The sequence below is a fragment of the Xinfangfangia pollutisoli genome, from assembly GCF_020179405.1.
Classification (GTDB): domain Bacteria; phylum Pseudomonadota; class Alphaproteobacteria; order Rhodobacterales; family Rhodobacteraceae; genus Pseudogemmobacter; species Pseudogemmobacter pollutisoli.
Map to the genome: position 1 here is coordinate 53534 of NZ_JAICBZ010000005.1, position 41081 is coordinate 94614.

At 67.6% G+C, this 41081-nt stretch carries 44 protein-coding genes (1 of these 44 cut by a window edge); 19 read left to right on the forward strand and 25 right to left on the reverse strand.

Going from position 1 to position 41081, the window contains the following annotated elements; translation table 11 throughout:
• From K1Y73_RS03790 to K1Y73_RS03805, 4 genes are all read right to left on the reverse strand, one after another.
• On the reverse strand, nt 1-800 hold the 5' portion of the coding sequence (locus K1Y73_RS03790) for a DMT family transporter (protein ID WP_225026586.1). 139 nt of this gene lie to the left of the window's left edge; the window shows 800 of its 939 coding nt (coding positions 1-800); its start codon is at nt 798-800; its stop codon lies off the left edge, out of view.
• An 85-nt stretch (nt 801-885) separates the two neighbouring features.
• Nucleotides 886-1629, reverse strand: coding sequence for a triose-phosphate isomerase (gene tpiA, locus K1Y73_RS03795; RefSeq protein WP_225026587.1), 744 nt, complete (start codon nt 1627-1629; stop codon nt 886-888).
• Between the two features lie 132 nt (nt 1630-1761).
• Entirely contained in the window at nt 1762-2121 is a 360-nt protein-coding gene (locus K1Y73_RS03800) for a HesB/IscA family protein (RefSeq protein WP_225026588.1), read from the reverse strand.
• An 85-nt stretch (nt 2122-2206) separates the two neighbouring features.
• On the reverse strand, nt 2207-2668 hold the full coding sequence (locus K1Y73_RS03805) for an Lrp/AsnC family transcriptional regulator (RefSeq protein WP_225026589.1): 462 nt from the start codon (nt 2666-2668) through the stop codon (nt 2207-2209).
• A 135-nt stretch (nt 2669-2803) separates the two neighbouring features.
• Here K1Y73_RS03805 and cobA point away from each other — a divergent pair, with 135 nt between their 5' ends.
• From cobA to K1Y73_RS03835, 6 genes are all read left to right on the forward strand, one after another.
• Nucleotides 2804-3556, forward strand: coding sequence for a uroporphyrinogen-III C-methyltransferase (gene cobA, locus K1Y73_RS03810; protein ID WP_225026590.1), 753 nt, complete (start codon nt 2804-2806; stop codon nt 3554-3556).
• Nucleotides 3553-3876 carry a DUF2849 domain-containing protein gene (locus K1Y73_RS03815; protein ID WP_225026591.1) on the forward strand — a complete coding sequence of 108 codons (324 nt, stop codon included), beginning with the start codon at nt 3553-3555 and terminating at the stop codon, nt 3874-3876. Before cobA ends, K1Y73_RS03815 begins: the two co-directional genes overlap by 4 nt.
• Entirely contained in the window at nt 3869-5536 is a 1668-nt protein-coding gene (locus K1Y73_RS03820; protein ID WP_225026592.1) for a nitrite/sulfite reductase, read from the forward strand. The genes K1Y73_RS03815 and K1Y73_RS03820 overlap by 8 nt, the downstream gene beginning before the upstream one ends.
• Nucleotides 5526-6275, forward strand: a complete 750-nt coding sequence (locus K1Y73_RS03825; RefSeq protein WP_225026593.1) for a phosphoadenylyl-sulfate reductase — start codon at nt 5526-5528, stop codon at nt 6273-6275. Before K1Y73_RS03820 ends, K1Y73_RS03825 begins: the two co-directional genes overlap by 11 nt.
• A gap of 73 nt (nt 6276-6348) precedes the next feature.
• Nucleotides 6349-6753 (forward strand): DUF934 domain-containing protein, encoded by a 405-nt coding sequence (locus K1Y73_RS03830; protein ID WP_225026594.1) that lies wholly within the window; start codon nt 6349-6351, stop codon nt 6751-6753.
• Nucleotides 6754-6824: 71 nt separating this feature from the next.
• On the forward strand, nt 6825-7649 hold the full coding sequence (locus tag K1Y73_RS03835; protein WP_225026595.1) for a ferredoxin--NADP reductase: 825 nt from the start codon (nt 6825-6827) through the stop codon (nt 7647-7649).
• A gap of 77 nt (nt 7650-7726) precedes the next feature.
• Here the strand turns inward: K1Y73_RS03835 and K1Y73_RS03840 are convergent, their stop codons facing one another.
• Nucleotides 7727-8374: a hypothetical protein gene (locus K1Y73_RS03840; RefSeq protein ID WP_225026596.1), complete on the reverse strand. Its 648-nt coding sequence runs from the start codon at nt 8372-8374 to the stop codon at nt 7727-7729.
• Between the two features lie 263 nt (nt 8375-8637).
• Between K1Y73_RS03840 and infC the strand changes: the two genes are divergently transcribed.
• Nucleotides 8638-9126, forward strand: coding sequence for a translation initiation factor IF-3 (gene infC / locus K1Y73_RS03845; protein WP_451923579.1), 489 nt, complete (start codon nt 8638-8640; stop codon nt 9124-9126).
• A gap of 64 nt (nt 9127-9190) precedes the next feature.
• Here the strand turns inward: infC and K1Y73_RS03850 are convergent, their stop codons facing one another.
• The 6 genes from K1Y73_RS03850 to K1Y73_RS03875 form a co-directional block, all read right to left on the reverse strand.
• On the reverse strand, nt 9191-10189 hold the full coding sequence (locus tag K1Y73_RS03850; RefSeq protein ID WP_225026597.1) for a molybdopterin-binding protein: 999 nt from the start codon (nt 10187-10189) through the stop codon (nt 9191-9193).
• A complete protein-coding gene (locus K1Y73_RS03855; RefSeq protein WP_225026598.1) occupies nt 10189-11178 on the reverse strand; it encodes an XdhC family protein in 990 nt (329 codons plus the stop codon). Before K1Y73_RS03855 ends, K1Y73_RS03850 begins: the two co-directional genes overlap by 1 nt.
• Before the next feature lie 130 nt (nt 11179-11308).
• On the reverse strand, nt 11309-13435 hold the full coding sequence (locus K1Y73_RS03860) for an OmpA family protein (RefSeq protein WP_225026599.1): 2127 nt from the start codon (nt 13433-13435) through the stop codon (nt 11309-11311).
• Nucleotides 13436-13592: 157 nt separating this feature from the next.
• Nucleotides 13593-14855 (reverse strand): vWA domain-containing protein, encoded by a 1263-nt coding sequence (locus tag K1Y73_RS03865; protein WP_225026601.1) that lies wholly within the window; start codon nt 14853-14855, stop codon nt 13593-13595.
• 91 nt (nt 14856-14946) lie between these two features.
• Nucleotides 14947-15858 (reverse strand): AAA family ATPase, encoded by a 912-nt coding sequence (locus K1Y73_RS03870; RefSeq protein ID WP_225026603.1) that lies wholly within the window; start codon nt 15856-15858, stop codon nt 14947-14949.
• A 116-nt stretch (nt 15859-15974) separates the two neighbouring features.
• Nucleotides 15975-16853 carry a LysR substrate-binding domain-containing protein gene (locus tag K1Y73_RS03875; protein ID WP_225026604.1) on the reverse strand — a complete coding sequence of 293 codons (879 nt, stop codon included), beginning with the start codon at nt 16851-16853 and terminating at the stop codon, nt 15975-15977.
• A 92-nt stretch (nt 16854-16945) separates the two neighbouring features.
• Between K1Y73_RS03875 and K1Y73_RS03880 the strand changes: the two genes are divergently transcribed.
• The gene (locus K1Y73_RS03880) at nt 16946-18166 is read left to right on the forward strand and encodes an acyl-CoA dehydrogenase (protein ID WP_225026605.1); all 1221 of its coding nucleotides are present in this window, start codon (nt 16946-16948) and stop codon (nt 18164-18166) included.
• Between the two features lie 36 nt (nt 18167-18202).
• On the opposite strand, the gene K1Y73_RS03885 is transcribed toward K1Y73_RS03880, so the two are convergent.
• Nucleotides 18203-19084, reverse strand: a complete 882-nt coding sequence (locus K1Y73_RS03885) for a hypothetical protein (protein WP_225026606.1) — start codon at nt 19082-19084, stop codon at nt 18203-18205.
• 186 nt (nt 19085-19270) lie between these two features.
• Here K1Y73_RS03885 and K1Y73_RS03890 point away from each other — a divergent pair, with 186 nt between their 5' ends.
• The 4 genes from K1Y73_RS03890 to K1Y73_RS03905 all read left to right on the forward strand — a co-directional run bounded on the left by K1Y73_RS03890 (nt 19271) and on the right by K1Y73_RS03905 (nt 24593).
• Nucleotides 19271-21511: a glycosyltransferase family 2 protein gene (locus K1Y73_RS03890; RefSeq protein ID WP_225026607.1), complete on the forward strand. Its 2241-nt coding sequence runs from the start codon at nt 19271-19273 to the stop codon at nt 21509-21511.
• A 40-nt stretch (nt 21512-21551) separates the two neighbouring features.
• Nucleotides 21552-22496 (forward strand): glycosyltransferase family 2 protein, encoded by a 945-nt coding sequence (locus K1Y73_RS03895; RefSeq protein ID WP_225026608.1) that lies wholly within the window; start codon nt 21552-21554, stop codon nt 22494-22496.
• The gene (locus tag K1Y73_RS03900) at nt 22496-23548 is read left to right on the forward strand and encodes a glycosyltransferase family 2 protein (protein WP_225026609.1); all 1053 of its coding nucleotides are present in this window, start codon (nt 22496-22498) and stop codon (nt 23546-23548) included. Before K1Y73_RS03895 ends, K1Y73_RS03900 begins: the two co-directional genes overlap by 1 nt.
• A 133-nt stretch (nt 23549-23681) precedes the next feature.
• Nucleotides 23682-24593, forward strand: coding sequence for a hypothetical protein (locus tag K1Y73_RS03905; RefSeq protein ID WP_225026610.1), 912 nt, complete (start codon nt 23682-23684; stop codon nt 24591-24593).
• A 4-nt stretch (nt 24594-24597) separates the two neighbouring features.
• On the opposite strand, the gene K1Y73_RS03910 is transcribed toward K1Y73_RS03905, so the two are convergent.
• On the reverse strand, nt 24598-25020 hold the full coding sequence (locus K1Y73_RS03910) for a lysozyme inhibitor LprI family protein (protein WP_225026611.1): 423 nt from the start codon (nt 25018-25020) through the stop codon (nt 24598-24600).
• 158 nt (nt 25021-25178) lie between these two features.
• Between K1Y73_RS03910 and pyrC the strand changes: the two genes are divergently transcribed.
• The 3 genes from pyrC (at nt 25179) to K1Y73_RS03925 (ending at nt 28758) form a co-directional block, all read left to right on the forward strand.
• Nucleotides 25179-26219 (forward strand): dihydroorotase, encoded by a 1041-nt coding sequence (gene pyrC, locus K1Y73_RS03915; protein WP_225026613.1) that lies wholly within the window; start codon nt 25179-25181, stop codon nt 26217-26219.
• A gap of 76 nt (nt 26220-26295) precedes the next feature.
• The gene (locus tag K1Y73_RS03920) at nt 26296-26976 is read left to right on the forward strand and encodes an orotate phosphoribosyltransferase (RefSeq protein WP_225026614.1); all 681 of its coding nucleotides are present in this window, start codon (nt 26296-26298) and stop codon (nt 26974-26976) included.
• Between the two features lie 267 nt (nt 26977-27243).
• Nucleotides 27244-28758 carry a replicative DNA helicase gene (locus tag K1Y73_RS03925; RefSeq protein ID WP_225026616.1) on the forward strand — a complete coding sequence of 505 codons (1515 nt, stop codon included), beginning with the start codon at nt 27244-27246 and terminating at the stop codon, nt 28756-28758.
• A 197-nt stretch (nt 28759-28955) separates the two neighbouring features.
• On the opposite strand, the gene K1Y73_RS03930 is transcribed toward K1Y73_RS03925, so the two are convergent.
• On the reverse strand, nt 28956-29414 hold the full coding sequence (locus K1Y73_RS03930) for a hypothetical protein (protein ID WP_225026618.1): 459 nt from the start codon (nt 29412-29414) through the stop codon (nt 28956-28958).
• Between the two features lie 86 nt (nt 29415-29500).
• Here K1Y73_RS03930 and moaA point away from each other — a divergent pair, with 86 nt between their 5' ends.
• Together moaA and K1Y73_RS03940 are read left to right on the forward strand one after the other, a co-directional pair.
• Entirely contained in the window at nt 29501-30508 is a 1008-nt protein-coding gene (gene moaA, locus K1Y73_RS03935) for a GTP 3',8-cyclase MoaA (protein ID WP_225026620.1), read from the forward strand.
• A gap of 70 nt (nt 30509-30578) precedes the next feature.
• On the forward strand, nt 30579-31058 hold the full coding sequence (locus tag K1Y73_RS03940; protein ID WP_225026622.1) for a VOC family protein: 480 nt from the start codon (nt 30579-30581) through the stop codon (nt 31056-31058).
• Nucleotides 31059-31079: 21 nt separating this feature from the next.
• Here the strand turns inward: K1Y73_RS03940 and bfr are convergent, their stop codons facing one another.
• The 5 genes from bfr to K1Y73_RS03965 all read right to left on the reverse strand — a co-directional run bounded on the left by bfr (nt 31080) and on the right by K1Y73_RS03965 (nt 33004).
• A complete protein-coding gene (gene bfr, locus K1Y73_RS03945) occupies nt 31080-31565 on the reverse strand; it encodes a bacterioferritin (protein WP_225026624.1) in 486 nt (161 codons plus the stop codon).
• Entirely contained in the window at nt 31513-31815 is a 303-nt protein-coding gene (locus K1Y73_RS03950) for a (2Fe-2S)-binding protein (protein ID WP_225026626.1), read from the reverse strand. The genes bfr and K1Y73_RS03950 overlap by 53 nt, the downstream gene beginning before the upstream one ends.
• Nucleotides 31816-31824: 9 nt before the next feature.
• Nucleotides 31825-31974: a hemin uptake protein HemP gene (gene hemP / locus K1Y73_RS03955; protein WP_225026645.1), complete on the reverse strand. Its 150-nt coding sequence runs from the start codon at nt 31972-31974 to the stop codon at nt 31825-31827.
• A gap of 17 nt (nt 31975-31991) precedes the next feature.
• A complete protein-coding gene (locus tag K1Y73_RS03960; RefSeq protein WP_225026628.1) occupies nt 31992-32141 on the reverse strand; it encodes a hypothetical protein in 150 nt (49 codons plus the stop codon).
• A gap of 179 nt (nt 32142-32320) precedes the next feature.
• Nucleotides 32321-33004: an NnrU family protein gene (locus K1Y73_RS03965; protein ID WP_225026630.1), complete on the reverse strand. Its 684-nt coding sequence runs from the start codon at nt 33002-33004 to the stop codon at nt 32321-32323.
• 68 nt (nt 33005-33072) lie between these two features.
• Here K1Y73_RS03965 and K1Y73_RS03970 point away from each other — a divergent pair, with 68 nt between their 5' ends.
• Together K1Y73_RS03970 and K1Y73_RS03975 are read left to right on the forward strand one after the other, a co-directional pair.
• Nucleotides 33073-34110: a phosphotransferase gene (locus tag K1Y73_RS03970; protein ID WP_225026631.1), complete on the forward strand. Its 1038-nt coding sequence runs from the start codon at nt 33073-33075 to the stop codon at nt 34108-34110.
• Entirely contained in the window at nt 34107-35420 is a 1314-nt protein-coding gene (locus K1Y73_RS03975) for an aspartate aminotransferase family protein (protein ID WP_225026633.1), read from the forward strand. Before K1Y73_RS03970 ends, K1Y73_RS03975 begins: the two co-directional genes overlap by 4 nt.
• Nucleotides 35421-35545: 125 nt before the next feature.
• Here K1Y73_RS03975 and phoB read toward each other — a convergent pair whose 3' ends face one another.
• From phoB to K1Y73_RS04005, 6 genes are all read right to left on the reverse strand, one after another.
• Entirely contained in the window at nt 35546-36238 is a 693-nt protein-coding gene (gene phoB, locus K1Y73_RS03980; RefSeq protein WP_225026635.1) for a phosphate regulon transcriptional regulator PhoB, read from the reverse strand.
• 22 nt (nt 36239-36260) lie between these two features.
• Nucleotides 36261-36962 carry a phosphate signaling complex protein PhoU gene (phoU, locus tag K1Y73_RS03985; protein ID WP_225026636.1) on the reverse strand — a complete coding sequence of 234 codons (702 nt, stop codon included), beginning with the start codon at nt 36960-36962 and terminating at the stop codon, nt 36261-36263.
• A gap of 17 nt (nt 36963-36979) precedes the next feature.
• Nucleotides 36980-37777 carry a phosphate ABC transporter ATP-binding protein PstB gene (gene pstB / locus K1Y73_RS03990; RefSeq protein WP_225026646.1) on the reverse strand — a complete coding sequence of 266 codons (798 nt, stop codon included), beginning with the start codon at nt 37775-37777 and terminating at the stop codon, nt 36980-36982.
• Nucleotides 37778-37804: 27 nt separating this feature from the next.
• Entirely contained in the window at nt 37805-39160 is a 1356-nt protein-coding gene (gene pstA / locus K1Y73_RS03995) for a phosphate ABC transporter permease PstA (protein ID WP_225026637.1), read from the reverse strand.
• The gene (gene pstC / locus K1Y73_RS04000; protein WP_225026638.1) at nt 39157-40617 is read right to left on the reverse strand and encodes a phosphate ABC transporter permease subunit PstC; all 1461 of its coding nucleotides are present in this window, start codon (nt 40615-40617) and stop codon (nt 39157-39159) included. The genes pstA and pstC overlap by 4 nt, the downstream gene beginning before the upstream one ends.
• A gap of 150 nt (nt 40618-40767) precedes the next feature.
• The coding region (locus tag K1Y73_RS04005; protein ID WP_225026639.1) for a PfkB family carbohydrate kinase at nt 40768-41081 on the reverse strand (314 nt) is incomplete at its 5' end.

The following is a 41081-nucleotide window of genomic DNA, read 5'->3' on the forward strand; positions in this document are numbered from 1 at the left end:
TGCAGGCTTGCGGCGCCGATGCCAAGACTGCCGACCGAAACGATCCACAACAGCTGGCTGATCGCCAGCGAGCCCACCGAGAAGGCAAACAGCCCGCCGATCTCGCGCCAGCCGAAGGCGCCCAGGTCGGGCCAGGGCGTGCCCAGCGCGATCTGCCCGCCCGCCAGCACCAGCGCGCAGACCGCCGCCCCCGCCACCGTGATGGCCGAGCGGCCCAAGGGCGTCAGCCCCGGCAGCATCGTGACCGTCGCGCGCGACCCCCAGGTATAGGCCAGGATCGAGATCAGCGCCGCCAGCGCGCCGATGCCGAAGGTCAAGGCGCCCAGGCTGGCCGCATAGGCCAGCACGCCCCCCGCCAGCGACAGCGCCAACCCGATCCCCAGCCGGGCCGAGAAGCGGCGGCCGTCCAGCAGGCATTCCAGCGCGATGCCGATCACCGGCATCGTGGCGCTGATCACCGCAACCGTGACCGCATCGGTCGCCGCCTGGGCGATGATCAGGAAGACCGAGGCCAGGCCGATCGCCACCCCCCCCACGCACAGCCCGCGCAGCCAGGGCGCGTCCAAGACCGCCCGCGGCCCCTCGACCAGCGCCCACAGCGCCACCAGCACGCTGCCGGCCAAAAGACAGCGCAGCGCCGTCAGCTGCAGCGGCGGCACAAGCCCGATCACCAGATCGGCCGCGGGCAGGCCGGCGGCCCAGACCAGCATCGACAGAAGGCAGATCAGATTGGCGCCCACCGGGCCCAGCCGCGGCGGTGCGGGCACCGCCAGCGGTGCGGAAAGGATATCTGCGGACATATCGCCCTGTCGCATGGGGCGACGCCCCGGTCTGGCCCTATTGCGACAGCGCGTGTCGGGCGCGGCCCATCGCCCGGACCGCCGCTCAGGCCGCGGCCAGCGCCGCGACGATGGCGCCGAAATCCGCGGCCTTCAGGCTGGCCCCGCCCACCAGCGCGCCATCCACATCCTCGACCGCGAAGATCTCGGCCGCGTTCGAGGGCTTGACCGAGCCGCCATACAAAAGCCGGATGCCCGTCGCCTCGGCATGGAAACGCGCGCCCAGCCGGTTGCGCAGGAAGCCATGCACCTCGCCGATTTCCTGAAGCGTCGGAGTGCGGCCGGTGCCGATCGCCCAGACCGGCTCATAGGCGACAACGGTATTCGCCGCGGTCGCGCCCTCGGGGATCGACCCGTCAAGCTGCCCCCCGACCACCTCCAGCGTCGCGCCGGAATCGCGCTGCGCCTCGGTCTCGCCGACACAGATCACCGCCACCAGCCCCGCCGCCCAGGCGGCTTCCGCCTTGGCACGGATCAGCGCATCGCTTTCGCCATGATCGGCGCGGCGCTCGGAATGGCCAAGGATCACATAGGCAGCCCCGGCATCCGCCAGCATCGCGGCCGAGATGTCGCCGGTATGCGCGCCCGAGGCCTTGGGGTGGCAATCCTGCCCGCCGATCTTCAGCACCGTGTCGCGCACGGCCCAAGCGGCCTGTGCCACCAGCGTGGCGGGCGGGCAGATCAGCATCTCGCAGCCCGGATCGGGATGCGCGTCGAGCAGCGCCTTCAACTCGGCCAGCGCCGCCGAAGTGCCGTTCATCTTCCAATTTCCTGCGGCCAGCCTGCGCATTCCCGGTCTCCCTCTGCCTTGCCCTGCGGTTGTCGCAAATCGGCGGGGGCGAGGCAACGGGCGCGCGCGGGCGGGACAGAAGGCCGCAGGCAAAACCGCAGGATCCGCGGTCAGCGCCCGATCCGGCGGCATTCAGGCCGCGGGCGCGTCCTTGAACTTGATCGACTCGCCGCAGCCGCAGGCCTCGGCGACATTCGGATTGCGGAAGGTGAATTTCGATTCCAGCAGCGCGCTTTCATAGTCGATCTCGGTGCCGATCAGGAACATCTGCGCCATGGGCGCGATCAGCACCCGCGCGCCGTCCTGTTCCACCACCTCGTCCAGCGGGTTCACTTCGGACACATAGTCCATCGTGTATTCCATCCCCGCGCAGCCGCCCTTCTTCACGCCGATGCGCAGCCCCTGGCTGCCATCGCGCGCCATCAGCCGGGCGATCTGCTTTGCCGCTTGCGGGGTCAAGGTGACGGCGGCCTTGCCGGGAATGCCGAACATGAGAGTCTCCTTTATGCGCCCAATCTAGGGCCTCGGCCGGCAAATTCCAAGCCGCCCCGTCCAACCCATCCCCCGCAGCCCCGCGCTACAGCGGCAGCGTGGTGGTCGACTTGATCTCTTCCATGCTCAGCAGCGCGGTGACGTTGTAGATCCGCACTTCCGAGATCAGCGCCTGATAGAAGGTGTCATAGGCCCGCGCATTGCGGACCCGCACCTTCAGGATATAGTCGATATCGCCCGCCAGACGATGCGCCTCAAGCACTTCGGGCCGCTCTTTCAAGGCCTTGAGAAACCGGCGCTGCCAGTCGGCCTCATGTTCCGAGGTGCGGATCAGCACGAAGAAACAGGCCTCCAGCCCCAGCGCCTCGGCATCCAGAATCGCCGTGGTGCGCTGGATCACGCCTTGCTCTTTCATCCGGCGGATCCGATTCCAGACCGGCGTCTTCGACGAGCCCACCTTGCGGGCGATCTCGTCCAGCGATTGCTCGGCATCCTTCTGCAGTTCCGACAGGATTTTCCGGTCCAACTCGTCCAGCGCGGCCGCCATTCCCGAATTCCTTCTGTTCCCGGAACCACAGTTCCCTTCCGGCAAAGTATCGGAACAGTTTTCCTTTTCCGCAAGGGGACATGGCGGAAATCAAGGAAAACATTCTATATAGAGGCGGGAAAACACGAGGCCGCCATGACCCAGATCGCACCTGTCCTTTTCGTCGGCGCCGGCCCGGGCGCGGCCGATCATCTGACGCTGGGCGCCCTGCGCGCGCTTCAGACCGCCGAGGTGGTGATCCATGACCGGCTGGTCGGGCCGGAAGTTCTGGCGCTGATCCCCGCCAGCGCGCGGCGGATCGACGTGGGCAAGGAAGGCTTCGGCCCCTCGACCCCGCAATCCGCGATCAATGCCGCGCTGGTGGCCCAGGCGCTGACCGGCGCCCGCGTGGTGCGGCTGAAGGGCGGCGATCCCGGCATCTTCGGCCGGCTCGACGAGGAAATCGAGGCGCTTGCCGCCCATGCCATCCCCTTCCGCATCCTGCCGGGCCTGACCACTGCCGCCGTCGCCGCCGCCGAGATCGGCCAGGGCCTGACCTGCCGCGGCCGCAACACCGGGCTGCGCATCGTCACCGGCCAGGCGATGGAAGGCTTTGCCGAGCAGGACTGGAAGGGCTTGGCCCGCAAGGGCGAGGTCGCGGCGATCTACATGGGCAAACGCTCGTCCCGCTTCCTGCAGGGCCGGCTGATGATGCATGGCGCCGCGCCCGACACGCCCGTCACCGTGGTCGAGAATGTCTCGCGCGCCGATCAGCGCATTCTGGCGGCCACGCTGGCCACCCTGCCCGCCACTGTCGCCGAAACCCAGGGCCCCGCCCTTCTGCTTCTCGGCCTCGCCCCGCGCGCGGCCGCCCTGTCCCTGTCCCAGTTGCACGAGGCGCAAGCATGAGCCGCCGTTTCTCTCCCAAGGTCGTCACCGCCAACCGGCTGCGCGAAGGCGATGTCGTCTATCTGACCGCCGATGACCGCTGGTCGCCCCTGCATACCGAGGCCGAGCTGATCGAGGACGAGGCGCATGCCCAGCTGCGCCTGCTGCATGCCGCCGCGCAGAAGCTGCAGGTCGTCGGCGCCTATCTGGCCGATGCCCGCCCCGGCCCGAACGGCCCCGAGCCCACCCATTTCCGCGAGGAATTCCGCAGCCGCGGTCCCTCGAACTATGCCCATGGCAAACAAGCCGACGGCAAGCAGGCGGAGCTTCCCAATGTATGACTATACCGATTTCGACGAATCCTTCGTGCGCGCCCGGGTGGCCCAGTTCACCCAGCAGGTCGAACGCCGGCTGGACGGCTCGCTGACCGAAGAGGAATTCCGTCCGCTGCGGCTGATGAACGGGCTCTATCTGCAGCTGCATGCCTATATGCTGCGGGTGGCCATTCCCTATGGCACGATCAACCCGCGCCAGATGCGCCAGCTGGCGATGATCGCCCAGACCTATGACAAGGGCTATGGCCATTTCACCACGCGGCAGAACATCCAGTTCAACTGGCCGAAACTGCCCGACGTGCCGGCGATTCTGTCGGCGCTGGCCGATGTGGGCATGCATGCGATCCAGACCTCGGGCAATACCGTCCGCAACGTGACCGCCGACCATTTCGCCGGCGCCGCCGCGGATGAGATCGAAGACCCGCGCCCCTATGCCGAACTCTTGCGGCAATGGTCCACCGACCACCCGGAATTCCAGTTCCTGCCGCGCAAGTTCAAGATCGCCATCACCGGCAGCCCGCATGACCGCGCGGTGACCCGCGCCCATGACATCGGGCTGCGGATGGTGCGCAATGCCGCGGGCGAGCCGGGCTTCGAGGTTCTGGTCGGCGGCGGTCTGGGCCGCACGCCCATCATCGGCGCCGTGGTGCGCGATTTCCTGCCCGTGGCCGACCTGCTTCCTTACGTCGAGGCGGTCCTCAGCGTCTACAACACGCTGGGCCGGCGCGACAACAAATACAAGGCGCGCATCAAGATCACCCTGCAAGAGACTGGGAAAGAAGAACTTTCCCGGATGATCGAAGCCCGCTTCGCCGAAATGCGCCCGCTGTTCGGCGGTGCCGATCAGCGCCTTCTGGAAGACATCCGCGCCGCCTTCGCGCCGCCCGCCTTCCGCAACGCGCCCGACGGCGCCTTTGACGATTTCTACAAGGCCGATCCGGTCTTCCGCGCCTGGGCCGATACCAACCTCGCCGCCCATCGCGCGCCGGGCTATGCCATCGTCACGATCAGCCTCAAGGCGCATGGCCAGACCCCGGGCGATGCCACGGCCGAGCAGATGCGCCTGATCGCCGATCTGGCCGAGCGTTACGGCCATTCGGAAATCCGCATCAGCCACGAACAGAATGTCATCCTGCCGCATGTCCACAAGTCGGACCTGCCGGCGCTGCATGCGGCGCTGTCGCAAGCCGGTCTTGCCACGGCCAATATCGGCCTTGTCTCGGATATCATCGCCTGCCCCGGCATGGATTACTGCGCGCTGGCCACCGCCCGCTCAATCCCGGTTGCCCAGGAAATCGCCACGCGGTTTCAGGAACTTGATCTCGAACATGAGATCGGGCCCTTGAAGATCAAGATTTCCGGCTGCATCAACGCCTGCGGCCACCACCATGTCGGCCATATCGGCATCCTCGGCCTCGACCGGGCGGGGGTGGAGAATTACCAGATCACGCTCGGCGGCGATGGCACCGAAACCGCCGCGATCGGAGAGAAGATGGGCCCCGGCTTCGCCTATGACCAGGTCGTCCCCGCGGTGGAACGGCTGCTGCGCACCTATCTGGACCTGCGGACCGACGCGGGCGAGACCTTCCTGGCTGCGACCCGCCGGCTGGGCCTGGGCCCGTTCAAGACCGCGCTTTACGGGGAAGGCGCCCGCGATGCCGCGTGACACAGGCCTCGGCCCGGTCGCGGGCCGCGTCGCGGTGCTGAATGCGCGCTATCGCCACCATTCGGCGACGGCGGTGCTGGAACATGCGCTGAAGGATGCCGATCTGGGCCGGGTGGCGCTGGTGTCGTCCTTCGGGGCGGAATCGGTGGTGCTGCTGCATCTGGTATCCGTCATCGCGCCGGAAACGCCGGTGATCTTCATCGACACGCGCATGCTGTTCGAGGAAACGCTGACCTATCAGCGCCAGCTGGCCGACCGTCTGCCCCTGTGCGACGTGCGCACCATCCGCGCCAATCCGAACCGGCTGAATTTCGAAGACCCGGACGGCACGCTGCATCAGTTCAACACCGATGCCTGCTGCAACATCCGCAAGGTCGAGCCGCTGGAACGCGCGCTGCGCGGCTTCGACGGCTGGATCACCGGGCGCAAGCGCTATCAGAACGCTGACCGCGGCACGATCGACTTCTTTGAAAACGAAGGCGATTTCCGCATCAAGGTGAACCCCTTGGCCCATTGGGGCCGCGAGGATCTGGAAGAATACATCGTGGAGAACCGCCTGCCCCGGCATCCGCTGGTGGCCAAGGGCTACCCCTCGATCGGCTGCGCGCCCTGCACCTCGGCGGTGAAGCCGGGCGAAGACCCGCGCGCCGGCCGCTGGCGCGGCAGCGCCAAGACGGAATGCGGCATCCATTTCATCGACGGCAAGGCCGTGCGGACCCCGAAAGAGAATGCGGCATGAGCCGCGGGCAAATTTCTTCGAAGAAATTTGCAAATTCGTTCGAACGAATTTGCCTGGGAAAGGACCTGTGCAGATGAGCGTGATCGTCACCGATGCGGGCTTTGCGCCCGCCCCCGCCCGTCAGATCGTCGCCCTTGCCGATCTGACCGATGCGGCAACCGCCGTCGACCTGGCCGAAACCGACGATCCCGGCCAGGTGCAGGCGCATCTGGATCGGCTGGCGCTGATCCGCGTGGCTTTCCCGGCCTTTTCGGACGGCCGCGCCTTCACCATCGCGCGCCGGCTGCGCGCCATGGGCTACCGGGGCCAGCTTCTGGCGCTTGGGCCGGTGATCGCCGATCAATATGCGATGCTGCGTCGCGTGGGCTTTGACGGGGCCGAGATCCCCGAGGATCTGGCCGCCCGCCAGCCCGAAGACCAGTGGCGCTTCCGGGCCGACTGGAAGGCGCATGACTATCAGTCGCGGCTGCGCGCCTGATTCCCGGGTTCCCTCGGCGCGCCATTCCATATATTCCGAAAGCGAAATCTTTCATGCCCGACGTGAGCCTCATGACAGACCTTCCGACCGCCGCCGCCGCCCGACCCGCGAAACCGCACCTGCCCGACGCCCAGACCGTCACCTCGGTGAAGCACTGGACCGACCGGCTGTTTTCCTTCCGCGTCTCGCGCCCTGCGTCCCTGCGCTTCCGTTCGGGGGAATTCGTGATGATCGGGCTGATGGGCGAGAATGGCAAACCCTTGCTGCGCGCCTATTCCATCGCCTCGCCCTCCTGGGATGAAGAGCTGGAATTCTATTCGATCAAGGTGCCGGACGGGCCGCTGACCTCGAAGCTGCAGCATATCCAGCCCGGCGACGAAATCATCCTGCGGCCCAAACCCGTGGGCACGCTGGTCGTCGATGCGCTGCTGCCCGGCAAGCGGCTGTGGTTCCTGGCCACCGGCACCGGCCTTGCCCCCTTTGCCAGCCTGATGCGCGACCCTGAAGTCTACGAGAAGTTCGACCAGGTCATCATGATGCATACCTGCCGCGAGGCGGCCGAGCTGAATTATGGCCGCGAATTGGTGGAAGGCCTGAAGGACGATCCGCTGATCGGCGAGATCGTGGCCGACAAGCTGGTCTATTACCCCACCTGCACCCGGGAAGCCTTCCACCATATGGGCCGGGTCACCGATAATCTTTCCACTGGAAAGGTGTTCGCCGATCTGGGCATCCCGCCGATGGACCCCGCAACCGACCGGGCGATGGTCTGCGGCAGCCTGGCCTTCAACGTCGATGTGAAGGCGATCCTTGAAGGGTTCGGGCTGCGCGAAGGCGCGAATTCCGATCCGAAGGAATTCGTGGTCGAGAAGGCATTCGTCGGCGACGGCATCTGAAACACCGCGACGGCAACCAAAGAAAAAGGCCGCAAGAGCAAACTCTTGCGGCCTTTTCCTTATCTATCGCGCGAAGCTTACATGCCCAGCGCGGTCTTGACCTGGGCCACGGTGTCGGCCACCAGCGCCGGATTGGCCTTGGCCGCTTCGACCGCGGTCTTCAGCGTGGCCTTGGTCGCGGCATCCAGCGTCGATCCCTCGATCACCGCCACAACCGCATCGGCATTGAAGTTGGCCGGATCCAGCGCGGCAGCGGCATCCGTCACGGCGCCTTCGGCCGCGGCGGTCGCATTGCCGGCGGCCTCGGTCGCGGCGGCAGCAGCCTCGCCCGCGGCTTCGGTCGCGGCAGCGGCGGCTTCGCCGGCAGCTTCGGTCGCGGCCTGGGCGGCTTCGCCCGCGCCTTCGATCGCGGCGGCGGTGCCTTCGGTCACGGCTTCGGCGCCCGCAGCCGCGGCAGCGGCGGCGGCTTCAGCGGCCTTGGCGGCCTCTTCCTCGGCGGCCTTGGCGGCGGCGGCGGCAGCCTCTTCGGCGGCCTTGGCCTCTTCCGCAGCCTTGGCTTCGGCAGCGGCCTTTTCCTCGGCCGCCTTGGCGGCAGCCTCATCCGCGGCCTTCTTCGCCGCGGCTTCGGCCGCGGCTGCTTCCTGCGCCGGCTTGTAGCTGAACTGGTAGTAGCCCCCGGCCGCCAGAACGACGACGATGGCTCCGATGATCACTGACTTGTTCATCTTTCACGCTCCCTTTCCCGGCAGGACGGCCGGATAGCTGGCATATGCCATCCGGGAACCGGGTTGAAAAGACCGGAAGGCCCGACCCGACCGCCGCGGCCCTGCCACAGGGCTGCATTCGGACTGCATTCCGGCACCGATCACGGGTTGAAAGCCGGCGCCCCCGGGGATAGATTGCGGCGGAATTTTTCAACGATCGAAGGACCACTGCCATAGGACGCAGACCCCACAACGCCCCGCCGCAACGCGAAACCGGACCGCGCATCAATGACCGTATCCGCGCACCGGAAGTCCGCCTGATCGGGGCGGATGGCGAGAATGTCGGGGTGGTCACGCCTGCACGGGCGATGGCACTGGCCGAAGAGGCAGGGCTTGATCTGGTCGAGATCAGCCCCAATGCCGTGCCGCCCGTCTGCAAGATCATGGACTTCGGCAAGTTCAAATACGAGACGCAGAAGCGCGAGGCCGAAGCCCGCAAGAAGCAGAAGATCATCGAGATCAAGGAAATCAAGTTCCGTCCGGGCACCGATACGCATGACTATGACGTCAAGATGCGCTCGGTGATCAAATTCCTGGAGGAAGGCGACAAGGTGAAGGTCACGCTCCGCTTCCGCGGCCGCGAAATGGCCCACCAGGAGCTGGGGCTTGAACTTCTGAACCGCGTCGCCGGCGATGTCTCGGAAAAGGGCAAGGTCGAATCCATGCCCCGGCTTGAAGGCCGCCAGATGGTGATGATGATCGGACCGAAGTAAGCGAAGCGAATTTTCGCAGAAAATTCGGGGCCCTGCGGGGCCCCTTCGCATTTCTGCCAAAGGCTCAGGGCTCGCGCGGTTGCGGGCGCACCGGGCTTTCCTTCAGAAGCCCCCCCACCCCCATCGCCGCGATCTCGGCACTGGTCGGATCCAGCCCGCAGGCCACCCGTTCCAGCACCCAGTCGGCGCCGTTCAGCGCCGGGCTGCGCGCGCAGCCGGGCAGGCCGATCACCGGACGCGCGCCCAGCCGGCCCAGGAACAGCAGATTGCCCGGATCGACCGGCATGCCGAAGCGGTCCACCACCCCGCCGGCGCGCCGCAGCCCCTCGGGTGCGGTGTCCTGCGCGTCGGATGTGGCCGAACCGGTCAGGATCAGCAGCATCTCGCCCGCCATGTCCCCCAGCGCCGCCGCGATCGCCGCCGCGTCATGGGGCACGCTGCGGCAATCCTCCAGCCCGATGCCCAGCGCCTTCAGCCGCGCCTCGATCGCCCTCCGGCCCTTGCGGATCAGCTTTTCGTCCATTTCGGGCACTTCGGTCAGCAACAGCCCGGCCGAGCCGCGGCTGACCGGGCGGATCCGCAGCGCCGCCCGCGCCGCGGTGGCGGCGCGCTGCAGGGCTGCTTCGGGCACCGCATAGGTGATGATCTTGACCGTGCCGACCAGCATGCCCGGCGTCACGCGCTGCAGGGGCGGCAGCGTCGCCAGGGTGATCGCGGGATCGACCAGGTTCAGCGCATGGACCGCGGCTGTGTCCATCTGAACCAGGCCGGGCCTTGTGGCCTTCAGGTTGACCCGGCCGGTGAAGGCCTCGGTCAGGGCCAGGCCCTGCGCCGCGGGATCGGTCACCAGCGCCGCGGCCAGCTGTGCCGCGGCAAGATCCTCGCCCAGATCGCCCGGCTCCAGCCGCGCCACCGTCACCTCGGCCAGCCCCGCCGCCGCCAGCGCCGCCAGCTCGGCCCGGCCCAGCACCTGACCCTTGCGCAGCCGCCCCTCGGCCAGCGCTTCGGAATGGGCCAGGATCGCGCCCAGCGCCTGGTCCAGCGGCACGGGACCAAAGCGCATCAGCCCTGCCTCAGTCTTTGGGTGATCTGCGCCAGGATCGACACCGCGATCTCGGCCGGGGTCCTGGCGCCGATGTCCATACCGACCGGCGCATGGATGCGGGCGATCTCGGCGTCAGAGAAGCCGTCTTGCCGCAGCCGCTCCACCCGTTTCGCATGGGTCCGGGTGGACCCCAGGCAGCCCAGATAGAAGATCGGCGCCCGCAGCGCGATGCGGATCGCCGGATCGTCCAGCTTGGCATCATGGGTCAGAGTGACCACCGCCGTCCGGGCATCGGGCGCCAGCCGCGCCAGCGCCTCATCCGGCCAATCCTCGACGATCTCTTCGCCCGGGAACCGCGCGGCCGAGCCGAAAGCGGCGCGCGGGTCGATCAGCACCGGGTCATAGCCCGCCAGCCGCGCCATCGCCAGCAAGGGCTGGGCGATATGCACCGCCCCGACCACGATCAGCCGCAGGGGCGGATTGTGGATCGCGGTAAACCGCCCGTCTTCTTCCATCCCCGAGCGGTCGGTGCGAAACCGCGCATCGGCGGCCGCATCCTGGCCGGGCGCCAGCAGCCGCCGCTGCCAGCTGCCGGGCGTGACGCCATAGGCCATCGCCTGCCGCGCCGCCCGTGCCGCGACCAGATCGGCCAGCAGCGCCTCGGGCAGCGCCTGGGCACCGCTGCCCACCGGCTCGACCAGCACCCGGATCGTGCCGCCGCAGGCCAGACCCACGGCAAAGGCCGTCTCGTCGCTGACGCCAAAGGTCAAAAGCCGCGGCAGGCCGTCTTCCAGTGCCTCAAGCGCCTCGGTCACCACCGCGCCCTCGACACAGCCGCCCGAGACCGAGCCCATGATCTCGCCCGCGCCCGAGATCGCCAGTTGCGATCCGGCCTGGCGCGGGGCCGAGCCCCAGGTCTCGACCACGGTGGCAAGGGCCGCGCCCTTGCCGGCCCGATGCCAGGCCAGCGCGATTTCGGGAATGCTGTCGTGATCCGGCTTGTCCATCGGTGGCCCCCTTCGCGGCGAATATGGCCCCCGGCGGCGCCACTTGCCAGTGGCCAAAGGTCGAAGGCCCCCGCAGATCGCGGGGGCCTTCGGGGTGTTTGGGCGTCTCTGCCGGCCGAAGCCCCGGCCGTCAGCGCAGGTCGGCGGTGCGCATCAAGGGCGTGATCAGCCGCACATTCACCCGCCGGTTGGCGCGTTCATCCGACAGCGACTCGATCTTCAGCTCCGATTCGCCATAGCCCTGCACGACCAGGTTTTCCGGCGGAATGTCGAAATACTCGGTCAGCGCCTTGGCCAGCGACTCCGCCCGGCGATCGGACAGAAGCAGGTTCGACGAGGCCGAGCCCACGGCATCGGTATGGCCTTCGATCAGGAAGACATGGCTCGGGTTCTGCGCCAGCAACTGGCCCATCAGCCGGCCCAGATCGGCCAGCTTGCGCGCCTCGCTGGACCGGATCACCGCCGAGCCGGTGTCGAAGGTGATCGTATCCACCTCGACGGTCGCGGCCAGCGCCCGCACCTCGCGGATGTCGCGGATCTGGCGCAGGCTGAACTTGCGGCCCAGATTCTCGGCCTCAAGTGCCGCCATCTCGGCCTTCAGCGCCGCATCATTGTCCGAGGTCGAGATCGTCACCGCATCCGCGCGCGGCCGCGGCAATTCGCTGATGATGATCGGCTCTTCGGGCGCCAGATCGTTGATGAGAACCGTCTCGATGCCGCTGCGGTCAAAGACCGACCGGCGCAGCACCCGGCCCGAGGCATCGCGCACCGTCACCACCTGGCTGCCATCCTCGCGCTGCACGACGGTGCGGGTCGAGCCGTCGCCATAGGTTTCCGTCCGGGTCGAGACGCCGGGCTGGCGCAGGATCGCATCATCGTCCTTGTAGACGGTATAGCTGCCATCGGGGTTCTGCACGATGACCCGGTCGCCGGTGTTTTCAACGACCTGCTTCTGGTCCTTCTTGCCTTCGTTGATCACCGCGCCCACGACCAGCGCGCCCAGGGCCAGCAGACCGACCTTTTCCAGATCCGACAGCTTGTCCTTCTTCTTGCCATCCTCGGCCTTGACCGGGGCGGCGGCGAATTCCTCGTCCGAGCGGCGGGAATTGTCTTCCGACACGACTTCGCTGGTCACCGAGACCGGCTCGTCGGCCTTGCGCACCGGCGGCGCGGCAGGGTCGGCGGCAGGGTCGGTCGCGGCGGCTTCGCCTTCGGGGGCGACAGGCGCGATGCCGGCCGCGGCCGCCGCGGCGGCAGCCAGGCCTTCCAGCGCGACGCCGGATTCGCCGTCGGTCGACGAGGGCAGCGCCAGGATTTCCGCCAGCCCCTCGGCCGCGGTTTCCGGCACGACCGGCACATCGACCGGCTCGGTCACCTTGGCCTCGGCCGCGGCCTTGGCGTCGGCTTCCGCCGCAGCCTGATCTTCCGCAGCCTTCGCGGCATCTTCTTCAGCCGCCTTCGCGGCTTCCGCAGCCTTGGCTTCCGCCGCGGCCTGATCCTCGGCCGCCTTCGCCGCTTCCGCAGCCTTGGTCTCCGCCGCAGCCTGATCCTCAGCCGCCTTCGCCGCTTCCGCAGCCTTGGCCTCCGCCGCGGCCTGATCCTCGGCCGCCTTCGCGGCTTCTGCAGCCTTGGCCTCTGCCGCAGCCTGATCCTCAGCCGCCTTCGCCGCTTCCGCCGCCTTGGCCTCCGCCGCGGCCTGCTCTTCGGCCGCCTTCGCCGCTTCCGCAGCCTGATCTTCCGCGGCCTTCGCGGCCTCGGCCGCCTTGGCCTCGGCTGCGGCCTGTTCTTCGGCGGCCTTCGCGGCCTGGGCGGCGGCTTCCTCTTCCGCGGCCTTCACGGCGGCGGCGGCCTTTTCGTCGGCGGCCTTGGCTTCGGCTTCGGCCTGCTCTTCGGCCGCGCGGGCGGCCTCATCGGCCTGTTTCGCGGCCTCGGCCGCCTGCTTCTCGGCCTCGGCTGCCTGTTTCTCGGCCGCCTTCACCGCCTCTTCGGCGCGCTGCTCGGCTTCCTTCGCGGTCTTCTCGGCCTCTTCTTCGGCCGCCTTCACCGCGTCTTCCGCCTTCTTCTGGTCTTCCTTGCCCGGATCCTTGCCGAATTCGGCCGGATCGCAGGGCTTTTCAGCCGTCGGGCTGCACAGGATCGTGCCATCCTCGGCCAGGATCGAGCCATCTTCGGCAACCGTCTGCGCCCTGGCGGGCAGGGTCGAGAAGGAAGACAGGGCCATCGACAGGGCCGTGGTGCAGGTCAGAAGCTTGCGCATCGTTAATCCTTCGTCTCGGGGGCAACCGACCTGGATGCGGCGCCCGGAATCTGCGTCATCAGCCCGTCCGAGATAGGCCCGGAAGGCGCCGCTATGCGATATCAACGCCTAAACTTCCGGCGGGTTCCGGCCGATGCGGCCCGCGCGAGGCGCCATTTTAGCGGGACAGCGCCGCCAGCAGCCGCGCCTTCTCGCCCGCGTCGCCGGCATCACTGATCGCCTGGCCCAGCGCCTCAAGCGAGGCGATGGAATGGCCGGCGCGGAAACAGTCGACATGCGGCAGCAGCGCCCGGATCCCGGCGGCCTTGGGCGCGAATCCGGTCCAGCGCAGAAGCGGGTTCACCCAGATCAGCCGCCGGCACGAGAGCTGCAGCCTTTGCGCCTCATGCGCCAGAAGCCCGGCATCGTCGCGGTCAAGCCCGTCGGTGATCAGAAGAACCACCGCCCCCTGCCCCAGCACACGCCGCGACCAGTCGCGGTTGAACGCATGCAGCGCCGCCCCGATCCTGGTGCCGCCCGACCAGTCCTGCGCCTCGGCCCCGGCGGCTTTCAGCGCCTGATCGACATCGCGGGCGCGCAGGTGGCGAGTGATGTTGGTCAGGCGGGTGCCGAAAGTGAAGGCATGGACGCGCGCCCAGCCCTGGCCTTTGCGGTTCGCCACGGCGTGGACGAAATGCAGCACCATCCGGCTGTAATCGGCCATCGAGCCGGAAATGTCGCACAGGACGACCAGATTGGGCCAGCGCGCGCGCGGCGCCTTGCGGGCAATGGCGGCGATTTCGCCGCCGCGACGCAGGCTGTCGCGCAGGGTGCGGCGCAGATCGGGCTGCGCGCCGTGGAGGGCGGGCTTGCTGCGCCTTGTGCGCAGCGGCTGGACCGGCAGCGACAGACGGGCAAGCATGCGCTTGGCCGCGGCAATTTCCTCCCCCGACATCTGTTCGAAATCCAGGGTCTTCAGCCGTTCCTCGGCCGAGGCGGTGAAGCGGGCATCGACCTCGATCTCGGCATCGGGGTCGTCTTCTTCATCCTGCGCCTTCGGCCCGGGTCGCGGCGCATCGGCCAGCAGCGCCTCGGCCGCGCGCTTTTCGGCCGCTGCGGCGGCGCGGTCCTCCTGCACGCCGCGGATCTGCGGCAGCATCAGGCTCATCATATGTTCCAGATAGCGCGGGTCGCGCCAGAACAGCCGGAAGACCTGGGCAAAGACCATGCGTTCCTCGGGGCGCGAGACGAAGACCGCCTGCAGCGTGTGGTAGAAATCGTCGCGCCGGGTGAAGCCTGCCGCTTCCACCGCGCGCACGCCGTCCAGCACCCGGCCGGGCCCGACCGGCAGGCCGGCGCGGCGCAGGGCACGGGCGAAATGGGCGATGTTCTCGGCCAGTTTGCCGTCTTCGGGAAGGAGGAGGTCTGGGTGATCGGCCATGGCGCTTGCGGCGGATCCCGGGGGTTTCACACCCCCGGACCCCCGTGGGATATTTCTGCAGAGAGGAAGGCAGCAGGGAGAGGGGCGGACATCATGCCGGGGTGAGATCCTTCTTCATCTCGTCGAGCAGGCGTTTGGCCTCCGAGCCCTGGATCTTCTGGATATCGTCTTGATATTTCAAGATCGCGCCCAGCGTATCGGCGATGACTTCGGGCGACAGGCTGATCACGTCCAGCGCCAGAAGGCATTTCGCCCAGTCGATGGTTTCGGCGACGCCGGGCTTCTTGAACAGGTCCTCCTGGCGCAGCTTCTGCACGAAGCCCACAATTTCGCGGCTGAGCGCCTCTTGCGCCTCGGGGGCGCGGGCGCGCAGGATGTCAAGCTCGCGCGCGAAGCCGGGGTAATCGACCCAGTGGTAGAGGCAGCGGCGTTTCAGCGCGTCATGCACTTCGCGGGTGCGGTTCGAGGTCAGGATCACGATCGGCGGCTCGGGCGCGCGGATCGTGCCCAGTTCAGGGATGGTGACCTGGAAGTCGGACAGGGCTTCCAGAAGGAAGGCTTCGAAAGGCTCATCGGTTCGGTCGACCTCGTCGATCAAGAGGACCGGCGGGCCTTCGACCTGGGGGCGCATCGCTTCCAGAAGCGGGCGGGCGATCAGATAGTCTTCCGAGAAGAGTTCGGATTTCAGCAGATTGCGGTCGGCGCCGCCTTCGGCTTCGGCGGCGCGGATGGCGACCATCTGGGCGGCAAAGTTCCATTCCGCCACGGCCGAGGCGGCATCGAGCCCCTCGTAGCATTGCAGGCGGATCAGGCGGCGGCCCAAAGCGGCGGCCAGCGTCTTGGCGATTTCGGTCTTGCCGGTGCCGGCCTCGCCTTCCAGAAACAGCGGTCGGCCCAGTTTCAGCGCCAGGAAGACCACCGTCGCCAGCGCGCGCGCGGCGATATAGCCCTGCCCCGCCAGCAGCGTTTCGGTGGCGTCGATCGTGTCAGGCAGGGCGGTCATTCTTGGGCGGTCATGGCTGGGTCCTCCGTCGGCGATGCTGGGGCGGCGGGGCGGCGGGGTCAAGGCGGGACAGGCGGCTTTGCGACCAAGGTGCAAGGCGTCAGGGCGTCGGGGCGTCAGGGCGTCTGGGCCAGCCATTGGCGGAACGAGGCCAGGGGCGCGCGTTCGGGCCGCGCCTCGGGCCAGACCAGGTAATAGGCGCCCAGCGCCCGGACCGGGGGCCCATAGGCCGGGATCAGCCGGCCCGCGGCCAGATCGGCCTGGATCAGGAAGGTCGGCAGCAGGGCCAGCCCCAGGCCATGGATCGCGGCCTGGGCCATGGTGGCGTATTGGTCGAACAGCATCGCGGGCGGGCGCAGGCCCGGCTGGCCGTGATGGGCAAGCCAGCGGCCCCAATCGCCGGTGCGGCTGTCCAGTTGCAAGAGCGGATGGTCCAGGATCGCCTCGGCCCGCGGCAAGGGCGCGGCAAGAAAGCGCGGCGCGGCGACAGCGATGATGTCTTCGTCCATGAGTTTCAGGAATGATACGCCGGGCCAATCCTGCCGTCCGTAATGAATGGCGGCGTCGAATTGGGTTTCGGCGAAGTCGAAGGGGCGCAGGCGGGTCGACAGGTTCACCGTGACTTCCGGATGGGCCTGGGCAAAACGCGCAAGCCGCGGGGCCAGCCAATGCATGCCAAAGGCGGGCAGGATCGCTAGGTTCAGCGCCCCGCCCTGGGGGTTCGCCCGCAGGGTCAGCGAGGCATCCGTGATCATTTTCAGCGCCTTGCGCGCCTCGGCCACGAAATCCCGTGCAGCCGGGGTCAGGGTCAGCCGCCGGGCGTCGCGGGTGAAAAGCGGGATGCCCAGCTGCGCCTCAAGCACTTGCAGCTGGCGCGACACCGCGCCCTGGGTCAGCGCCAGCTCCTCGGCCGCGGCCGAGGCGGTGCCCAGACGGTCCAGCGCCTCCAGCGCCAGCAAGGACGGCAGCGTGGGCAGGTAGCGGCGCGGGATCATATGAGGTTTCCTCATGAACCTGTGACAGAGTTTCGATAGCTTTTTCGCCCGCCTTCGGGCAAGTCTTAAGAAAGCCCGCGCAGGAGAATGCCATGACCGATCGCCCGAAGCTGAAGCCCAAGGATGCGCCCGATCTGGGCCGGTTCGATTGGGAAGACCCGTTCCGGCTGGACGATCAGCTGACCGAAGAGGAACGCATGCTGCGCGACGGCGCCCGCGCCTATGCGCAGGAAAAGCTGCAATCGCGGGTGATTGCGGCCTTCCGCGAGGAACAGACCGACCCCTCGATCTTCCGCGAAATGGGCGAGATGGGGCTTCTGGGCGTGACCGTGCCGGAAGAATATGGCGGGCTGGGTGCCAGCTATGTGGCCTATGGGCTGGTGGCGCGCGAAGTGGAACGCGTCGACAGCGGCTATCGCAGCATGATGTCGGTGCAGTCCAGCCTGGTCATGTATCCGATCTATGCCTATGGCAGCGAAGAGCAGCGCAGGAAATACCTGCCGAAACTCGCCTCGGGCGAATGGATCGGCTGTTTCGGCCTGACCGAGCCCGATGCCGGCAGCGACCCGGCCGGGATGAAGACCGTCGCGAAGAAGACGGCGGGCGGCTATGTGCTGTCGGGATCGAAGATGTGGATTTCCAACGCGCCCATCGCCGATGTCTTCGTGGTCTGGGCGAAGTCCGAAGCGCATGGCGGCAAGATTCGCGGTTTCGTGCTTGATAAGGGCACGAAAGGTCTCACGGCACCGAAGGTGGGGGGCAAGCTCTCTCTCCGCGCCTCGGTGACCGGCGAGATCGTTCTCGACAATGTGGAAGTGGGCGAAGAGGCGCTTCTGCCGCATGTCGAGGGGCTGAAGGGCCCGTTCGGCTGCCTGAACCGGGCGCGGTATGGCATTGCCTGGGGCGTGATGGGGGCGGCCGAATTCTGCATGCAGGCCGCACGGCAATACGGGCTGGACCGCAAGCAGTTCGGCAAGCCGATTGCCGGCACGCAGCTGTTCCAGCTGAAGCTGGCGAATATGATGACCGAGATTTCGCTGGGCCTGCAGGCGTCGCTGCGCGTGGGCCGGCTGATGGACGAGGCCAATGCCGCGCCCGAAATGGTGTCGATCATCAAGCGCAACAATTGCGGCAAGGCCTTGGACATCGCCCGCTGGGCGCGCGACATGCATGGCGGCAACGGGATTTCCGAGGATTTCCAGGTGATCCGCCATATGGTGAACCTGGAAACGGTGAACACCTATGAAGGCACGCATGACGTGCATGCGCTGATCCTGGGCCGGTCGATCACCGGGCTGCAGGCGTTCTTCTAAGGCCCGGGCTTCCAAGCCCCGGGCGGGCGCGGCCGCTCAGGCCGCGTCGTCGCCCTCGTCATCATCCGCGCCATAGCCCGGATCGCCGGGCTTCAGCGGAATCGGCGCCAGCCGCGGGTCGATGCCGTGTTTCTTCAACAGCTGGCCGAACAGGCTGCGCGGGCGCGGGATCGCGCCCGGCTCGTGGCTGACGATCCGCCGCCGCATCCGGCGGCCATAGAAATGGATCGAGAAAGTCTCGTCGGTAATCACCTCGGACGAATCCCAGGCCGGACGCAGCAACAGCCGGCGGTCCTTGAACGCCACCGGGTACAGCGCCACCCGCGGCAGCGCATGCCTCACCTCGCCGGTGACCTGCAGGAAATGCGTGATCGCATGCGGCCCCCAGACGCCCCAGGGCTGGTCCGAGGCCGAAACCGGCGTGCCCTCGGCCAGTTTCTGGCGCAGCTCGGCCTCATAGTCCGGGCCGTACCAGCTGGGGATCGACCAGGCATCGGCGGTGTGATCCAGCAGGAGACGCAGGGTTTCACTGTCTTTCGGCAGGCCCAGCACCCCGCCATTGACATGTTTCTTCGATTCCCAGCCGTAGAAATGCCCGTTCGCCGTGGTGAAGGGCTTTACGCAATAGGCATCGGTATCGGCCCAGATCGTGCGGTCGCATTTCGCCAGAAGGTGATAGCGGAACACATCGGAATGCAGCGCCGGCGAGCCGGTCTTGGCATGTTTCAGATAGCCCTGCTGGGGCAGGATCTCATTCGCATCAGCGATCTCGACGCCCGAGGGCACATTCTGCACCGGCTCGTAGGTGTAAAGCTTGGTGTGATGGCCGGCATGGACGAAAGAGACAAGGCAAAGCTGCTCCAGAAAGCTCAGCGGGCCGCCGATCCACAAGGCGGCAATCTGGTATTCGGGGGTCATGAGGATGCGGCCGCCTTGTTTCTGTTGCCCGGAGAATGCCGCAGCAGATGCGGGCGCGAAAGCGGAAAATGCCGGAAAATCGGGCCGATTGCAGCGCTGCAGCGCGCCAAGCCCCTGTGACGGCGGCCCGGGAAATGCTAGGAAGGGGCCAGAGGCGGCCCAAGACCGCCGGCAGATCCCAGGCCCATGAGCAGCACCCAGACCCTTGATCTTCCGCCCTCGCGCGCGCTGGACCTGCCCGGTCTGCCGCGGTTTCTGGATGGGCTTCTGTGCAGCGACGGGCAGCTGCGGCTGTTCTTTGGCGGCGGAGCGCAGGCGGCGGGGGTGCAGCCCGCGGGGCTGGCGGGTCTGCGCGAGATTTCGGGCGGGCTGATGGTCACGGGCACGGGCCGCGCCGGCGACTTTCGGCTCAGCCTGGCAGATGGGTCGGGCCTGACCCTGCCGGTGGCGCAGGCGCCAAGTGCGGTGTTCCGCGGCCGCAACGTCTTGCTGCTGATGCGGGTGTCCGAGACGCCCGCGCAACTGGCCGAAAGCCTGGCCTGGCATGCCGGCCGGCATGGCGCCGATGCGGCGCTGGTGGTGAACCGGGCCGCGCCCGCGGCGGAAGGCGGTTTTGCCGAGACGCTGGCGCGGCTTGCGCCCAAGGGCATGGTCCTGCGGGTGATGCAGCTGGCGCAGCCCTCGGGCAAGGCAGAGACAGGCCCCGAGACCCATCCTTTCCTCGCGCCCGATGCGCCGGGCAAGGACCGGATGACACCGCCCGCCCCCGATCCCTGGCTGGCGCCGCTGGACGAGGGCATTCTCTATGAATGGCTGAAATGGCGCCATCTGGCCGAGGCGCGCGCCGTCGTCAGCCTTGAGGCCTGCGATATCCTGCCCGCGCCAGAAGGCGAAGGGATTTTTGATCTGGCGGCGGCCGAAGGCATCGTGCTGCTGGCCGGGCGGCGGGCCTATCCCTGGCGGCTGCGCCCCGGCCGGGCGGCGGGCTTTGGCGACCATATCTGCCGGCCCTTCGATTCCGCCCGCGGGGCGGCCCGCTGGGCCGTGGCGCCAGGCGTGTTGGGGCTGGACAAGACCTGGCGGCAGACCCGCGTGGCCTTCGTACAGCCGGGCAAGGTGCTGCCCTTCTGGCGCTGCATGGCGCTGCGCGTCAACGCAGCCGAAGGCGCGCCCCTGGCGCCCAAGACCGCGCTGATCGAGGAGCCGGACCTTCTGTCCCTGGCCCAGGCTTTGGGCGCGCGGCCCGTGCGCCCCCCCGCCTCGCGGCTGAAGGCGCAGCCCGCGGCGGCCACAACGGGCGACCGGGTTGCCATCGTCACCACGATGAAGAACGAGGGGCCCTTCATCCTGGAATGGCTGGCCTATCACCGGGCGATCGGGGTGACGGATTTCCTGATCTACACCAATGATTGCAGCGACGGCACCGACACGATGCTGCAGATGCTGGAGCGCAAGGGCCTGTGCCTGTGGCGTGAAAACCCGTTTCGCGAAATGGACCTGAAGCCGCAGCATGCCGCCCTTCAGGCCGCCGAGGCCGAACCGATGATGCAAGAGGCCGATTGGGGCATCTGCATGGATGTCGACGAATTCATCGACATCAAGATCGGCGACGGCACACTGAAAGCGCTTTTCACCGCGATGGAGGCGGCGATGCCGGGCGCCAACATGATCGCGCTGACCTGGCGTCTGTTCGGCAATTCCGAGGTCCGCGGCTATGAGGACCGCTTCCTTCTGGACCAGTTCACCCGCTGCGCGCCCGAAGTGGTGCGCAAGCCGCATCAGGCCTGGGGCTTCAAGACGCTGTTTCGCAACATCGAGATCTACAAGAAGCTGGGCGTCCACCGCCCCAAGGGGCTGAAGCCCGATCTCTGGGATCAGGTGCGCTGGCTGAACGGCTCAGGCCAGGCCCTGCCGAAAGAGATGTTCCGCAATGGCTGGCGCTCGACGCTGGAGACCTATGGCTATGACTGGGTGCAGCTGAACCATTACGCCGTGCGCAGCGCCGAAAGCTTTCTGGTCAAGCGCGACCGCGGCCGGGTGAACCATGTCGATCGCGACCAGGGGATGAATTACTGGTTCCGCATGAACCACAACGCGCAGGAAGACCGCTCGATCCAGCGGATGATTCCGGCTTTGCGGGCAGAATGGGACCGGCTGATGGCCGACCCCGAAATTGCCGCGGCCCATGCCCATTCGGTCGCCTGTCACCGCGCCAAGATCGCCGAATTGCGTGCGACCGAGAATTACGAGGCCTTCTATGGCGAATTGACCGGGCCACGGATGGAGAAACTGTGCCGGATGCAGCAGCATTTCGGCTCGGCCGTGTTCAATGCCGGGCCGCAGGTCATTCCCGAAGACCTGCATGACCGCGATCTGCCGGCGGATTTCTTCTTTACCGTCGCCTATGAAGGCGAGGCGCAGCATTGAGGCGGGGGGCGAATTTTCTGCGAAAATTCGGGGCGGCGCGATGCGGGTAAGCCTGTTGTCGACGATGAACGACGAGGGCGCCTTTCTGCTGGACTGGGTTGCCCATCACAAGGCCCTGGGTTTCGACGATCTGGTGATCTGCAGCAATGATTGCAGCGACGGCACCGATGCAATGATCCTGCGCCTGCAAGAGCTGGGCCTGGCCCGCCATCACGCCACGGTCAAGGCCGGCAGCTCGATCCAGCGCGCGGCCTTCCGCCAGGCGCGGGCGCTGCCCGAGATTGCCGGGGCCGATTGGCTGTGGGTCTGCGATGCCGATGAGTATCTGTGCGTCCATTGCGGCGACGGCTCGGTCCGGGCGCTGATCGCCGCGGCCAGCGCCGGGGCGCAGGTGATCTCGGTCCCCTGGCGGGTCTTCGGGCCGGCGGGACGCGTGGCCTATGACGCGGCGCCGGTGAGCGAACAGTTCCTGATGGCCGAGGCCCCGGCGCCGCGTGGCAAGGCCAAGCCCGTCTTCGCGAAATCGCTGTTTCGCGCCCCCGCGCAGGTCGGCCGCATCGGCGTGCATGCGCCTTTGCCGCCCGAAGGCGCGCCCCCCTATCGGCGCGAGGCGCCGGGGCAGCGGCCGACCCGGCCGGGGCAGCCGATGATGGTGCGGGCCGATTACCGGGTGGCGCAGGTCAACCATTACGCGCTGCGCAGCCTGGACAGTTTCCTGGTCAAGCGCGCGCGCGGGCGGGTGAACCATGTCGGCGAGGCGATGGACCTGGCCTATTGGCGCCGCTTCGACCGGGCCGAGGTCGAGGACCGCGCCATCCAGCGCTATGCCCAGGCCAGCGCCGAGTGGCGCGCCCGGCTGCTGGCCGATGCGCCGCTGGCCGCCCTGCACCGCGCCGCCGTGGCCTGGCACCGCGCCCGCATCGCCACCCTGCGCGCAGATCCCGCCACGGCCGCGCTGATCGCCCAGATCGCCGGGGCCGCCTGATGCGCGCGCTGGCCATCGCCACCCTGCGCAACGAGGGCGCCTTCCTGCTGGAATGGCTGGCCCATCACCGCGCCTGCGGCTTTACCGATTTCCTGATCTTCTCGAACGATTGCGACGATGGCACCGACCTTATGCTGGACCGGCTGGCCGAGATGGGTTGGCTGACCCATATCCGCAATCCCGGCCCGCATGAGGAAGGCCCGCAATGGGCGGCGCTGAAGGCGGCCGACCGCCATCCGCTGACCCGCGCCGCCGACTGGGTCCTGGTTCTGGATATCGACGAATTCGTCAATATCCATGCGGGCGACCGCAGCCTGTCGGCGCTGATCGCCGCCCGGCCCGAGGCCACGGCCTTCCCGCTGACCTGGCGGCTGTTCGGCAATGGTGGCGTGGTGCGGCAGGAAGACCGGCCGGTGACCGAGATCTTCCTGCGCGCAGCCCCGCGCGTGCTGCACTGGCCCTGGCGGGCGCTGATGTTCAAGACGCTGTTTCGCAACGATGGCAGCTATCGCAAGCTGGGCGTTCACCGCCCCCGCGCGCCGGTCAAGGACCGGATGGCGGCGCAGGTCTGGATCGACGGCTCGGGCGCGCGCCTGCCCGACAGCTATGCGACGGGGCGGCTGTTTTCCGATCTGGGCGCCGATCATTACGGGCTGGTACAGTTGAACCATTACGCGCTTGGCTCGGCCGAGGGGTTCCTGGTGAAATCCGACCGCGGCCGCGCCAATCGCGAGGCGGCGTCGGCCGATGCCGGCTATTGGATCGAACGCAATTTCGCCGCCGAAGAGGATCGGTCGATCCTGGCGCTGGACAGCGCGGGTTTGCGCGCGGATCTGCTGGCCGATCCGGTTCTGGGGCCCCTGCACCGCGCGGCCTTCGCCTGGCGGCAGGCGCGGTTCGCCGCGCTGATGGCGGAAGAGCCCTGGCGCGCGCTGTTCGGCCGGCTTCTGCTGGCGCCGCCCAGCCGGGTGCTGACGCCCGAGGCGGCGCGGCTGATCTGGTCGCATGGGGTGGCGGCGCGGGGGGCGCAGGCGCGAAACAATCGCGGCTGATTGTACCCGGGACGGCGCCGGGATTCGGGCCTATTCCGCTTGCCCGCCCGGGACTTGGGGGCGAAAATGGCCGGCAGATCCCGCCCCCATCGCGCCCCCTTCCCTGCCCCCCTCTCTACCCCCCGGAACCCCCATGGCCGACGTTCGATCCCCTGCCGCCGGCGCTGCCGAGGACTGGCTTGCCGCCATGGACGCCGTCGCCGATGAGGACGGCTATCTGGAACGGCTGGGCGCGCGGCACTGGGCGTTTTTCGCCGAAACGGGCCCCCGCCTTCTGGTCACCTTCGAACGCGCCGAAGACCTGCGCGCCCGCGACGACCGGATGCCGGCGGCCTGGGCGCTGTGCAAGGCGCGCGGCTGGTCGCTTCTGACCCTGATTGCCGAGGGCGAGACCTTCTGGCGCGACCGTGCGGTCTGGGGCTATCTGGACCGGCTGGTCGATGACGCGTTTTTCGAGGATTTCGACCAGGTGCTGTTCTACGGCGCCGGGCCCGCGGGCTATGCCGCCGCGGCCTATGTGGTGGCCGCCCCCGGCGCGCGGGCGCTGCTGGTGGCGCCGCGCGCCACGCTCGACCCCGATCTGGCACGCTGGGACAGCCGCCACCGCAAGGCGCGCAAGCTGGATTTCACCAGCCGCTACGGCTTTGCCCCCGACATGACCGAGGGCGCCGAGAAGGTCTGGCTGCTGCATGACCCGCTGAACGCCGCCGATGCCGCCCATGCCGCCCTGTTCCGCCGGCCCTGGATCACCCGGCTGAACGCCCGCCGCACCGGCGAGACCACGGAACGTGCGCTGCAGGCGACGGGGCTTCTGGATCCGCTGCTGGACGAGGCGATGGCGGGCACGCTGTCGGCCCTGTCCTGGGCCCGGCACTGGCGGGCGCGGCGCAGCTATCCGGCCTATCTGAAGCAGATCCTGGCCGAGGCGGCCCAGGCCGGCCGCCCCGCGCTTGAGGCGGGGATCTGCCGCTCGGTCACCCAGCGGATGAAGGCGCCGCGCTTTGCCAAGCGGCTGGCCGACCTGACCGGAACCCCGCCCGTCTAAGCCGCTAATTGCTGTAGGAATCGTATAGATTCTGCAGATCGGCGGCGCGCGCCTCGGTCAGCCGGGTCATGCAGCCATAGACCAGCAGCATCTCGGCCGAGCCGCCGCGCATCGCATAGCCCTCGGCCGCGCAGGCGGCATCGCGATAAGTGATCCAGGCGCGCTGCGCCTCGCGCAGCTTGTCGGCCGCCCCCTGCTCACCCTCGGGCAGATCGGCATCCCAGTCCTTCATCAGCTTCATCGCATCGCCATAGGCCGAGTTCAGCCAGGCATCCTGCATCTGCCACTCGGAATGGGCGCAGCCGTTCATATCGGCCTGGGTGACCGGATTTCGGCAATCCAGGCCCTGCGCCTGCGCGGGCAGAGCCAGGGCGGCCAGGGACAGGCCTGCCGCCAGAAGGCAGGAAAGGATCGGGGATCTGGGCATGGAAACTCCTTCAGCGCCGCAACGGGACCGCCGCGCAGTCTGCCCCGGATCGGCACCGGACCCAAGGGCCGATCGGGGCGGGCAGACCTGACCTTGCGGGGGCGGATCGGCGGCTTTTGCCTCTCGCCAAGAAGCGGCGTTTGCGCTAGGCGGGCAGCATGCAAGAGATCACGATCCGCCGGCCAGACGACTGGCATCTTCACCTGCGCGACGGCGCCATGCTGAAGGGCGTTCTGCCCGAAACCGCGCGGCATTTCGCCCGCGCGATCATCATGCCGAACCTGGTGCCGCCGGTGGTGACCGCCGCCGATGCCAGCGCCTATCGCGACCGGATCCTGGCCGCCCTGCCCCCGGGCATGCGTTTTGAACCCCTGATGACGCTGTACCTGACCGAGGGCACCGACCCGGCCGATGTGGCCGCCGCGGCGGCCTCGGGCCTGGTGAAGGCGGTCAAGCTGTATCCGGCCGGGGCCACCACCAATTCGCATGGCGGAGTGCGGGATCTGACCAAGGTCATGGCCGTCCTGGAGAAAATGGCCGAGATCGGCCTGCCCCTTTGCACCCATGGCGAGGTGGTCGATCCCGAGGTCGACATTTTCGACCGCGAGGCGGTGTTCATCGACACCGTTCTCGATCCGCTGCGCCGCCGCCTGCCCGAGCTGCGCCTGGTCATGGAACACATCACCACCGAGGAAGGCGTGGCCTATGCCGCCGCGGGCGGGCCGAACCTGGCCGCGACGATCACCACGCATCACCTGATCATCAACCGCAACCATATTCTGGTGGGCGGGATCAAGCCGCATTACTACTGCCTGCCGGTGGCCAAGCGCGAAAAGCACCGCCTGGCGCTGCGCGCCGCCGCGACCTCGGGCCGGGGCTGCTTTTTCCTGGGCACCGACAGCGCCCCGCATGTCGATGCGCTGAAAGAACATGCCTGCGGCTGCGCCGGATGCTTCACCGCGACCAACACGATGCCCCTCTTGGCGCATGTCTTCGAGGAAGAGGCCGCGCTGGACCGGCTGGAGGCCTTCGCCAGCCTGAACGGTCCGGCCTTCTACCGCCTGCCCGCGAATGAGGCGCGGCTGCGGCTGGTGAAACGCCCCGAGCCCCAGGAATTCCCGGCCAAGATCATCACCGAGGCCGGCCCCGTCACCGTCTTCAACCCCGGCTTCCCCGTGCAGTGGCAGGTGGACAGCTGAGCCCTGATTTTCGTCGAAAATCAGAAGGTTCGAGTTTTCGTCGAAAACTCGTGCCCCGACCCGAAAGGAGCGCCTGATGATCCCAGCCACCTTCCCGCCGAAAGAGGAAATCGCCCGCCTGACCGCCCGCGCCTTCCTGGAAATCGGCGCCGTGCATTTCAACGCGCGCGAGCCCTTCACCCTGGCCTCCGGCCTGCCCTCGCCCACCTATATCGACTGCCGCAAGCTGATCAGCTTCCCGCGCATCCGCAGCATGCTGATGGATTTCCTGGCCGTCACCGTGCTGCGCGAGGCGGGGTTCGAGGCTTTCGACAATATCGCCGGCGGCGAGACCGCGGGCATTCCCTTCGCCGCGCTGGTCGCCGAACGGCTGGCCCTGCCGATGACCTATGTACGCAAGAAGCCCAAGGGCTATGGCCGCAATGCCCGCATCGAAGGCGCGATGACCGAAGGCCAGCGGGTGCTTCTGGTCGAGGATCTGACCACCGATGGCGGCTCGAAACTCTCGTTCGTCGATGCGATCCGCGAGACCGGTGCCACCTGCGGCCACACCGCGGTGATCTTCTATTACGGCATTTTCGACGGGGTCGAGGCGCGGCTGGGCGAGCATGGCGTCAAGCTGATCCATCTCTGCACCTGGTGGGACATGCTGGCCGAGGCCCGCGCGCAAGGGACCTTCGATGCCGAGACGCTGGACGGGGTGGAAGCCTTCCTCAAGGCGCCGCGCGCCTGGCAGGACGCGCGGAAACCCGCCTGACCTGGCGTCAGGCCGGGCGCCGGGTCCGGCCGGGCCCTGTTGAAAGATTGTGGGCAAGTCGCGATTCGCTGCGGCGCGGCTTGTGATCTTTACACGGGGCCACCGCAATCCCTGGTGGAAGACTCGGGCCGAATCCGGTAAACTGCAGCTATCCCCCGGCTTATCCCCTGACTTATCAGCGGTTGCCGCGCGGGACCGATCAGAGCATTCAGGACCCGAGGCGCGCATCGTCAGAAGACGCGCCGGGGGGAAGTTGAGGATCAGGGAATGAGCGAAGTCGCAACCCTGCGGCCGGGTGTTCCGGCCGTTGCCGATGCACCCGGCACCGAGGCGCTGCCGCATAACACCGAAGCCGAACAGCAGCTTCTGGGCGCGATTCTGGTCAACAATGACATCTATGACCGGATCGCCAGCCTGATCCGGTCCGAGCATTTCTTCGACCCCGTCCACCAGCGCATCTTCGAGATCGCCTCGGCGCGGATCCAGAAGAACGCGCTCGCCTCGCCCGTGACGCTGAAGGCCTTCATGGAGGATGATGCGGGGCTGAAGGAACTTGGGGGCCCCGCCTATCTGGCGCGGCTGGCGGGTGCTGCGATCTCGGCCTTCGCCGCGCGCGACTATGCGCAGATGATCTACGACCTGGCGGTGCGGCGTGAGCTGATCCAGCTGGGCCGCGACATTTCCGACAAGGCCGCCAAGGTCGACATCGACAGCGAACCGCGCGAGCAGATCACCGAAGCCGAACAGCGGCTTTACAAGCTGGGCGAACAGGGCGTCGCCGAACGCGGCTTCCAAAGCTTCCTCAAGGCGGTGACCGATGCGGTCAACGTGGCCAATGCCGCCTATCAGCGCGGCGGCGGGCTGGCCGGGATCTCGACCGGGCTGATCGACCTCGACAAGAAGCTGGGCGGCCTGCATGAAAGCGACCTGCTGATCCTTGCCGGGCGCCCCTCGATGGGCAAGACCTCGCTGGCCACCAACATCGCCTTCAACGTGGCCAAGGCCTATCGCCGCGGCCGCAAGCCCGATGGGCATGAGGGCGCGGTGGAAGGCGGCGTCGTGGGCTTCTTCTCGCTGGAAATGAGCGCCGAGCAGCTGGCGGCGCGGATCCTGTCGGAAGCCTCGGAAGTGCCCTCGGAACAGATCCGCCGCGGCGACATGACCGAGACCGAGTTCCGCAAATTCGTCGATGCCGCCAAGGATCTGGAAAGCTGCCCGCTTTACATCGACGACACGCCGGCCCTGCCGATCAGCCAGGTCGCCGCCCGCGCCCGGCGGCTGAAGCGCACCCATGGGCTGGATGTGCTGATGATCGACTATCTGCAACTCTTGAAGGGCTCGTCGAAATCCTCGGAAGCGAACCGGGTGCAGGAAGTCTCGGAAATCACGCAAGGCTTGAAGGCGATCGCGAAAGAGCTGAACATCCCCGTCATCGCGCTGTCGCAGCTGTCGCGCCAGGTCGAAAGCCGCGAGGACAAGCGGCCGCAGCTCAGCGACCTGCGCGAATCCGGCTCGATCGAGCAGGACGCCGATGTGGTGATGTTCGTGTTCCGCGAGGAATATTACAAGGAACGCGAGAAGCCGGCCGATCACGAGCTGGAAAAGATGGCGGCCTGGCAGGAGGTCATGGAGAAATGCCATGGCAAGGCCGAGGTGATCATCGGCAAGCAGCGCCACGGGCCGATCGGCACGGTGGAACTGTCCTTCGAAGGCCGCTTCACCCGCTTCGGCAATCTGGTGCGGCCCTGGCAGGGCGATGGCGGGCCGGACGTCGGGTTCTAACCCTCGGCTTCTCCCCCCCGCCGCCGCGCCCGGCCCTGCGGTCGGCTGCCTCCGGCGGGGATATTTTTGCAGAGAGGAAGGCGACAAAGCCCTTTCCCCTGCGGCCTTCCTCTCTGGAGAAATATCCCGGGGGTGAGGGCGAAGCCCGAGGGGGCAGAGCCCCCTGCGACCGCAAGGTCAGGCGCTACGGCAAGGCACTAGGGCCCGTAGATCGTGACTTCCGGCAGATCGGTCAGCCCGATGCCCAGCGCCTGATAAGCCGACAAGGACATCAGCGCCCCGCCCGTTCCCGGGCGCAGTTCCAGCGCCAGCGACTGGCCGCCCGGCGCCACGACACGGCCCTGAACCGGGGCCGAGACCAGCGCCGTCTGCAGCCAAAGCCCCGGCTCGGCCGGGGCGCCCAGCGCCACCACAGCCTTGCCCAGCGCCTTCTCGCCACCCTTGGCGGGCGCGGCAAGCGCCGCGGCCTTTTCGGCGGCGCTGGTCTGGTCCAGCGCTGCCGGCGCCTGTCCGCCGCCCAGCACGGTGGTCCGCACCGGCGGCGCGATTTCGGTCGCCAGGTCCGAGGCCGGAGCGTCCGGCTTGCGGCCAAGCCCCTGAAGGGCGGAACAGCCGGCCAGGCTCAGCGCGGCAAGAAGAAGAAGCGGGGTTTTCATGCCCCCGACCTTAGTCGGATCGCCCGCGCCCGTCCATCACCGGATTGCCGCTTGTGGCAAAGCCTCGCCGCGCCTACCTTTCAGGGATGAACCCGGCCCCGCTCATCGATCCCTTCGCCCGCGCCATCTCGTATCTGCGGGTCTCGGTCACCGACCGCTGCGATTTCCGCTGCACCTATTGCATGGCCGAACATATGACCTTCCTGCCGAAGGCCGATCTTCTGTCGCTGGAGGAGCTGGACCGGCTGTGTTCCGCCTTCGTGCGGATGGGGGTGGAGAAGCTGCGCATCACCGGGGGCGAGCCCTTGGTGCGCAAGGGCATTCTGACCTTCTTCGAGGCGATGGCGCGGCATCTGCAATCGGGCGCGCTGAAAGAGCTGACGCTGACCACCAATGGCAGCCAGCTGGCGCGCTTCGCCCAGCCGCTGGCCGATCTGGGGGTGCGGCGGATCAATGTCTCGCTGGACACGCTGGATGCGGCGAAATTCGCCAAGATCACCCGCTGGGGCCGGCTGAACCAGGTGCTGGACGGAATTGCCGCGGCGCAGGCGGCGGGGCTGCGGGTCAAGATCAACGCCGTGGCGCTGCAGGGCTTCAACGAGGACGAGTTGATCCCGCTGACCGAATGGTGCGCGCGCCAGGGCCATGACCTGACCTGGATCGAGGTCATGCCGATGGGCGATATCGAACCCGGGCGGCTGGACCAGTATTGGTCGCTGAAGGATCTGCGCGCGCGGCTGGCCGAATGCTACACGCTGACCGATCTGGCCGAGCGCACGGGCGGGCCCGCCCGCTATGTGCGGCTGGAGGAAACCGGCCAGAAGGTCGGCTTCATCACGCCCTTGACCCATAATTTCTGCGAAAGCTGCAACCGGGTGCGGCTGACCTGCACGGGCGAGTTGTACATGTGTCTGGGCCAGGAAGACATGGCCGATCTGCGCGCGCCGCTGCGCGCCAGCCCCGACAGCGATGCCCCGGTCGAGGCCGCGATCCGCGCCGCCATCGCGCGGAAACCCAAGGGTCATGATTTCGACTATTCGCGCCAGGCGATCCGCGGCCAGATGTCCCGCCACATGAGCCATACCGGCGGCTGACGCCCGGGCCGGGGAACCGGCGGGCTGCGGCGGTCGTTCACCGTTCCCGCAGCCGCGAAAGGACCAGGCCATGACCATTCCGCGCAACACGATCTGCCTGTGGTATGACAAGGACGCGGAAGACGCCGCGCGTTTCTATGCCCAGACCTTTCCCGACAGCGCGGTAACGGGGGTCTTCCACGCGCCGGGCGATTTTCCCGGCGGCAAGGCGGGCGATGTGCTGACAGTGACCTTCACCGTCCTCGGCATTCCCTGCATCGGCCTGAACGGCGGCCCGGTCTTTGCGCAGAGCGAGGCCTTTTCCTTCCAGATCGCCACCGACACCCAGGAAGAAACCGACCACTACTGGACGGCGATCACCGGCAATGGCGGGCAGGAAAGCGCCTGTGGCTGGTGCAAGGATCGCTGGGGGCTGAACTGGCAGATCACGCCGCGCGTCCTGACCGAAGCCATGGCCCAGGGCGGAGCAGCGGCGCAGCGTGCCTTTGCCGCGATGATGGAGATGCAGAAGATCGACATCGCGAAGATCGAGGCCGCCATCCGCGGTTAGGCGGCGGCCCCGACCCGGCGCTTATTCCGCCTCGTTCGCGGGCTTGGCGTTCAATTGGCCGTACATCTGCGGCCCGATATCGTCCATCAGGCCCAGCTGGGTCTCGATGAAGTCGATATGACCTTCCTCATCGGCCAGCAATTCGTCGAACAGCGCGCGGCTGACGTAATCGCCCACCTCGTCGCAATGGCGCCGCGCCTCGATATACAGTTTGCGCGCGTCATGTTCGCCCGCGAGATCGGCTTCCAGCGTCTCGCGCAGGTTTTGGCCGATGCGCAGCGGATCCAGCTTTTGCAGATTCGGGTGGCCTTCCAGGAAGATGATCCGCGCGATCAGCTTGTCGGCGTGATTCATTTCCTCGATCGATTCGGCGCGGCTCTTTTCGGCGATGCGGCCGTAGCCCCAATCTTCCTGCAGACGGTAATGCAGCCAATACTGGCTGACCGCCGTCAATTCAGAGCGCAGCGCCGCGTTCAGATAGTCGATGACCTTCGGATCGCCCTTCATGGCTCTCCCCCTTTTCTCTGCGAAGCACCGGTATGCGGCTGGGCCCTTCGGCCGTGGCTACTGCGAAACTCGCACAGCCGCGCATGGTGTCAAGGAAAAGGGGCAGGCAGCCGCCGCAATCGGCGCGCTTGCCCAGGGCGCGATAGACCTTGCCGGGGGTGATGATCGTCCTGGCATCCGCCGCGCGCATCCAGTCGACAGCCGCCAGAATGTCGCGGTCGGAAATGCCCATGCAGTGACAGACGATCATCCGATGCCCCTATTTGGTCAGGATCAGCTTGCCCTGGCGGGTGATCCGCAGCGTGTAGATCTGCCCGTCGAGCAGGATCTTCGCCAGGCTGCCGCCTTCGGTCAGCACGCGGGCCTCATGCACCGGCGTCGCATCCGCGGTCAGCCAGGGGGTCAGCATCGGTTCGGGGCGCATGTTCATTGATCCGCCCTCCGCGCCGAGGCCGCCACGCTGCGGTCGATCAGCGCCTCGATCAGCGCCACAGGAAAAACCCCCGCCGAAGGCGTCAGGTCCGACAGAAGATCGGCCAGCGGATGGCTCCGCCCTGCCCTTTGGGTCTGCGTCATCACTATGCTCCATTGCGTCTCGGGACAGTTCGGGCCGGGCTCGCCCGAGACGGGCATGGCTGGGCATTTGCGTAATTCCTGACTGAATCACTCCTGATTGTCAATCCCGACTAAAAGACTTTGAAATTTTGCACGGGCGGGCGGCCGCTGATCGGTTCCCCCGGCGTCGGAGACCCGGCCTAGACGCCCGGCCAGACCCCGATCACCGGCGCATGCAGATGCCAGATCGCGCCCCAAAGGATCAGCCACAGCACAAGCCGCCGCCACGAGGGCGCGCCGCGCGGGCGCCAGCGGCCCAGGACCAAGGCCGCCAGCGGCAGCGCGGCGGTATGGGCGGCAAGACGGGGCCAGTCGGCCCCCAGGCGGCGGCGCGCCTTGGCCTCGGCCACGACCAGGCCCAGCGCGGCAAAGGCCAGCAGCGGGCCGAACAGCAAGAGATGCGCCAGATCGCCATTCACCAACCCATGCACCAGCGCCCAAAGCAGCATCGCCCAAAGCAAGGGCTGCCGCGTCACCCCGGCAATGCCGGGCCGGGCGGGGTCAAAGCCGCGGGCCTGGCCCTCGAAGGCGAAAGGGTTGGGCGCGGCAATGCCGAAACAGCCCAGTGCCAGCACCGCCGGCATGACCAGATTCGCCGCCCAGCGCATCCAGATCTGCTGGTCCCAGACCGGCACGAAGGGGGCGCGCCCGGCCGCCGCAATCGCCCAGGCAAACAGCAGCAGCGACAGCGCCGAATAGGCCAGAAGATAGGGCCGCCGCCCCAGCCGCGCGATCAGCGCCGCCCGCAGCGCCGGCCGCCCCGGCACAAGATGCGCGCCCAGAAACAACCCCATCGCCAGCGTGAATTCCGCCCAGTCCTGCATTCCCGTCCCTCCTGTCGGGGCTGGCGCTTCGCGCCGGCCTGTGTTCCTCTCTGCGCGGAACCCCGATCATGCCGCAAGCCCTTGCCGACGACCTTCTTTCGCTTCCGCCGCCGCAGCTTGCCCCTGCGGCGCTTCTGGCACTGGTCCAGGCGCAGTGGGGCCTGACCGGCCAGCTGACGCCCCTGACGGCGGAACGCGACCTGAACCACCGGCTTGACACCGGCGCCGGGCGCTATGTGGTGAAACTGGCAAATGCGGCCGAGCCCGAGGCGATGACCGCCTTTCAAAGCGGCGCGCTGCAGCATGCCGCCGCGGTCGATCCCGGCCTGCCGATCCCGCATCTGCTGCCCACGCGCGCCGGCGCGCCCTGGCTGACGCTGCCTCAGGGGCGGCTGCGGCTGCTGACCTGGCTGGACGGGCAGCCGGCGGCGCTGGCGCCGCGCAGCCCGGCCCAGGCACGGGCGAGCGGCGCGGTGGCGGGGCGGCTTGCGCGGGCCCTGGCGGGCTATGATCCGGCCGGCGCCGATCCGGTGATCCTGTGGGACATCCAGCGCCTGCCGCGGCTGGCCGCGCTTCTGCCCGAACTGGGCGATGCCGGCCTGCGCGACGCCGCCCGCGCCTTCATCGCCGATTTCGAAACCCGCGTGGCGCCGCGGCTGGCCCGCCTGCCGCGGCAGGTCTGCCACAATGATTTCAACCCGCACAACCTGCTGACCGATCCCGAAGACCCGAGCAGGATCGCCGGGGTGATCGACTTCGGCGACATGGTGGTGACGCCGCGGATCTGCGATCTGGCGGTGGCCTGCGCCTATCAGGTCGACCCGGCCGATCCTGTGGCAGGGCCGCGGGCGCTGGTCGCGGGCTATGCCACCGCCCAGACCCTTCTGCCCGAGGAACTGGCGCTTCTGCCCGATCTGATCGCCGCGCGGATGCTGACCAGCCTGGTGATCTCGACCTGGCGCGCCGCCCGCTACCCGCAGAACGCCGCCTATATCCTGCGCAATGCGCCCAATGCCACGGCGGGGCTGGCCGCGCTGAAGGCGCTGCCGGCCGGCGCCATGGTGGAAGCGCTGGAAAAGGCCGCCCAGCCCAAGGTGCCGCAATGACCCGCCCGCCCGTCCCGACCATGGTGAATGCCTATGCGCCCGGCGCCGATCTGCCGGCGGAAACCGCCGCGCTGATCGACCGCCGCACCCGGGTTCTGGGCCCGGCCTACCGGCTGTTCTACGAAAAACCCCTGTATCTGGTGCGCGGCGAAGGCGTCTGGCTGTATGACGCCGAAGGCCGGCGTTATCTGGACGCCTATAACAACGTGGCCGCCGTCGGCCATTGTCACCCTCGCGTCGTGGCGGCCATGGCGGCACAGGCCGGGGTGCTGGCCACCCATACCCGCTATCTGCACGAGACGGTGCTCGACTATGCAGAACGCCTGCTGGCGCATTTCCCGCCCGCCCTGTCGCAGGTCATGTTCACCTGCACCGGCTCCGAGGCGAATGACCTGGCCTATCGCATCGCCCGCGCCGCGACCGGCGGCACCGGGGTGATCGTGACCGACAATGCCTATCACGGGGTGACGCTGGCCACGGCCGAGATGTCGATGTCGATCGGCCCCGCCGTGGCGCCGGGCCCTGCGGTCTTCGCCATCCCAGCGCCCTCGCCCGCCAATTACCCGGAGGGCATCGCGCAGGGTTTTGCCGCCGCGGTGACCGAGGCCTGCCGGAAGATGCGCGCCGCCGGGATCAGGCCGGCGCTGCTGATCGCCGACACGGTGTTTTCCTCGGACGGGCTGTGGCTGGACCCGCCGGGCTTCCTGGCCGCGGCGGCGGCGGCGATCCGGGCCGAGGGCGGGCTGTTTCTGGCCGATGAGGTGCAGCCGGGCTTTGGCCGCACCGGCGGGCAGATGTGGGGCTTCCAGCGCCACGGCGTGACGCCCGACATGGTGTCGCTGGGCAAGCCCATGGGCAATGGCTATCCGGTGGCGGGGCTGGTCCTGCAGCCGCAGGTCGTGGCGGAATTCGGCGCGAAATCGCGCTATTTCAACACCTTCGGCGGCAATGCCGTGGCGGCCGCCACGGCGCTGGCCGTGCTGTCGGTGATCGAGGAGGAAGGCCTGATGCAGAATGCCGCCGCCACCGGCGCGCTCTTCCGCGACGGGCTGGCCGCGCTTGCCGCCGAAGACGACCGCCTGGGCCAGATCCGCGCCGCCGGCCTGTTCCTGGCCCTGGACGTGCTGCAGGACGGCGCCCCCGCCCCGCGCGAAGCCGCCCGCATCGTCAACAGGTTGCGCGATCGCGGTGTGCTGATCTCGGCCACCGGACCCCTGGGCCATGTGCTGAAGATCCGCCCGCCTCTGCCCTTCGGCCCCGACCATGTGGCGATCTTCCTGCAGGCGCTGCGCGAGACCCTGGCGGCGTAAGGGGGCGCTGCCCCCTCGGCCTGCGGCCTCACCCCCGGGATATTTTTGCAGAGAGGAAGGCAAAGCGGCATGCCCTTCCTCTCTGTACAAATATCCCGGGGGCCCGGGGGCAGAGCCCCCGGCGGTCAGCCCAGCGCGTAGCCGGCACCGCGGACAGTGCGGACCGGGTCTTCGCCGCCGAATTGCATCAGGCTTTTGCGCAGGCGCCCGACATGGACATCAACGGTGCGGGTATCGACATAGATGTCGCGGCCCCAGACCCGGTCCAAGAGCTGTTCACGGCTCCAGACCCGGCCGGGCTTTTCCATCAAGGTGGTCAGCAGGCGAAACTCGGTCGGGCCAAGCCGCAGCACCTTGTCGGCGCGGTAGACCCGGTGGGTTTCGGGGTCGAGCCGGATATCGTCGAATTCCAGCACCACCCCCGCGGTCGAGGGCCGCACGCGGCGCAATTGCGCGCGGGTGCGGGCCATCAGTTCCAGAACCGAATAGGGCTTGATCACATAGTCATCGGCGCCGGTTTCCAGGCCGCGGATCCGGTCGACCTCTTCGGCGCGGGCCGACAGCATGATGATCGGGATCCCCCGCGTCTCGGGCCGCATCTTCAGCCGCCGGCAGACCTCGATCCCCGACAGTTTCGGCATCATCCAGTCAAGAATGATGATATCGGGCGCCTCTTCCTCGACCAGGATCAGCGCATCCTCGCCATTGTCGGCCGAAACCACCCGGAAGCCTTCGGCATCGAGATTGTAGGACAGGACCTCGCGCTGCGCGGGTTCGTCCTCGACCAGAAGCACTGTGGGCCTGCTGTCTTGCGCCATGCCGCGTTCCCCTTTCCGACCGTCAGTCCACCGACTCGCCAAGCGAATCGAATTTCGGCCGATCGTCGGCAGGCAGCTGGCCATCGACCAGATAGATCACCTGCTCGGCAATGCCGGTGGCATGATCGCCCACGCGCTCGATGTTCTTGGCGATGAAATGCAGATGCATGCAGGCCGAGATCGTGCGCGGGTCTTCCAGCATATAGGTCAGGAACTGGCGGAACAGCGCATTGTACATCTGGTCCACTTCCTGATCGCGACGGCGCACCTCTTTCGCCTTCTCGACATCGCGGGCGATATAGGCGTCCAGCGCATCCGACAGCTGCGAGACCACGGTCTTGGCCATCCGCCGCACCGCGCCCGGCGCGCCATTCACCGGCGACATCTGCATCAGGACCAGGCTGCGCTTGGCCAGGTTCTTGGCGTAATCGCCCGACCGTTCCAGCGCCGCCGCCATCCGCATCACCGTCAGCACGGTGCGCAGATCGGTGGCCGTGGGCGCGCGCAGCGCGATGACGCGGGCGCAATCGGTCTGGATCAGCTCTTCCAGCGCGTCGATTGCCGCATCGCCCGCGCGGACCTGTTCGGCCAGCACCTCATCGCGGCGTTCCAGCGCTTCGGCCGCATCGAGAAGCGCCTTCTCGACCAGACCGCCCATCTTCATCACCTGGGCCTGCACCGCTTCCAGATCGCGGTCGAAAGCAGAGACGATATGTTGTTCCATTCTTCTGTCCCCTGCGATCAGCCGATGCGGCCGGAAATGTAGGATTCGGTCCTGGGATCGACCGGATTGGTGAAGATCGTGGTCGTGTCGCCATATTCCACCAGATTGCCCAGGTGGAAGAAGGCGGTCTTCTGGCTGACCCGCGCGGCCTGCTGCATCGAATGGGTCACGATCACCACCGAGAAATTCGCGCGCAATTCGTCGATCAGCTCTTCGACCTGCGCCGTGGCGATCGGGTCCAGCGCCGAGCAGGGTTCGTCCATCAGCAAGACTTCGGGCGAGGTCGCCACCGCCCGCGCGATGCACAGCCGCTGCTGCTGGCCGCCCGACAGGCCGGTGCCGGGGGCTGCAAGCCGGTCCTTCACCTCGTTCCACAGCGCGGCCTTCTTCAGGCTGGATTCGACCACCTCATCCAGTTCCGCCTTGTTGCGCACCAGCCCGTGGATGCGCGGGCCGTAAGCCACATTGTCGTAGATCGACTTCGGGAAGGGGTTGGGCTTCTGGAACACCATCCCCACCTTGGCGCGCAGTTGCACCGGGTCCACCCGCACATCGCGGATGTCTTCGCCATCAAGCAGGATCTTGCCCTCGACCCGGCAGATCGGGATCGTGTCGTTCATCCGGTTGAGGCAGCGCAGGAAGGTGGATTTCCCGCAGCCCGAGGGGCCGATGAAGGCCGTCACCGCCTTGTCGAGAATGTCGACCGAGACATCCTTGATGGCATGGGTGTCGCCGTAATAGACCTGCACGTCGCGCGCGGTGATCTTGGCCTGATTGGTCTGCACGGTCCGCTCCGTGATCCGCATGTCGTTCATGTTCATACTCGCTTTTCCCGTGTGGCCCTACCAGCGGCGCTCGAACTTGCGGCGCAGCAGGATGGCAGAGACATTCATGATCAGAAGGAAGACCAGCAGCACGATGATCGCCCCGTTCGACCGCTCGATGAAGGCCGGGTCCGAGCGCGAGGCCCAGCTGTAGACCTGCACCGGCAGGGCGGTGGCCGGATCGCCGAAGCCGTCCAGCGGCGCGCCGGGGTAATTGTCGACGAAGGCGACCATGCCGATCAGCAGAAGCGGCGCGGTTTCGCCCAGGGCGCTGGCCAGGCCCAGGATCGCGCCGGTCAGGATGCCGGGCATGGCCAAGGGCAGCACATGGTGGAACACCGTCTGCATCCGCGAGGCGCCGACGCCCAGTGCGGCATCGCGGATCGAGGGCGGCACCGCCTTGATCGCCGAGCGGGTGGCAATGATGATCGTGGGCATGGTCATCAGGCTGATCACCAGCGCGCCGACCAGCGACGAGGATTGCGGGAATTCCATGAAGTTGATGAAGACCGCAAGCCCCAGGATCCCGAAGACGATCGACGGCACCGCCGCCAGATTGGCGATGTTGACCTCGATCAGGTCGGTCCAGCGGTTCTTGGGGGCGAATTCCTCAAGATAGATGCTGGCGGCCACGCCAACGGGCACGCACATCACCGCCACCATCAGCATCATGTACAAGGAACCCACCAGCGCCACGCCCAGACCCGCGGCTTCGGGCCGCTGGTCCGAGGCATCGGGAAGGGTCAGGAATTGCAGGTTCAGCTTCTTGGCCAGCATGCCCGCCGCGATCAGCTTGTCGGCCAGGACCAGCTGCTCGGGCGTCACATTGCCGTCGCGCTGCGCCGTGTCCATGGTGACGCGGCCCTTCAGATAGCCGTCGATCCGCCCGCCGGCCAGCACCGTGACCTCGATCGTCTTGCCCAGCAGCGACGGGTCGGCCAGAACCTGTGCCCGCAGCTGGCCCGGCGCATCCTTCGAGATCATCGCGGCCGCGTCCTTTTCCGACGCCTCGCCCAGGTCGATCCCCTTGGCCTGCAGCGCGGCCAGGAACGAGGCCGTCAGCACCTTGCCATAGCCGATGGTGGTCACCTTGGCCATTTCGTCGCGATTGCCATTGCCCTTGGGGTCAAGGACGCTGGCATCCAGCGTGACCGGGAAGGTCAGCTTGGCCTGCACGAAGGCCGAGGTGCCGTCGCGCACGATGATGAACAGCATCAGGGCCAGGATCGCCAGGCTGACCGCGATCGCCGCGATGCCGTAATACTTGAACCGTGCCTCGACCCGGTTCCGGCGCTTCATCTCGGGCGAAGCGATCAGGATCGACCGCCGCGTCCTGCCCAGGGGGCTGCTGCCCGCTGCCGAAAGATCGGTCATTCATATTGCTCCCGGTAGGTGCGCACGATCCAGAGCGCAAACACGTTCAGCCCCAGGGTGATGACGAACAGCGTAATCCCCAGCGCGAAGGCGACCAGCGTTTCGGGGGCCGCGAAATCGGTGTCGCCGGTCAGCTGGCCCACGATCTTGACGGTCATCGTGGTCATGGCTTCGAAGGGGTTGAGGCTCAGCTTCGCCGCCGCCCCCGCGCCCATGGTCACGATCATCGTCTCGCCGATGGCCCGGCTGGCGGCCATCAGCACCGCCCCCATGATCCCCGGCAGGGCCGCGGGCAGGATCACCTGCTTGACGGTTTCCGATTTGGTGGCGCCGATGCCGAAGCTGCCATCGCGCAAGCTTTGCGGCACCGAGTTGATGATGTCGTCCGAAAGCGACGAGATGAAGGGGATGTTCAGGATCCCGATCACGATCCCCGCCGTCATCACCGAAGACCCCGAATTGCCCAGGCCCAGCGGCTGGGCAAAGTAATCGCGCAGGAAGGGCCCCACCGTGATCAGCGCGAACAGGCCGAAGACCACGGTCGGGATGCCGGCGATCACCTCGATCAGCGGCTTCACCCAGGCGCGCACCCGCTTTGACGCATATTCCGCCAGGTAGATCGCGGCGAACAGGCCCAGAGGCACCGCAACCACCATCGAGATCAGGGTGATGTACAGCGTGCCCCACAGAAGCGGCAGGAAGCCCAGCTGCGAGCCGCCGCGGAAATTCGGGCTCCAGGTCAGGCCGAAGAAGAATTCGGTGAAGGGATACTGGCGGAAGAAGTTCACGCTTTCGCTGAACAGCGACCAGATGATGCCCACCGTGGTCAGGATCGCGATGGTCGAGGCCAGCATCAAGAGGCCCAGCATCACGCGTTCCACCCGGTTGCGGGCCCAGAGGTCGGGCTTGGTCACGGCCAGGGCGTAGATCAGGCCCAGGACCGCGACGGCGATGACGACGATCATCCGCCACAGCGCGAATTGCGCGGTGATCTCGCGGTATTCCTGGGCGGCCGACAGCACATCATGCGTCACGGCCGAGCCCAGCGCCACGCCGACCCGCGCCAGCTTGTCGCGCACATCGGTGAATTCGGTGCGCAGCATGGACGCTTCGTTTTCGGTCATCTGCCCGCCCGCGACCGCGGCATCAAGGCCCGCCGCCAGACGGCGGACATCGGCCATGGTCAGTTCCAGCGCCGTGGGATCGGCGGTCATCGCGGCGGGCAGCGTGTCGGTCACCGCGCGCTGGACGATGATCGGCTGGGCGATCACCCAGAGGATCATCAGCAGCACCGCCGGCAGAAGCGACATCAGCGCTGCATGCCAGCCGTAATAGGCGGGCAGAGAATGCAGCAGTTTCGGGTTGCCGCCCGCCCGCGCCAAGGCGCGCCGCCGGCCCAGCACGAAGCCGGCAGCCGCGATCGCGGCCAGGATCAGAAGAAGAAGAAGGACCGTCATGACACCGTCCGCTTGGGGTTGATCGGGCCCGATTCCCGGGCCCGTCCGTTCTGCGGTGGTGATGCTGCGGTTTTGTAACCCGCGTGTGACAGTTTCGCGAAATCCCGGCGTCGCGGCCGGGTGCAAGCGGCCGGGTGCAAGCGGGCAGCGTCAGGCCTTGGCCAGCAAGGCCTCGATTTCGGCGCGCGACGGCATGGCGCCCGCCGTGCCGGGCCGGGTCACGCTGATCGCGGCCGTGGCGCTGGCAAAGCGCAGGGCGGCCTCGATCTTCTGGCCTTCCGACAGGGCCACCGCCAGGCCGCCGTTGAAGGCATCGCCCGCGCCGGTGGTCTCAGTGACCGGCCCGGCCTTTAGCGCCGGCACATGCAGGCAGCGCGCGCGGTCGCGGTACAGCGCGCCTTGCGCGCCCAGCGTGATCACCACCGCCCCCCCCCCGGCCGCAATCGCCGCGCGCAGGCCAGCAT

Coding starts and splice junctions, on each gene's coding strand:
- pstB (WP_225026646.1), bottom strand. CDS start 37,777: ATGAACGACATGCGGATCACGGAGCGGACCGTGCAGACCAATCAGGCC.
- phoU (WP_225026636.1), bottom strand. CDS start 36,962: ATGGAACAACATATCGTCTCTGCTTTCGACCGCGATCTGGAAGCGGTG.
- phoB (WP_225026635.1), bottom strand. CDS start 36,238: ATGGCGCAAGACAGCAGGCCCACAGTGCTTCTGGTCGAGGACGAACCC.
- K1Y73_RS03835 (WP_225026595.1), top strand. CDS start 6,825: ATGACAGACCTTCCGACCGCCGCCGCCGCCCGACCCGCGAAACCGCAC.
- K1Y73_RS03870 (WP_225026603.1), bottom strand. CDS start 15,858: ATGACCGCCCTGCCTGACACGATCGACGCCACCGAAACGCTGCTGGCG.
- K1Y73_RS03940 (WP_225026622.1), top strand. CDS start 30,579: ATGACCATTCCGCGCAACACGATCTGCCTGTGGTATGACAAGGACGCG.
- K1Y73_RS03950 (WP_225026626.1), bottom strand. CDS start 31,815: ATGATCGTCTGTCACTGCATGGGCATTTCCGACCGCGACATTCTGGCG.
- K1Y73_RS03880 (WP_225026605.1), top strand. CDS start 16,946: ATGACCGATCGCCCGAAGCTGAAGCCCAAGGATGCGCCCGATCTGGGC.
- K1Y73_RS03840 (WP_225026596.1), bottom strand. CDS start 8,374: ATGAACAAGTCAGTGATCATCGGAGCCATCGTCGTCGTTCTGGCGGCC.
- K1Y73_RS03965 (WP_225026630.1), bottom strand. CDS start 33,004: ATGCAGGACTGGGCGGAATTCACGCTGGCGATGGGGTTGTTTCTGGGC.
- pstC (WP_225026638.1), bottom strand. CDS start 40,617: ATGACGGTCCTTCTTCTTCTTCTGATCCTGGCCGCGATCGCGGCTGCC.
- K1Y73_RS03850 (WP_225026597.1), bottom strand. CDS start 10,189: ATGCGCTTTGGTCCCGTGCCGCTGGACCAGGCGCTGGGCGCGATCCTG.
- K1Y73_RS03885 (WP_225026606.1), bottom strand. CDS start 19,084: ATGACCCCCGAATACCAGATTGCCGCCTTGTGGATCGGCGGCCCGCTG.
- cobA (WP_225026590.1), top strand. CDS start 2,804: ATGACCCAGATCGCACCTGTCCTTTTCGTCGGCGCCGGCCCGGGCGCG.
- tpiA (WP_225026587.1), bottom strand. CDS start 1,629: ATGCGCAGGCTGGCCGCAGGAAATTGGAAGATGAACGGCACTTCGGCG.
- K1Y73_RS03865 (WP_225026601.1), bottom strand. CDS start 14,855: ATGGCCGATCACCCAGACCTCCTCCTTCCCGAAGACGGCAAACTGGCC.
- hemP (WP_225026645.1), bottom strand. CDS start 31,974: ATGCTGACCCCCTGGCTGACCGCGGATGCGACGCCGGTGCATGAGGCC.
- K1Y73_RS03895 (WP_225026608.1), top strand. CDS start 21,552: ATGCGGGTAAGCCTGTTGTCGACGATGAACGACGAGGGCGCCTTTCTG.
- moaA (WP_225026620.1), top strand. CDS start 29,501: ATGAACCCGGCCCCGCTCATCGATCCCTTCGCCCGCGCCATCTCGTAT.
- K1Y73_RS03975 (WP_225026633.1), top strand. CDS start 34,107: ATGACCCGCCCGCCCGTCCCGACCATGGTGAATGCCTATGCGCCCGGC.
- K1Y73_RS03860 (WP_225026599.1), bottom strand. CDS start 13,435: ATGCGCAAGCTTCTGACCTGCACCACGGCCCTGTCGATGGCCCTGTCT.
- K1Y73_RS03815 (WP_225026591.1), top strand. CDS start 3,553: ATGAGCCGCCGTTTCTCTCCCAAGGTCGTCACCGCCAACCGGCTGCGC.
- K1Y73_RS03855 (WP_225026598.1), bottom strand. CDS start 11,178: ATGGACAAGCCGGATCACGACAGCATTCCCGAAATCGCGCTGGCCTGG.
- K1Y73_RS03960 (WP_225026628.1), bottom strand. CDS start 32,141: ATGACGCAGACCCAAAGGGCAGGGCGGAGCCATCCGCTGGCCGATCTT.
- K1Y73_RS03925 (WP_225026616.1), top strand. CDS start 27,244: ATGAGCGAAGTCGCAACCCTGCGGCCGGGTGTTCCGGCCGTTGCCGAT.
- bfr (WP_225026624.1), bottom strand. CDS start 31,565: ATGAAGGGCGATCCGAAGGTCATCGACTATCTGAACGCGGCGCTGCGC.
- K1Y73_RS03910 (WP_225026611.1), bottom strand. CDS start 25,020: ATGCCCAGATCCCCGATCCTTTCCTGCCTTCTGGCGGCAGGCCTGTCC.
- K1Y73_RS03890 (WP_225026607.1), top strand. CDS start 19,271: ATGAGCAGCACCCAGACCCTTGATCTTCCGCCCTCGCGCGCGCTGGAC.
- K1Y73_RS03970 (WP_225026631.1), top strand. CDS start 33,073: ATGCCGCAAGCCCTTGCCGACGACCTTCTTTCGCTTCCGCCGCCGCAG.
- K1Y73_RS03900 (WP_225026609.1), top strand. CDS start 22,496: ATGCGCGCGCTGGCCATCGCCACCCTGCGCAACGAGGGCGCCTTCCTG.
- K1Y73_RS03930 (WP_225026618.1), bottom strand. CDS start 29,414: ATGAAAACCCCGCTTCTTCTTCTTGCCGCGCTGAGCCTGGCCGGCTGT.
- K1Y73_RS03825 (WP_225026593.1), top strand. CDS start 5,526: ATGCCGCGTGACACAGGCCTCGGCCCGGTCGCGGGCCGCGTCGCGGTG.
- K1Y73_RS03920 (WP_225026614.1), top strand. CDS start 26,296: ATGATCCCAGCCACCTTCCCGCCGAAAGAGGAAATCGCCCGCCTGACC.
- K1Y73_RS03805 (WP_225026589.1), bottom strand. CDS start 2,668: ATGGCGGCCGCGCTGGACGAGTTGGACCGGAAAATCCTGTCGGAACTG.
- K1Y73_RS03800 (WP_225026588.1), bottom strand. CDS start 2,121: ATGTTCGGCATTCCCGGCAAGGCCGCCGTCACCTTGACCCCGCAAGCG.
- pyrC (WP_225026613.1), top strand. CDS start 25,179: ATGCAAGAGATCACGATCCGCCGGCCAGACGACTGGCATCTTCACCTG.
- K1Y73_RS03905 (WP_225026610.1), top strand. CDS start 23,682: ATGGCCGACGTTCGATCCCCTGCCGCCGGCGCTGCCGAGGACTGGCTT.
- K1Y73_RS03820 (WP_225026592.1), top strand. CDS start 3,869: ATGTATGACTATACCGATTTCGACGAATCCTTCGTGCGCGCCCGGGTG.
- K1Y73_RS03875 (WP_225026604.1), bottom strand. CDS start 16,853: ATGATCCCGCGCCGCTACCTGCCCACGCTGCCGTCCTTGCTGGCGCTG.
- pstA (WP_225026637.1), bottom strand. CDS start 39,160: ATGACCGATCTTTCGGCAGCGGGCAGCAGCCCCCTGGGCAGGACGCGG.
- K1Y73_RS03830 (WP_225026594.1), top strand. CDS start 6,349: ATGAGCGTGATCGTCACCGATGCGGGCTTTGCGCCCGCCCCCGCCCGT.